Annotated in this window: 69 protein-coding genes, 1 rRNA gene and 1 other annotated feature (1 of these 71 only partly in view); of the genes, 69 read left to right on the top strand and 1 reads right to left on the bottom strand. The window is 44.9% G+C overall.

All coding sequences use genetic code 11. The features are described from left to right. Positions 1-166 precede the first annotated feature (166 nt). From rrf to pssA, 8 genes are all read left to right on the top strand, one after another. Positions 167-283, top strand: a 5S ribosomal RNA gene (gene rrf, locus ACFQZR_RS00005). 533 nt (positions 284-816) lie between these two features. Continuing rightward, on the top strand, positions 817-1,284 hold the full coding sequence (locus ACFQZR_RS00010; RefSeq protein ID WP_379341685.1) for a CtsR family transcriptional regulator: 468 nt from the start codon (positions 817-819) through the stop codon (positions 1,282-1,284). Between the two features lie 27 nt (positions 1,285-1,311). Next, complete coding sequence (gene mcsA, locus ACFQZR_RS00015) at positions 1,312-1,833, top strand: protein-arginine kinase activator protein McsA (protein ID WP_018759744.1); 522 nt, start codon at positions 1,312-1,314, stop codon at positions 1,831-1,833. A 29-nt stretch (positions 1,834-1,862) separates the two neighbouring features. Beyond that, on the top strand, positions 1,863-2,924 hold the full coding sequence (mcsB, locus tag ACFQZR_RS00020; protein WP_379341687.1) for a protein-arginine kinase McsB: 1,062 nt from the start codon (positions 1,863-1,865) through the stop codon (positions 2,922-2,924). A gap of 38 nt (positions 2,925-2,962) precedes the next feature. After that, on the top strand, positions 2,963-5,386 hold the full coding sequence (clpC, locus tag ACFQZR_RS00025) for an ATP-dependent protease ATP-binding subunit ClpC (protein WP_379341690.1): 2,424 nt from the start codon (positions 2,963-2,965) through the stop codon (positions 5,384-5,386). 163 nt (positions 5,387-5,549) lie between these two features. Then, entirely contained in the window at positions 5,550-6,917 is a 1,368-nt protein-coding gene (radA, locus tag ACFQZR_RS00030) for a DNA repair protein RadA (RefSeq protein ID WP_379341692.1), read from the top strand. A 15-nt stretch (positions 6,918-6,932) separates the two neighbouring features. Then, entirely contained in the window at positions 6,933-8,009 is a 1,077-nt protein-coding gene (gene disA, locus ACFQZR_RS00035) for a DNA integrity scanning diadenylate cyclase DisA (protein ID WP_018759740.1), read from the top strand. A 54-nt stretch (positions 8,010-8,063) separates the two neighbouring features. Then, positions 8,064-8,810, top strand: a complete 747-nt coding sequence (gene pssA / locus ACFQZR_RS00040; RefSeq protein ID WP_379341695.1) for a CDP-diacylglycerol--serine O-phosphatidyltransferase — start codon at positions 8,064-8,066, stop codon at positions 8,808-8,810. Between the two features lie 85 nt (positions 8,811-8,895). Here the strand turns inward: pssA and ACFQZR_RS00045 are convergent, their stop codons facing one another. After that, on the bottom strand, positions 8,896-9,285 hold the full coding sequence (locus tag ACFQZR_RS00045) for a nucleoside triphosphate pyrophosphohydrolase family protein (protein WP_018759738.1): 390 nt from the start codon (positions 9,283-9,285) through the stop codon (positions 8,896-8,898). Between the two features lie 167 nt (positions 9,286-9,452). On the opposite strand from ACFQZR_RS00045, the gene ACFQZR_RS00050 reads away from it, so the two are divergent. From ACFQZR_RS00050 to sat, 61 genes are all read left to right on the top strand, one after another. Further along, positions 9,453-10,535, top strand: a complete 1,083-nt coding sequence (locus ACFQZR_RS00050; RefSeq protein ID WP_379341697.1) for a PIN/TRAM domain-containing protein — start codon at positions 9,453-9,455, stop codon at positions 10,533-10,535. A gap of 159 nt (positions 10,536-10,694) precedes the next feature. Then, on the top strand, positions 10,695-11,393 hold the full coding sequence (gene ispD / locus ACFQZR_RS00055; protein ID WP_379341699.1) for a 2-C-methyl-D-erythritol 4-phosphate cytidylyltransferase: 699 nt from the start codon (positions 10,695-10,697) through the stop codon (positions 11,391-11,393). After that, positions 11,390-11,872 (top strand): 2-C-methyl-D-erythritol 2,4-cyclodiphosphate synthase, encoded by a 483-nt coding sequence (ispF, locus tag ACFQZR_RS00060; protein ID WP_379341701.1) that lies wholly within the window; start codon positions 11,390-11,392, stop codon positions 11,870-11,872. Before ispD ends, ispF begins: the two co-directional genes overlap by 4 nt. 61 nt (positions 11,873-11,933) lie before the next feature. Further along, positions 11,934-13,391, top strand: coding sequence for a glutamate--tRNA ligase (gltX, locus tag ACFQZR_RS00065; protein ID WP_379341703.1), 1,458 nt, complete (start codon positions 11,934-11,936; stop codon positions 13,389-13,391). Between the two features lie 392 nt (positions 13,392-13,783). Further along, positions 13,784-14,422 (top strand): serine O-acetyltransferase, encoded by a 639-nt coding sequence (cysE, locus tag ACFQZR_RS00070; RefSeq protein ID WP_379341705.1) that lies wholly within the window; start codon positions 13,784-13,786, stop codon positions 14,420-14,422. A gap of 21 nt (positions 14,423-14,443) precedes the next feature. Beyond that, positions 14,444-15,844, top strand: a complete 1,401-nt coding sequence (gene cysS, locus ACFQZR_RS00075) for a cysteine--tRNA ligase (RefSeq protein ID WP_379341707.1) — start codon at positions 14,444-14,446, stop codon at positions 15,842-15,844. A 13-nt stretch (positions 15,845-15,857) separates the two neighbouring features. Continuing rightward, a complete protein-coding gene (locus ACFQZR_RS00080; protein ID WP_379341709.1) occupies positions 15,858-16,304 on the top strand; it encodes a Mini-ribonuclease 3 in 447 nt (148 codons plus the stop codon). Between the two features lie 20 nt (positions 16,305-16,324). Beyond that, a complete protein-coding gene (rlmB, locus tag ACFQZR_RS00085) occupies positions 16,325-17,068 on the top strand; it encodes a 23S rRNA (guanosine(2251)-2'-O)-methyltransferase RlmB (protein ID WP_379341711.1) in 744 nt (247 codons plus the stop codon). Positions 17,069-17,071: 3 nt separating this feature from the next. Continuing rightward, the gene (locus ACFQZR_RS00090) at positions 17,072-17,611 is read left to right on the top strand and encodes an NYN domain-containing protein (protein WP_018759729.1); all 540 of its coding nucleotides are present in this window, start codon (positions 17,072-17,074) and stop codon (positions 17,609-17,611) included. 169 nt (positions 17,612-17,780) lie between these two features. Continuing rightward, positions 17,781-18,431, top strand: coding sequence for an RNA polymerase sporulation sigma factor SigH (gene sigH, locus ACFQZR_RS00095; RefSeq protein ID WP_018759728.1), 651 nt, complete (start codon positions 17,781-17,783; stop codon positions 18,429-18,431). Between the two features lie 318 nt (positions 18,432-18,749). Then, entirely contained in the window at positions 18,750-18,899 is a 150-nt protein-coding gene (gene rpmG, locus ACFQZR_RS00100; protein WP_078502963.1) for a 50S ribosomal protein L33, read from the top strand. Positions 18,900-18,956: 57 nt separating this feature from the next. Continuing rightward, complete coding sequence (secE, locus tag ACFQZR_RS00105) at positions 18,957-19,127, top strand: preprotein translocase subunit SecE (RefSeq protein WP_379341768.1); 171 nt, start codon at positions 18,957-18,959, stop codon at positions 19,125-19,127. Between the two features lie 22 nt (positions 19,128-19,149). Further along, positions 19,150-19,683: a transcription termination/antitermination protein NusG gene (gene nusG, locus ACFQZR_RS00110; protein WP_379341715.1), complete on the top strand. Its 534-nt coding sequence runs from the start codon at positions 19,150-19,152 to the stop codon at positions 19,681-19,683. A gap of 66 nt (positions 19,684-19,749) precedes the next feature. Continuing rightward, positions 19,750-20,175, top strand: a complete 426-nt coding sequence (gene rplK, locus ACFQZR_RS00115; RefSeq protein ID WP_379341717.1) for a 50S ribosomal protein L11 — start codon at positions 19,750-19,752, stop codon at positions 20,173-20,175. Positions 20,176-20,333: 158 nt separating this feature from the next. After that, positions 20,334-21,026: a 50S ribosomal protein L1 gene (gene rplA / locus ACFQZR_RS00120; RefSeq protein WP_314590972.1), complete on the top strand. Its 693-nt coding sequence runs from the start codon at positions 20,334-20,336 to the stop codon at positions 21,024-21,026. Between the two features lie 85 nt (positions 21,027-21,111). Further along, positions 21,112-21,265: a sequence feature (ribosomal protein L10 leader region), on the top strand. 28 nt (positions 21,266-21,293) lie between these two features. Further along, the gene (gene rplJ / locus ACFQZR_RS00125) at positions 21,294-21,797 is read left to right on the top strand and encodes a 50S ribosomal protein L10 (protein ID WP_379341719.1); all 504 of its coding nucleotides are present in this window, start codon (positions 21,294-21,296) and stop codon (positions 21,795-21,797) included. A gap of 53 nt (positions 21,798-21,850) precedes the next feature. Continuing rightward, a complete protein-coding gene (rplL, locus tag ACFQZR_RS00130) occupies positions 21,851-22,213 on the top strand; it encodes a 50S ribosomal protein L7/L12 (RefSeq protein WP_314590970.1) in 363 nt (120 codons plus the stop codon). 369 nt (positions 22,214-22,582) lie between these two features. Then, a complete protein-coding gene (locus ACFQZR_RS00135) occupies positions 22,583-23,191 on the top strand; it encodes a class I SAM-dependent methyltransferase (RefSeq protein ID WP_379341721.1) in 609 nt (202 codons plus the stop codon). A 408-nt stretch (positions 23,192-23,599) separates the two neighbouring features. Continuing rightward, a complete protein-coding gene (gene rpoB / locus ACFQZR_RS00140; RefSeq protein WP_379341770.1) occupies positions 23,600-27,145 on the top strand; it encodes a DNA-directed RNA polymerase subunit beta in 3,546 nt (1,181 codons plus the stop codon). Between the two features lie 51 nt (positions 27,146-27,196). Beyond that, positions 27,197-30,832, top strand: coding sequence for a DNA-directed RNA polymerase subunit beta' (gene rpoC / locus ACFQZR_RS00145; RefSeq protein ID WP_379341723.1), 3,636 nt, complete (start codon positions 27,197-27,199; stop codon positions 30,830-30,832). A 146-nt stretch (positions 30,833-30,978) separates the two neighbouring features. Further along, on the top strand, positions 30,979-31,230 hold the full coding sequence (locus ACFQZR_RS00150; RefSeq protein WP_379341725.1) for a ribosomal L7Ae/L30e/S12e/Gadd45 family protein: 252 nt from the start codon (positions 30,979-30,981) through the stop codon (positions 31,228-31,230). A 129-nt stretch (positions 31,231-31,359) separates the two neighbouring features. Further along, positions 31,360-31,779, top strand: coding sequence for a 30S ribosomal protein S12 (gene rpsL, locus ACFQZR_RS00155; RefSeq protein WP_018759716.1), 420 nt, complete (start codon positions 31,360-31,362; stop codon positions 31,777-31,779). A gap of 50 nt (positions 31,780-31,829) precedes the next feature. Next, positions 31,830-32,300, top strand: a complete 471-nt coding sequence (gene rpsG, locus ACFQZR_RS00160; RefSeq protein ID WP_018759715.1) for a 30S ribosomal protein S7 — start codon at positions 31,830-31,832, stop codon at positions 32,298-32,300. Between the two features lie 69 nt (positions 32,301-32,369). Further along, on the top strand, positions 32,370-34,439 hold the full coding sequence (fusA, locus tag ACFQZR_RS00165; RefSeq protein ID WP_379341728.1) for an elongation factor G: 2,070 nt from the start codon (positions 32,370-32,372) through the stop codon (positions 34,437-34,439). Between the two features lie 92 nt (positions 34,440-34,531). Further along, a complete protein-coding gene (tuf, locus tag ACFQZR_RS00170) occupies positions 34,532-35,722 on the top strand; it encodes an elongation factor Tu (protein ID WP_379341730.1) in 1,191 nt (396 codons plus the stop codon). Positions 35,723-36,002: 280 nt separating this feature from the next. Next, positions 36,003-36,311, top strand: coding sequence for a 30S ribosomal protein S10 (gene rpsJ, locus ACFQZR_RS00175; RefSeq protein WP_017692074.1), 309 nt, complete (start codon positions 36,003-36,005; stop codon positions 36,309-36,311). A 38-nt stretch (positions 36,312-36,349) separates the two neighbouring features. Beyond that, on the top strand, positions 36,350-36,970 hold the full coding sequence (rplC, locus tag ACFQZR_RS00180; RefSeq protein ID WP_018759712.1) for a 50S ribosomal protein L3: 621 nt from the start codon (positions 36,350-36,352) through the stop codon (positions 36,968-36,970). Between the two features lie 25 nt (positions 36,971-36,995). Next, the gene (gene rplD, locus ACFQZR_RS00185; RefSeq protein ID WP_379341732.1) at positions 36,996-37,619 is read left to right on the top strand and encodes a 50S ribosomal protein L4; all 624 of its coding nucleotides are present in this window, start codon (positions 36,996-36,998) and stop codon (positions 37,617-37,619) included. Then, positions 37,619-37,909: a 50S ribosomal protein L23 gene (gene rplW / locus ACFQZR_RS00190; RefSeq protein ID WP_078502949.1), complete on the top strand. Its 291-nt coding sequence runs from the start codon at positions 37,619-37,621 to the stop codon at positions 37,907-37,909. The genes rplD and rplW overlap by 1 nt, the downstream gene beginning before the upstream one ends. A 31-nt stretch (positions 37,910-37,940) precedes the next feature. Next, on the top strand, positions 37,941-38,771 hold the full coding sequence (rplB, locus tag ACFQZR_RS00195) for a 50S ribosomal protein L2 (protein WP_379341734.1): 831 nt from the start codon (positions 37,941-37,943) through the stop codon (positions 38,769-38,771). Positions 38,772-38,883: 112 nt separating this feature from the next. Next, a complete protein-coding gene (gene rpsS, locus ACFQZR_RS00200; RefSeq protein ID WP_018759708.1) occupies positions 38,884-39,162 on the top strand; it encodes a 30S ribosomal protein S19 in 279 nt (92 codons plus the stop codon). A gap of 35 nt (positions 39,163-39,197) precedes the next feature. After that, complete coding sequence (gene rplV, locus ACFQZR_RS00205) at positions 39,198-39,530, top strand: 50S ribosomal protein L22 (protein ID WP_314590964.1); 333 nt, start codon at positions 39,198-39,200, stop codon at positions 39,528-39,530. Positions 39,531-39,543: 13 nt separating this feature from the next. Beyond that, positions 39,544-40,209 carry a 30S ribosomal protein S3 gene (rpsC, locus tag ACFQZR_RS00210; RefSeq protein ID WP_018759706.1) on the top strand — a complete coding sequence of 222 codons (666 nt, stop codon included), beginning with the start codon at positions 39,544-39,546 and terminating at the stop codon, positions 40,207-40,209. A 2-nt stretch (positions 40,210-40,211) separates the two neighbouring features. Continuing rightward, positions 40,212-40,646, top strand: a complete 435-nt coding sequence (gene rplP, locus ACFQZR_RS00215; RefSeq protein WP_018759705.1) for a 50S ribosomal protein L16 — start codon at positions 40,212-40,214, stop codon at positions 40,644-40,646. Beyond that, entirely contained in the window at positions 40,636-40,836 is a 201-nt protein-coding gene (gene rpmC, locus ACFQZR_RS00220) for a 50S ribosomal protein L29 (RefSeq protein WP_018759704.1), read from the top strand. Before rplP ends, rpmC begins: the two co-directional genes overlap by 11 nt. Positions 40,837-40,893: 57 nt before the next feature. Beyond that, positions 40,894-41,160, top strand: a complete 267-nt coding sequence (rpsQ, locus tag ACFQZR_RS00225) for a 30S ribosomal protein S17 (RefSeq protein ID WP_018759703.1) — start codon at positions 40,894-40,896, stop codon at positions 41,158-41,160. Between the two features lie 34 nt (positions 41,161-41,194). Beyond that, complete coding sequence (rplN, locus tag ACFQZR_RS00230; RefSeq protein ID WP_018759702.1) at positions 41,195-41,563, top strand: 50S ribosomal protein L14; 369 nt, start codon at positions 41,195-41,197, stop codon at positions 41,561-41,563. Between the two features lie 65 nt (positions 41,564-41,628). Next, the gene (gene rplX / locus ACFQZR_RS00235; RefSeq protein WP_018759701.1) at positions 41,629-41,982 is read left to right on the top strand and encodes a 50S ribosomal protein L24; all 354 of its coding nucleotides are present in this window, start codon (positions 41,629-41,631) and stop codon (positions 41,980-41,982) included. Positions 41,983-42,014: 32 nt separating this feature from the next. After that, positions 42,015-42,557, top strand: a complete 543-nt coding sequence (gene rplE, locus ACFQZR_RS00240; RefSeq protein WP_018759700.1) for a 50S ribosomal protein L5 — start codon at positions 42,015-42,017, stop codon at positions 42,555-42,557. Positions 42,558-42,607: 50 nt separating this feature from the next. Continuing rightward, positions 42,608-42,793, top strand: a complete 186-nt coding sequence (locus ACFQZR_RS00245; RefSeq protein ID WP_074961883.1) for a type Z 30S ribosomal protein S14 — start codon at positions 42,608-42,610, stop codon at positions 42,791-42,793. Between the two features lie 31 nt (positions 42,794-42,824). Further along, positions 42,825-43,223, top strand: a complete 399-nt coding sequence (gene rpsH / locus ACFQZR_RS00250; protein WP_018759699.1) for a 30S ribosomal protein S8 — start codon at positions 42,825-42,827, stop codon at positions 43,221-43,223. Positions 43,224-43,251: 28 nt separating this feature from the next. Further along, the gene (gene rplF / locus ACFQZR_RS00255) at positions 43,252-43,794 is read left to right on the top strand and encodes a 50S ribosomal protein L6 (protein ID WP_018759698.1); all 543 of its coding nucleotides are present in this window, start codon (positions 43,252-43,254) and stop codon (positions 43,792-43,794) included. A gap of 75 nt (positions 43,795-43,869) precedes the next feature. Next, complete coding sequence (rplR, locus tag ACFQZR_RS00260; protein ID WP_379341741.1) at positions 43,870-44,238, top strand: 50S ribosomal protein L18; 369 nt, start codon at positions 43,870-43,872, stop codon at positions 44,236-44,238. A gap of 24 nt (positions 44,239-44,262) precedes the next feature. Next, complete coding sequence (gene rpsE, locus ACFQZR_RS00265; protein WP_018759696.1) at positions 44,263-44,760, top strand: 30S ribosomal protein S5; 498 nt, start codon at positions 44,263-44,265, stop codon at positions 44,758-44,760. A gap of 13 nt (positions 44,761-44,773) precedes the next feature. Further along, positions 44,774-44,959 carry a 50S ribosomal protein L30 gene (rpmD, locus tag ACFQZR_RS00270; protein ID WP_018759695.1) on the top strand — a complete coding sequence of 62 codons (186 nt, stop codon included), beginning with the start codon at positions 44,774-44,776 and terminating at the stop codon, positions 44,957-44,959. Between the two features lie 47 nt (positions 44,960-45,006). After that, positions 45,007-45,447: a 50S ribosomal protein L15 gene (gene rplO / locus ACFQZR_RS00275; RefSeq protein WP_018759694.1), complete on the top strand. Its 441-nt coding sequence runs from the start codon at positions 45,007-45,009 to the stop codon at positions 45,445-45,447. Continuing rightward, positions 45,447-46,748, top strand: a complete 1,302-nt coding sequence (secY, locus tag ACFQZR_RS00280; RefSeq protein ID WP_379341745.1) for a preprotein translocase subunit SecY — start codon at positions 45,447-45,449, stop codon at positions 46,746-46,748. Before rplO ends, secY begins: the two co-directional genes overlap by 1 nt. Positions 46,749-46,834: 86 nt before the next feature. After that, a complete protein-coding gene (locus ACFQZR_RS00285) occupies positions 46,835-47,479 on the top strand; it encodes an adenylate kinase (protein WP_379341747.1) in 645 nt (214 codons plus the stop codon). A 5-nt stretch (positions 47,480-47,484) separates the two neighbouring features. Further along, complete coding sequence (gene map / locus ACFQZR_RS00290; protein ID WP_018759691.1) at positions 47,485-48,237, top strand: type I methionyl aminopeptidase; 753 nt, start codon at positions 47,485-47,487, stop codon at positions 48,235-48,237. A 3-nt stretch (positions 48,238-48,240) separates the two neighbouring features. After that, a complete protein-coding gene (locus tag ACFQZR_RS00295; RefSeq protein ID WP_040676098.1) occupies positions 48,241-48,552 on the top strand; it encodes a KOW domain-containing RNA-binding protein in 312 nt (103 codons plus the stop codon). Positions 48,553-48,554: 2 nt separating this feature from the next. After that, the gene (infA, locus tag ACFQZR_RS00300) at positions 48,555-48,770 is read left to right on the top strand and encodes a translation initiation factor IF-1 (protein WP_015847200.1); all 216 of its coding nucleotides are present in this window, start codon (positions 48,555-48,557) and stop codon (positions 48,768-48,770) included. A gap of 61 nt (positions 48,771-48,831) precedes the next feature. Further along, the gene (gene rpmJ, locus ACFQZR_RS00305; RefSeq protein WP_003333770.1) at positions 48,832-48,945 is read left to right on the top strand and encodes a 50S ribosomal protein L36; all 114 of its coding nucleotides are present in this window, start codon (positions 48,832-48,834) and stop codon (positions 48,943-48,945) included. A gap of 19 nt (positions 48,946-48,964) precedes the next feature. Next, positions 48,965-49,333 carry a 30S ribosomal protein S13 gene (gene rpsM, locus ACFQZR_RS00310; protein WP_018759689.1) on the top strand — a complete coding sequence of 123 codons (369 nt, stop codon included), beginning with the start codon at positions 48,965-48,967 and terminating at the stop codon, positions 49,331-49,333. Between the two features lie 18 nt (positions 49,334-49,351). Next, complete coding sequence (gene rpsK, locus ACFQZR_RS00315) at positions 49,352-49,747, top strand: 30S ribosomal protein S11 (RefSeq protein ID WP_018753969.1); 396 nt, start codon at positions 49,352-49,354, stop codon at positions 49,745-49,747. Positions 49,748-49,870: 123 nt separating this feature from the next. Next, the gene (locus ACFQZR_RS00320; RefSeq protein WP_379341750.1) at positions 49,871-50,815 is read left to right on the top strand and encodes a DNA-directed RNA polymerase subunit alpha; all 945 of its coding nucleotides are present in this window, start codon (positions 49,871-49,873) and stop codon (positions 50,813-50,815) included. Positions 50,816-50,843: 28 nt separating this feature from the next. Further along, positions 50,844-51,209 carry a 50S ribosomal protein L17 gene (rplQ, locus tag ACFQZR_RS00325; protein WP_018759687.1) on the top strand — a complete coding sequence of 122 codons (366 nt, stop codon included), beginning with the start codon at positions 50,844-50,846 and terminating at the stop codon, positions 51,207-51,209. Between the two features lie 438 nt (positions 51,210-51,647). Further along, positions 51,648-52,439, top strand: a complete 792-nt coding sequence (gene truA, locus ACFQZR_RS00330) for a tRNA pseudouridine(38-40) synthase TruA (RefSeq protein ID WP_379341752.1) — start codon at positions 51,648-51,650, stop codon at positions 52,437-52,439. A gap of 166 nt (positions 52,440-52,605) precedes the next feature. Further along, complete coding sequence (gene rplM, locus ACFQZR_RS00335; protein WP_018759685.1) at positions 52,606-53,043, top strand: 50S ribosomal protein L13; 438 nt, start codon at positions 52,606-52,608, stop codon at positions 53,041-53,043. A 20-nt stretch (positions 53,044-53,063) separates the two neighbouring features. Further along, complete coding sequence (gene rpsI / locus ACFQZR_RS00340) at positions 53,064-53,456, top strand: 30S ribosomal protein S9 (RefSeq protein WP_018759684.1); 393 nt, start codon at positions 53,064-53,066, stop codon at positions 53,454-53,456. A gap of 283 nt (positions 53,457-53,739) precedes the next feature. Continuing rightward, positions 53,740-54,432 (top strand): phosphoadenylyl-sulfate reductase, encoded by a 693-nt coding sequence (locus tag ACFQZR_RS00345; RefSeq protein WP_379341755.1) that lies wholly within the window; start codon positions 53,740-53,742, stop codon positions 54,430-54,432. 28 nt (positions 54,433-54,460) lie between these two features. After that, a protein-coding gene (gene sat / locus ACFQZR_RS00350) for a sulfate adenylyltransferase (protein WP_379341757.1) crosses the window boundary here: on the top strand, positions 54,461-55,503 show its 5' portion. 127 nt of this gene lie beyond the right edge of the window; the window shows 1,043 of its 1,170 coding nt (coding positions 1-1,043); the start codon lies at positions 54,461-54,463; its stop codon lies beyond the right edge, outside the window.

Here is a 55,503-nt window from a genome sequence, read left to right on the forward strand (position 1 = left end):
TGACCAATACTAATCGGTCGAGGGCTTATCCTAAAACATAAAACGCAAATTTATTTCGCATCCGGTTTTCAGGGAGCAAAAAGAAAAGCATAGCTGCCAAGCGCAGTGATGTGGATCGAAATGCTTGCAGCATGTGGTAATGCTGTAAACCTGAATTAGTAATTCGTTTGGTGTCGATGGCGGAGGGGTTCCACGCGTACCCATCCCGAACACGACCGTTAAGCCCTCTAGCGCCGATGGTACTTGGACCGCAGGGTCCTGGGAGAGTAGGACGATGCCAAGCAGCTAAAGACCACTTTTGAGATTCATTTCTCGAAGGTGGTCTTTTTTATGTTGATAACTTCTAATTAGCGTAGCCATTATCAACAGCTTTTTGATCCAAGAATATGTGAAAGTATTTATCCACACTGTGGATAGATGTTAATCAATGCTTGATCGACATAATATACATATTTTCAACAGGATCATCCACGGAATCATACACACCATCCACAAACTCATCCACATGGTTAACAAATCATACACAACTTTATGTATAACTTTATTTTGAAAATAAAATTATCCCCAGCTTTGAGAGGATGACGAATATCCCAAGGATTTGAATTGAACAAGGTACAGTTGAGGTTCGGAAGGATATATTATGTCAGAGGTGAACGCAAAGGGTATATTTCTTATAAGAAATGCAACAATAATAAGAGGGAAGAGATGTTGAAAGTGTGTAGGAAAAGTGATATCATGTTTATAAAGTCAAAGAAAGTCAAGGTCAACTAAACGTCAATGTTTTGACCTTTACATTTCACCATGGAGGATGAATCAATGCGTAATATCTCTGATATTATAGAACAATATCTGAAGAGTATTCTGCATGAGAGTCCGGGCAGTATGATTGAAATTCAACGCAATGAATTAGCCGATCAATTCTCATGTGTCCCGTCACAGATTAATTATGTGATCAGCACGCGATTTACCCTCGAAAAGGGATATGTTGTAGAGAGTAAACGCGGAGGCGGCGGGTATATACGGATTCAACGAATTCAATTGCCTGCGGAACAGGCGATTCAAGAGCATTTACGGCACACCATCGGTGGCCGCATCGAACAAGGGGCCGCGGAGGGGCTGATCTATCAATTAGAAGAAGCCCGTATGATTACAAGGCGTGAAGCGAATCTGCTTCGTGCTGCAGTAAATCGCGATGTGCTCGTGATCAAGCTTCCGCTCCGTGACGAACTCAGGGCGAGCCTGCTCCGCGCGATGCTGTTATCTTTGCTGATGCATAAGAAGTAGTAAGTTAGATCGAAGGAGGTCCTTTACATGGTCTGTCAAGAATGCGGTAAGAAGCCTGCGACATTGCATTTCACGAAAATCGTGAATGGTGAGAAAACGGAATTTCATATTTGTGAATCTTGTGCCCGTGAGAAAGGCGAATTGATTCCGGGAACAGCGAATGGGTTCTCTATTCATAGCTTATTATCGGGATTGCTCGATTTTGATCCGACAGGTAAAGGCAGTTCAACGAGTACCAAAGCACAGACGATTCGATGTGATGAATGTGGATTAACTTATTCACAATTCAGCAAGATAGGACGATTCGGATGTAGTTCATGTTATAAGCATTTTGAGGATCGTCTCGACCCGTTATTCAAAAGAGTTCACGGCAATACCAAACACATCGGCAAAATTCCTAAACGTCGCGGGGGCTCAATTCAAAACAAACGAGAGCTTGAGGAATTAAAGAAGCAGTTGCAATACCGCATCATTCACGAAGAGTTTGAAGATGCTGCTCAAATCCGTGATCAAATACGGGAGCTGGAAAAACGAATTTCTGCAGGATAACATGTCATAGTGCAGTGGAGGGATGTTGGATGGAAGCTCATAAATTCACAGAGAAGGCATTAAGCGAATGGATGCGTGGGAGAGGCCCAGACTCAGACATCGTTATTAGCAGCCGCGTTCGGATTGCGCGTAACTTGGATAACCTTCCATTCCCGATGCTGGCAACAAATCAGCAGTCCAAAGAAATTCTGGAACGATTAAGCCAAGTGGTGCAGGTCAAAGGAATGAAGGAAATCGGTAACTTCTCCGAAGTATTATTAGCCGATATGAGTGAGCTCGATAAACGCGTATTGGTTGAGAAACATCTGATTAGCCCGAATTTGGCGAATGAATCCCGTAATGGGGCTGTCATTATTAGCGATAATGAAGCAGCTAGCATTATGATTAATGAAGAAGATCATCTTCGTATACAATGTCTTTACCCTGGCTTTCAATTAGAAGAAGCTTGGGACCTCGCTAGCAGGATTGACGATGTTTTTGAAGAACAAGTAGATTATGCATTTGATGAGTCACGCGGATATTTGACCAGCTGTCCTACAAATGTAGGTACTGGAATTCGGGCATCGGTGATGATTCATCTGCCTGCTCTCGTCTTAACGCAACAAATGAATCGATTGCTACCGGCAATTACACAGGTAGGTCTAGCCGTTCGAGGCATCTATGGTGAAGGTAGTGAATCGATCGGGAACTTGTTCCAGATATCGAATCAGATCACCTTGGGTCAATCCGAGAAGGAAATCATCGATAATTTGCATAGTGTGGCAAGACAAATCATTGAACATGAGAAAGCGGCGCGGGAGAAGATTATGCTTGAATCCCCGATTCGCATTAAAGACCGTATCCGGAGATCCTTCGGCATCCTAACGCATGCGGAAGTGATGGATTCGAAAGAGGCATCGCAACGGCTATCCGATGTTCGGCTTGGCCTAGATCTCGGTCTAATCGATCATGTTTCATCCGATGTATTGAATGAACTGATTGTGATGTCCCAGACCGGATTTCTACAGCAAGTATACGGTCGCAAGTTAAACACAGAAGAAAGAGATATTTATCGCGCGGCATTAATACGCGATAAGCTTTCTAAATCATAAATTCTAGTTATAATTAGTTTAAGCGGAGGTGTATAGATATGATGTTTGGAAGATTTACAGAGCGAGCACAGAAAGTATTGGCATTAGCGCAAGAAGAAGCCGTGCGTCTAGGTCACAACAATATTGGTACGGAGCATATTCTTCTTGGACTGATTCGTGAAGGAGAAGGCATTGCAGCCAAAGCCTTGATTGCGCTTGGACTGGGACTTGAGAAGATTCAAGACGAAGTCGAATCTTTGATTGGTCGTGGACAGGAGCAACCAACGAATATTGCTTATACGCCTCGTGCGAAGAAAGTCATTGAACTGTCCATGGACGAAGCACGTAAGTTGGGTCATACGTATGTAGGCACTGAACATATCCTTCTTGGATTGATTCGCGAAGGCGAAGGTGTGGCAGCACGTGTACTCAATAATCTAGGCATTAGCTTAAATAAGGCACGTCAGCAAGTGTTGCAGCTCCTAGGCAGTAGCGAAGCTGTATCGAGTCATCATGGAACACCTGCGAATGTCAGCACACCGACGCTCGATTCACTCGCGCGTGATTTAACGGCATTTGCGAAAGACGGGAACTTAGATCCTGTCATCGGCCGCAGTAATGAAATTGAACGCGTGATTCAAGTCTTGAGCCGTAGAACGAAGAACAATCCGGTCCTTATCGGGGAGCCAGGGGTTGGTAAGACGGCGATTGCAGAAGGACTTGCACAACGTATTATCCAGAACGAAATTCCTGAGACGCTGCGTGATAAGCGTGTTATGACCTTGGATATGGGCTCCGTCGTAGCCGGGACCAAATATCGCGGGGAATTCGAAGATCGTCTGAAGAAGATCATGGACGAAATTCGCCAAGCAGGGAATATCATTCTATTCATAGATGAACTTCATACCTTAATCGGTGCAGGCGGAGCAGAAGGCGCTATTGACGCATCGAATATTCTCAAACCTTCTCTAGCACGGGGTGAGTTGCAATGTATCGGTGCGACGACACTCGATGAATACCGCAAGTACATTGAGAAAGATGCTGCACTAGAACGTCGATTCCAGCCGATTACGGTAGATCAGCCTTCCCCAGAGGAAGCGATCCAAATCTTGCATGGACTGCGTGACCGTTACGAAGCCCACCACCGGGTGAAAATTACAGATGAAGCCATTGAAGCAGCGGTGAAATTGTCAGACCGTTACATCACGGATCGGTTCTTACCGGACAAAGCGATTGATTTGATCGATGAAGCAGGTTCGAAGGTAAGGCTAAATTCATATACGGTACCGCCGAATTTGAAACAGCTCGAGAATCGTCTCGAAGATATTCGTAAAGAAAAAGATGCAGCTGTACAGAGCCAAGAGTTCGAGAAAGCAGCGGCACTTCGTGATACAGAGCAGAAGATGCGGGAAGAGCTGGATCTGACGAAGAATCAGTGGAAAGAAAAGCAAGGACGCACCGATTCGGAAGTGACGCCAGATGATATTGCGCAGATCGTAGCGAGCTGGACGGGAATTCCGGTTCGTAAGTTGGCTGAAGAAGAGACCGAGCGTTTGCTCAAGATGGAATCCATTCTTCATGAGCGTGTCATCGGTCAAGAAGAAGCGGTTAAGGCTGTTAGTCGTGCGGTACGTCGTGCACGTGCAGGTCTGAAGGATCCGAAACGTCCAATGGGCTCATTCATCTTCTTAGGTCCTACTGGGGTCGGTAAAACAGAATTAGCACGTGCTCTAGCGGAGTCCCTATTCGGTGATGAGAATGCAGTCATTCGGATCGATATGTCCGAGTATATGGAGAAACATTCGACATCACGTCTGGTCGGAGCGCCTCCAGGATATGTTGGTTATGAAGAGGGCGGTCAATTAACGGAGAAAGTTAGACGTAAGCCATATTCGGTTGTGTTGCTCGATGAAATCGAGAAAGCGCACCCTGAAGTGTTTAACATCTTGCTTCAAGTACTGGAGGATGGACGTCTTACAGATTCTAAAGGCCGTGTCGTAGATTTCCGTAATACGTTGATCATTCTGACTTCGAACGTCGGTGCAGAGGCAATCAAGCGTAATTCTACCCTTGGCTTCACAGCATCGAATGACTCCGGCAAAGATTATAACAACATGAAGGATAAAGTGATGGGCGAGCTGAAGAAGAGCTTCCGTCCAGAGTTCTTGAACCGGATTGATGAGATCATTGTTTTCCATTCGCTCAGTGAAGAGAATATTGCACAGATCGTGTCTCTCATGGCGGAAGATCTTCGTCATCGACTGAAGGAACAAGAAGTCGACTTCACGTTGACGGACAAAGCGAAAGCTTTCCTCGCGAAGGAAGGGTTTGATCCAGCTTACGGTGCGCGTCCGTTGCGTCGTGCGATTCAGAAACATATTGAAGATCGTCTCTCGGAAGAGCTCTTAATGGGTAAAATTTCGAAGGGTGACAGCTTAACCATTGATGAGCAGGAAGGCAATTTGGTCGTCCTGCATCACTAAAATAACCTTTTTCGTACGTATTGTACGAATATTGAACCCGGAACCTATAAGGTTTCGGGTTTTCCTTTTCTCTCATGATTAAAAATGTTAAAATTGAAAGAAGTACGAAATTTGCGAAAACAGTCATTTTTCGCCAAAGATGAATGTTAGTTAGGAGAGCGAAATGGCGAAAGTCAAAACAAAATTTTATTGTACCGAATGCGGTCACGAGACAGCGAAATGGTTCGGCAAATGTCCTGGTTGCATGAGCTGGAATACGATGGTCGAAGAGACCCAGACAGTAGTCAAGACGCAAGGGATGCAATCGCCCATTTTTCATACGAAAGAAAAACCCCAATCCATCATACATATAGAGAGTGGTAAAGAACCTCGCATTCAGACACACATCGCTGAGCTTAATCGTGTTCTGGGCGGCGGATTTGTTCCCGGATCATTAATTCTAGTAGGCGGTGATCCCGGCATTGGGAAATCCACACTGCTGCTGCAGACGTCACATGCGCTTACTGTAGCGGGGCTCAAGGTGCTCTATGTATCGGGCGAGGAATCGGTTCGCCAGACAAGACTGCGTGCCGATCGATTAAATGCATTGTCTGAGTCTCTATTCGTGTTATGTGAGACGAATCTCGAGCAGATAGAGGAAGCTATTGATGAGATCCAGCCTGATTTCCTCGTCATTGACTCGATTCAGACAGTATACCAACCCTCTGTAGCTTCGGCACCTGGTAGTGTCTCGCAAGTTCGTGAATGTACAGCGCATTTTATGCGTATTGCTAAGGTCAAGGGAATTGCGACCGTGCTCGTGGGGCATGTCACTAAGGAAGGAGCGATCGCAGGGCCACGTTTATTGGAACATATGGTGGACTGTGTGTTGTATTTCGAAGGGGAGCGGCATCATACATACCGATTGCTGCGTGCGGTGAAGAACCGATTCGGTTCGACCAATGAAATTGGCATTTTCGAGATGCAAGAAACAGGGCTTGAGGAAGTATCTAACCCATCGGAGTTGTTCTTATCAGAACGGCCTCTCGGGGTGGCGGGATCGACTGTTGTAGCTAGTGTGGAAGGAACTCGTCCAGTTCTTGTTGAACTCCAAGCTTTGGTAGCTTCGACGAATTTCCCGTCGCCACGGCGAATGTCGACAGGTGTCGATCACCAGCGAATGTCGCTTATTATTGCGGTGCTGGAGAAACGAATGGGCATGTTCTTGCAGAATCAGGATGCTTATTTGAATGTTGCGGGTGGCGTTAAGCTCGATGAGCCTGCGGTTGACCTTGCGATTGCCGTGAGTATTGCGTCAAGTTTCAAGGATGCACCAACACAGCCGTACGATGTATTTTTCGGTGAGATTGGACTAACAGGGGAAGTGCGAGCCGTATCACGTGTGGAACAGCGGGTCAAAGAGGCACACAAGCTTGGCTTCAAGCGTGTGATTATGCCTGAGAAAAGTATAAAGGGGTGGAAAGCGCCCAAGGGGATCGAAATTATCGGTGTTAACACCGTAGCGGAAGCGCTAAGAGCTGCATTAGGTTAGGGGGCATAATAGAGAATGAAAGAAACGGTTCAACAAGATAATGTAAATGATCTTCTTCGATTGGTTGCGCCAGGGACACCGTTTCGGGATGGGCTGGAGAATGTCCTTCGCGCGAAAACCGGGGGATTAATCGTTGTTGGATACAGTCCGGAAGTAATGGAAGTCGTAGATGGAGGATTCTCCATTAACTGTGATTTCTCGCCGAACTATCTGTACGAGCTTGCGAAGATGGATGGTGCGATCATTTTAAGTGAAGACTTAAAAAGAATCCTCTATGCCAATACGCAGCTTATCCCGGATTCATCGATATCCTCCATTGAGACAGGGATTAGACATCGTACAGCGGAGCGGGTGGCTAAGCAGACGGGAAAGCTCGTCGTGTCCATATCCCAACGGCGTAATGTGATTACCCTATATCAAGGGAACTTACGTTATTCCCTCAAAGAAATTGGCGTCATCTTAACGAAAGCGAATCAAGCGATCCAGACGTTGGAGCGGTACAAAGTGGTACTGAATCAAGCGCTGACGAACCTGACAGCCTCTGAATTTGAAGAGCTGGTTACATTGCAGGAAGTTGTGCATGTCGTACAGCGGTTCGAAATGGCGCTTCGAATCAAGCAGGAGATCAAACGATACATTCACGAGTTAGGCAATGAAGGCCGTTTGATTAGTATGCAGATGGAAGAATTGGTGGGTAATACCGAGGAAGATGCAAGGCTGTTGATCAAAGACTATGCGAAGGATATATCCGAGGAGAAGCTGAAGGAAATCTTCGTATGTCTTAAGAAGTGCAGCTCGGATGAACTGCTTGATGCACATTTTATTATTCGATTATTAGGGTACCAATCTTCGAACTTGATGACGGAAGAATCGGTTGCGCCACGCGGTTATCGCGTCCTGAGTAAAATTCCGCGCTTGCCGAATGTCATCATAAACAACTTGGTTCAGCGGTTCTACCAGCTGCCGCATGTAACCATGGCGACGATCGAAGAATTGGATGAAGTGGATGGAATTGGTGAAGTGCGTGCCCGTACGATTAAGGAAGGTCTTAAGCGTATCCAAGAACAGGTGTTTATTGACAGACAAATATAAATTGTCATACAATCAATGAATGACACTGGGGCATAGTAAATATGAGGTGAGTCTATGATAACAAAATCGATTCCGAACTTGTTTACGATTAGTAACTTGGTTCTCGGAATTATTTCCATCATATTAGTCTTTAACGGTGAGAATGATTATGCCGCTATTATGGTGATTATTGCTATGCTAATGGATGGGCTTGACGGCCATTTCGCTCGTGCACTCAATGTGCAGAGTGAATTCGGGAAAGAGCTTGATTCCCTGTCTGATGTAATATCTTTTGGTGTAGCTCCAGCTTTTATTATGTATGTGACTGCGTTTACGCATTTGAACCCGTTGCTCGCATGGTCGGTAACGGCAATATTTCCGATTTGTGGTGCACTACGTCTTGCAAGGTTTAACGTTATATCAGGTACGCCAGGCTATTTCATCGGGCTTCCGATTCCGGCAGCGGGTGGCGTTCTATGTACATTAGCGTTGTTCCATGCAGATCTTGCTACACCTTATCTTGTGATTAGTTCGTTATTGCTGTCGTATCTGATGGTTAGCCGTGTGAAATATCCGAACTTCAAGAAGGTTGGAATCCCTAAGAAGGCACTCTGGATCGCTCCGATCGTTATTATTATAGCTTTATTTCTTGCCCTTAGGTTCCCGGCACAGACGCCGAAATTGATTCTTATCCCGCTCGCATTCTATGCGTTGTATGGCTTAAAAAAAAACGTTGAGTTGGTATTCACCAAGCGACGTAAAAACAAGCGTGCAGCCTCCAAAGCAGAAGAGGCTTCGCGTTCTGATCAACTAAATAGCTGATTTACTCAAATAAAAAGCATTTATTTCGTTCTCCAAGGAGATCTGAAATAAATGCTTTTTTATTTTTTATATCAGTCTGATGGGACTACGATAAATTGAAAAATCCGAGCGTGGAGCATTTCTTCGACTCACTCTGTACGACATCATTCATTTTCACATCAAGTAAGTTACATAATGCCGACATGTAGAATAAGTTCCTACCGAGTTCGGCTGTAACCACTTCTCTGCAATTCTCGCAGAGTTGGCCGTTCAAGTGGCTTGAGAGCTGATGATTGGTCTGCGTTATTTCCTCCGGATAAGATTGCTTGCTTGCATTCAGTTCGATACATCCGCATTCCGTAACCGCTTTCACGACAGAACGATTAACCGATGCGTTGGACTGGCCATATTTCGAGAGAACATCCAAGAGACTGCGGTGACGTAGTAACAATTCGGAGACCTGCTCCTGAAACGCTTGTAAAGTCGACTCACTCATGTGTATACACCTCGATTTATTAGTATTCTTGATTACAATCTTAAATGTCGAATCCGAATTTAACTCAATTATAAGTGAATGAATTACCAGTTATCAATGAAAAAAGTTCTATCTGCAAAGATTAGCTTGGATGAATTTGGACCATAATTGTAAAGGAGGTGAATCTTATGTTAAAAAAAGGAATACAAACCCTATGGTTGTTGTTAGGGGCTTGGGTTGGATTTGTGGTGTACTCACTCGCAGGAATTCAGACGACAGATTGGCTGCAATCGTTGTTCGGTGATGCAAGTGCACTGGTTGGAACTGTGTTATTTATGGGTATCAGTATGACGGTATTTTTGGTCTTATTTTCACTAGGTGGGGATTCGGTCTTGAGCCGGGTTCGGACTGGACTTGATAAGGTAACAAGCCTTCCTTTTGAACACGTATTTGCTGCATTTCTTGGACTTGTTGGTGGATTAGGTGTGGCTTACCTGTTAGAGCCGATCGTAGAATCGCTTGGTAATGTAATGGGCATTGTTCTGACATTGGCCTGTGGTGCTGCAGGGTTATGGCTAGGACTGCAACGGAGAGAAGAACTTGTAGCAATTATCACCCGAGGAAGAGGCGGCAGTGGAGAAAGTCGGCCTGATCGTGGGAATGAGGAACATAAGATTCTGGATACCAGCGTCATTATTGACGGACGGATTGCAGACATTTGCAAGACAGGCTTTATCGAGGGCACCATTGTTATCCCAGAATTCGTACTCGAGGAACTTCAGCATATCGCCGATTCGTCGGACCTGTTGAAGCGGAATCGGGGGCGCAGAGGACTGGATATTCTGAACAAAATTCAGAAAGAGCTTGAAGTTAAAGTGCTGATCTACGAAGGTGACTTTGATGAAATCTCCGAGGTGGATAGCAAGCTTGTGAAGCTGGCCAAAGTTCTCCAGGGTAAAGTGGTTACGAATGATTTCAATTTGAACAAAGTGTGTGAGCTGCAAGGGGTATCCGTACTTAATATTAATGATTTGGCTAACGCTGTGAAGCCGGTTGTATTGCCTGGTGAAGAAATCATCGTTCAAGTGATCAAAGATGGTAAGGAGCACGGTCAAGGCGTAGCTTACTTAGATGATGGCACGATGATCGTTGTTGAGGGTGGACGAGAGTATATCGGGACGACGATGGAAGTGCTCGTGACAAGTGTGCTGCAGACTTCTGCAGGCCGAATGATCTTCGCAAAGCCGAAATTGTTGGAAAAAGCCCAATAATATTCCCCACAAAGTGACGATCTGGCTTCGAAACTGATTCTGTTTTTGCGGAGCCCCCGGATAATTATAAAGTCTAACATGTTAAAAAAGGGTTGTTGATCGCATATGTCGAATCTGTAGATAGATCAAACTATGCGAGATAGCAAGGCAGGGATATACATGAACAATCGGGTTGGCGCAGTCATCGTCGCTGCAGGGAAAGGTTCAAGGATGGGGACACCGGAGAGCAAGCAATATTTGCTGCTGGAAGGGAAACCGATTCTTGTCCATACGCTGCTGCAATTCGAACAGATGACACTGATCGATGAGATCGTACTCGTCGTAGGTACACAAGATGTTGAACGTTGTACAGCATGGATTAAGACGTATGGTCTTCAGAAAATAACAAAAATCGTCGCAGGTGGAGCGGAGCGTCAATTTTCGGTCTATCAAGGGCTGCTCGCTCTGAATGCCGATTGGGTCTTTATCCATGATGGGGTTCGTCCTTTTGTGACGGAGGAGCGGGTTCGCGCTTGTTATGAAGCAGCAGTGCGTCATGGGGCAGCCGTCCTTGCTGTACAGGTGAAGGATACGATCAAACAGGTGAATGAAGCAGGTCGAATCGAACATACGCCAGACCGCCGCAGCTTGTGGGCTATCCAGACCCCACAGGCTTTTCGCTATGCGGATGTGGTTCGAGCGCATGAAGAGGCGCAGCGAGAGCAGTTTGTCGGGACCGATGATTCTATGTTGGTCGAGCGACTAGGATTGCCCGTGTATGTCGTTGAAGGGGATTATACGAATATCAAAATTACGACGCCAGACGACCTGGTATCGGCAGAGTTCTGGTTACAGCAAATGAGGGAGGAACAGAAATGATTCGAGTTGGACAAGGCTTTGATGTACATCAACTGGTAGAGGGAAGACCGTGCATTATCGGGGGGATTACGATTCCTTATGAGAAAGGGCTTCTAGGGCACTCAGATGCGGATGTGCTGCTTCATGCCATTAGTGATGCCATTCTTGGCGCACTCGGTCTTGGGGATATTGGCAAGCATTTTCCGGATACAGATGAACGGTTCAAGGATGCCGATAGCGTGAAGCTGCTGGAGGAAATCTGGGTGATGGCCAAAGATGCTGGGTATGGGCTGGGTAATCTAGACTGCACGATTATTGCGCAGAAGCCGAAGATGCTTCCTTATATCCCGCAAATGCAGGAACGGATTGCTCAGGTGCTGGAAGCCGATGTAACGAAAATCAATGTGAAGGCAACGACGACAGAACAGCTTGGCTTTACGGGGCGTGGCGAAGGAATTGCAGCCCAGTCGGTTGTCTGCCTCATTCAGAATGTGTTATGATTAAGGGTATTTAAAGGCGATGAAGTCGCAATTCTCCGCATGGAAAAGGAGCTAGAGTCCTATGACACAAGAAGTTCGTGTACGTTATGCGCCAAGCCCGACGGGACATTTACATATCGGTAATGCAAGAACGGCGCTATTCAACTATTTGTTCGCACGTCATCATAATGGAAAATTCATCATTCGTATTGAAGACACGGATCTCAAACGGAATATTGAGGGTGGGGAAGAAAGCCAGTTAACCTACCTAAAATGGCTTGGAATCACTTGGGATGAGAGTATTGATGTTGGCGGAGAGTACGGTCCATACCGTCAGACGGAACGTCTTGATATTTATAATCAATATGCCCAGCAGCTGATCGATGGTGGATTTGCATATAAATGTTATTGTACGGAAGAAGAGCTGGAGCAAGAGCGTGAAGAGCAGACAGCTCGCGGAGAAATGCCGCGTTATTCAGGTCGTCATCGGGATTTAACGGATGAGCAACGCGCTGCGTTCGAAGCAGAGGGTCGTGTACCGAGCATTCGCTTCCGTGTACCTGAAGGTAGAACCTTTAGCTTCGATGATATGGTCAAAGGTTCGATTTCATTCGAATCCGATGTGTCCGGTGATTTCGTAATTGTGAAGAAAGATGGAATTGCAACATACAATTTCGCAGTTGTTATCGATGATTATCTGATGAAAATTTCACATGTATTGCGCGGAGAGGATCATGTCTCCAATACGCCTCGCCAGTTGATGATCTATGATGCACTTGGCTGGGAAGCGCCGATATTTGGTCATATGACATTAATTGTGAATGAGCATCATAAAAAATTAAGTAAGCGTGATGAATCAATCATTCAATTTATCGAACAATATGATCAATTGGGTTACTTGCCGGAAGCGTTATTTAACTTCATCGCACTGCTCGGCTGGTCGCCTAAAGGCGAAGATGAGATCTTCTCACGTGAGCAGTTCATTGAGATTTTCGATGCAGGTCGCTTGTCGAAGAGCCCAGCGGTGTTCGATACGAACAAATTAAGCTGGTTAAATAATCACTATATTAAGAATGCAGAGCCAGCGCGCATCGCTGCGATAGCAATACCTCATCTGCAAAAAGCAGGATTGTTGCCAGCGACGTTGTCCGAGGCAGAACAAGCTTGGGCGAATTCGCTCGTTGCGTTATACCAAGAGCAAATGCGCGCTGCTTCCGATATCGTTGAACTGTCTGCGTTATTCTTCCAAGATGAGATTCAAATGGATGAAGAAGGAGCAGCAGTTCTTGCGGAAGAGCAAGTGCCAGCTGTACTAACGGCATTCCTTGGCAAAGCGGAAGCTTTAACGGAGTTCACGGCAGATTCGCTTAAGACCGCGATCAAGGAAGTGCAGAAAGAAACGGGCACGAAAGGCAAACAATTGTTCATGCCGATTCGTGTGGCGTTAACGGGACAGACGCATGGTCGCGATCTCAACGAGACGATTGCGCTTCTCGGACAAAATAAAGTCGTTGCAAGACTTCGTGCATTTTTGGCATAAGACGGGATCCCTCAATTAACAGATTTTCGTCTCTTGTCAGAGTGGCATGTGTTGGATATAATTACAATCAACATCAATCCATAAAGGCTATGAGCAGGAAAAGTAAGCTGTGTTGTATAGGATGTCAGAGAGGGCAATCAAGGCTGTGAGTTGCCTAATCCTATGAAGCTGAACATGCACCTGGGAGCTGTATTTCCGATCTGCTGTGCAGGGTAGGGGGTATCGTGTCGTCCGCGTTAAGGACGCTAAAGTGAAGCGTTTATTATGATGAAAGTTGATTTTCAACCTCATCTAGGCGCTTAAGCAGAGTGGGACCGCGTTTGTACGTCTCTGCAGCAAGATACCTTGCTGTAGGGGCGTTTTCTATTTTGAGGGGATAGAAGGGGATCAGCATGTTTCAGAGAATGAGGTCGGATATTCAGACGGTGTTTGAGAACGACCCGGCGGCAAGAAGCAAGTTTGAAGTGGTCTTTACTTACTCAGGGTTGCATGCCATTTGGGCGCATCGATTGGCGAATTGGTTATTTAGACACCGGTGGTATAGTGTTGCGCGCGTCATTTCGCAGACGAGTCGATTTTTTACAGGGATCGAGATTCATCCCGGTGCTACACTCGGAGATCGGCTGTTTATTGACCATGGTATGGGGGTCGTCATTGGAGAGACATGTGAGATCGGCAACAATGTGGTGATCTATCAAGGCGTTACACTTGGGGGAACCGGGAAAGAAAAAGGAAAACGTCATCCAACGATCGGCAATAATGTGGTTATTGCGTCAGGAGCGAAAGTCCTCGGATCTTTTCGTGTAGGAGACAATGCGATGATCGGTGCCAATTCGGTCGTGCTTAATGAAGTGCCGCCGAACAGCACGGTTGTCGGGATTCCTGGACGTATCGTGAAGCAGGATGGGAAGCGGCTCGATCGCTTAAGCCATAATCAAGTATCGGACCCGATTATTGATCAATTCAGACAGATGCAAGAACAAATCGATCGACTGAAGAAGGAACTCAGTATCGTACAGGAACAACAATAAACGAAAGAGGGCGTGTAAAACATGGCGTTGCACATCTACAACACGATGAATCGAACGAAGGAGCTTTTTGAACCTCTTGAAGCGGGGAAGGTCCGTATGTACACATGCGGTCCTACGGTATATGATTACATTCATGTCGGGAATGCGCGTCCGGTTATTTTCTTCGATGTTGTTCGCCGTTATTTAGAAACAATTGGCTATGAAGTGAATTATGTAACGAATTTTACGGATGTGGATGATAAATTAATTCGTAAAGCAGAACAGCTGGGAACGACTGTGCCAGAAGTGGCAGAGCGTTATATCCAAGCATTCAATGAAGATATTGAAGGCCTTGGAGTTCGCCCGGCAACGATGAACCCGCGCGTAACGGAGAATATTGCAGAGATTGTGGAGTTCATCCAAAAGCTCGTCGATCAGGATTTTGCTTATGCAAGCCAAGGCGATGTCTATTTCCGTACGCAGAAGTTCAAGGACTATGGCAAGCTGTCTCACCAGAATATTGAAGAGCTGCAGTTCGGGATCCGGATTGAGGTTGATGAGCGCAAAGAGAATGCAGAAGATTTCGTTCTCTGGAAAGGTGCCAAACCAGGCGAGATCTATTGGAGCAGCCCATGGGGCAACGGACGTCCAGGCTGGCATATCGAGTGTTCAGCAATGGTAAAACGCTATTTGGGGGATACTCTGGATATCCATGGCGGCGGTCAAGATTTGCAGTTCCCGCATCATGAGTGTGAGATTGCACAGTCAGAATCCGTAACCGGCAAGTCACTCGCGAACTACTGGATGCATAACGGCTATATCAATATCGATAATGAAAAAATGTCTAAATCACTCGGTAACGGCATTTCGGTCGTCGAGCTTCGTAAGAAATATAAAGCGCCTGTACTGCGGTACTTCATGCTGTCAGGCCACTATCGGAATCCGCTTAATTTCACGGAAGAAGTGATGGCACAAGCAGAGAACAGTGTATCGCGTATTGAGAATGCATATGCGAATTTACAGCACCGCCTACGGTCAGCTGTTGATCCGGGGGAGGCAAGCGAGGAGCTTACCGAGCGGCTTAGCCACATCCGTGAGCAATTCCATGCCAAAATGGATGACGACTTTAATACAGCGGATGCGATAACAGCGTGGTTTGACCTTGTGAGCGAGACGAATCTGGTTTTACAGCGGGCTATCGTGAAAGCCGGCGAATTACAAGCGATTGCGGCGCTGTTCGATCATTTCAATGACGTATTGGGCCTTGTTGAGAACAAGCCGGAAGAACTACTGGATGAAGAGATCGAGAATCTGATTGCGGAGCGGGTTGACGCGCGTAAATCAAAAAATTGGGCGCGTGCGGATGAAATTCGTGACCTCCTAGCCGAGCAGAACATCGTGCTGGAAGATACCCCGCAAGGGATGCGTTGGCGCCGTAAATGAGAGCAGGTGAAGCATGAATTCGAATGAAGAGAAAGATGCGGACTATTGGTTCAGTTATCCGCCAGCGAAGAAACCGCAGTTGATGAATCCAATCGTACTCGCTTACATCGGCGATGCGATCTATGAGGTCGCGATTCGGCAATATTTAATTTCCCAGCCGAATCAGCGGCCGCATCATTTGCACCGGCAGGCAACGCAGTTTGTATCTGCCAAAGCACAGTGCAAATTTCTTGGGTTATGGATGCCGCTGTTAACGGAAGAAGAACAAGATGTTGTGCGTCAGGGACGTAATGCAAAGTCAGGAAGTGTTCCGAAGAATGCGGATGTTCTGGAGTATCGGCATGCGACGGCGTTTGAATGTCTTGTTGGATTTTTGTATTACAACAAACAAATGGATCGGCTGCAATATTTAATTGGACTCGCGATTGAACAGTCACAGCAAGAGAATCCAAAGACATAAAAGCTCGGGAGGCTATCACAATGGAAGAGTTTATTGCCGGGAAGCATTCAGTTATGGAGGCGCTTCGCTCCGGTCGCACAATCAATAAAATATGGATCGCAGATAACGCGCAGAAGCATCTTACGCTTCCGATCCTAGCTGAAGCGAAAAATGCAAAAGTTGTCGTCCAAAATGCGGACAAACGTAAATTGGATCAAATGGTACCGGACGTGCAGCATCAAGGTGTTGTTGCACAAGTGGCAGCTTATGAATATGTAGAGGTTGAGGATATTCTGGCAGCTGCGCAGGAGCGGGGAGAAATGCCTTTTATTCTCATCTTGGATGAGATCGAAGATCCGCATAACCTTGGGTCTATCTTGCGTACGGCCGATTGCACGGGAGTACACGGTGTTATCATTCCGAAACGCCGCTCTGTCGGACTCACTGCAACAGTATCCAAGACTTCTGCTGGTGCGGTAGAGTACGTCCCAGTTGCGCGAGTGACGAATCTTGCACAGACCATTGATCAGTTGAAGAAGGATGGCGTCTGGGTCATTGGAACGGATGTCGAAGCACAGCAAGAGCTGTTCGACGCGAATCATTTCAATATGCCGATTGCGGTCATCATTGGGAATGAAAGCAAAGGTATGGGGCGTCTGTTAAAGGATAAATGCGATTTTCTCATCAAATTGCCTATGGCTGGACAGATTAATTCCTTGAATGCTTCCGTTGCCGCAGGTGTGTTCATGTACGAGGTTGTGAGACAGCGCAAGCAGCAAGGCTAGACCATGGGGAAGAAGCGAACACCGGACTTGCGGGATGTGATGCTCGTCGACGGTTACAATATGATCGGCTCCTGGCCGGAGCTGGTCACTTTGTCGCGTATCAGTCTGCAAGAAGCAAGGGATCATCTGTTGAATCGATTGGCAGACTATCAAGCTTTTTCGGGAAGACGTGTGATCGTTGTCTTTGATGCTTACCGCGTACCTGGACTTGGCGGAGTATTCGCTCAGAATCAAATTTCCGTTCATTTCACAAAAGAGAAAGAAACTGCCGATGAATGTATAGAACGCTTCGTGCATGAACTGACGCATCGACGGAGACAGATTTATGTTGCCACTTCAGATTCTGTGGAGCAGCATGTCGCTTTTGGCCAAGGTGCCTTAAGAGTGTCTGCAAGAGAGCTATTGATCGAAATTGAGCATAGCAAACGCGAAGTTAAGACGTTTATTGAACGAGACCAACCAAGTAACAAGAGAAATCCATTAGAGAGCAAGATGAGTGCAGATATCCTTTCGAAGTTGGAACAAATGCGGCGAGGGAAATGACATTCTTGAATTAGTAAAATGATGAAATAATTGGGTATAAAAGTGATATTTTACTAAGTGTAATAGAATTTGGATGACCTTGGTTGACGGTGTAGGTTACATAATATATACTGGAGTCTATACTTTAATGAGAGTTTCGTGCTGACGTTGCTGGGCGGAGGGATAGTTGGTGAGTGTCGACCTCAAAGATTTAAAAATGTTCGATTATGACATCAGAGCAGACGAAGATATCGTTGATGCCGTCCGCGAAGGCGACAGTGATGCACTGGAGTACTTGATTAACAAGTACCGTAATTTTGTGCGCGCCAAAGCCCGCTCTTATTTTCTAATTGGTGCTGATAGAGAAGATATTATCCAAGAAGGTATGATAGGTTTATATAAATCGATTCGTGATTTTAAAGGGGACAAGTTCTCCTCATTCAAAGCGTTTGCTGAGCTCTGCATCACGAGGCAGATCATCACGGCAATCAAGACGGCGACGCGGCAGAAGCATATTCCACTTAATTCATATGTTTCACTCGATAAGCCTATTTATGATGAAGATTCGGATCGCACGTTGATGGATGTCATTTGTGGCTCGAGAGTATCGGATCCGGAAGAGTTGATTATTAATCAAGAGGAATTCGTTGGTCTTGAGGACAAGATGTCTGAGATCTTGAGTGATCTGGAGCGTAAAGTATTAATGCTGTATTTGGATGGCCGTTCTTATCAAGAGATAGCAGTGGATCTCAAGCGGCATGTGAAGTCGATTGATAATGCACTTCAGCGTGTGAAGCGCAAGTTGGAACGTTACTTAGAAGATCGTGATTTGGGATTGTAGTCGGAAGGAGACTCGGGAGAGTCTTTTTTTTATTTTGTGGGGCAAGAGAGAATGGACACGATGTATTTATTGGTAAATAGAGTGCAATAATCTATATACAAAAGAGACATACTCGTTGATATATCAATAAAATCGACATAGAGGTTTATCTTTCCTGGGGCTGACCGATACTGTAATTAATCGAGAGAAGCTCTGCCCTTCGTTGACATGGGTTCCCCTGTATGATAAAGTGTTTTAGGTAGCCCTAAATATGCGTACGTTTTTTTAGGATGAATATAGACATATCTACTCATAGAATGTCTTCGGGAGGTGCACATCATGCGGGTAATTATAACGTTGGCTTGTACGAATTGTAAGCAAAGAAACTACACGACCAGCAAAAACAAGCGAAATCACCCCGACCGCATGGAGATGAAGAAATTTTGCAAGTATTGCAACGAGCAGACTTCTCATCGCGAAACAAGATAGTTTTTTGGAGGTGTCGTCGTGTCTTTCGTAGGTAGTGTAAAACGCAGCTTTGGTTCTATGTTTTCCTACATCTCAGAAAGTTGGGCTGAGCTTAAAAAGGTTCGCTGGCCTAGTCGTAAAGAGTTGACGAGCTATACGATTGTTGTACTATTCACAATCGTTGTTGTCACTGTTTACTTCTGGGTTCTGGACATCGGAATTTCTTCGTTGGTCGAAGCGATAATTTAAGAAGGGTCCCAGGTGGCTAGATATGGAGAAAAGATGGTACGTCGTTCATACCTACTCTGGGTATGAAAACAAGGTGAAAGCCAATTTAGAGAAGCGCGTCGAATCGATGGACATGAAGGACAAGATTTTCCGTGTTCTTGTTCCTATGGAAGAAGAAGTGGTGAACAAAGACGGTAAGAAAAAGACTGTCATGCGTAAAGTTTACCCCGGTTATGTCTTGGTTGAAATGATCCAAACAGATGATTCTTGGTATGTTGTTCGCAATACGCCAGGTGTTACTGGATTCGTAGGTTCTACCGGATCTGGTTCCAAACCAACAGCTTTGTTGCCTGAAGAAGTGGAACAAATTCTGAAGCACATGGGTATGGAAGAGCCAAAGCCGAAAATCGAATTCGATTTGAAGGAATCCGTGCGTATCAAAGTAGGTCCTTTTGCGAATTTTGTTGGATCGGTAGAAGAAATTATTACCGAGAAAAGTAAGTTGAAAGTTCACGTCAACATGTTTGGGCGAGAAACCCCATTGGAGCTGGATTACACTCAAGTGGAGAAGATTTAATGATCCGGTTTCTTGTGGGAGGGAATCATCCCGTCTACCACATTTTAGAGCAAGGAGGTTTTTCACATGGCTAAAAAGGTAATTAAAATGGTGAAACTGCAAGTTCCTGCAGGGAAAGCGAATCCAGCACCACCGATCGGTCCAGCTTTGGGTCAAGCGGGTGTTAATATTATGGCTTTCTGTAAAGAGTTCAATGCTCGTACAGCAGATCAAGCAGGTCTAATTATTCCTGTTGAGATCACTGTGTTTGAGGATCGTTCCTTTACATTTATCACTAAAACTCCACCAGCTGCAGTATTGCTTCGCGTTGCTGCTAAGATCGAAAAAGGATCTGGCGAACCGAACAAGAAGAAAGTTGCTAAGGTTTCCAAAGCGACTGTTCGTGAAATTGCAGAACAAAAAATGCCAGACTTGAACGCTGCATCTGTTGAAGCTGCAATGCGTATGGTCGAAGGTACTGCTCGCAGTATGGGAATCACAATCGCTGACTAATCCCTCGGGATTGAGAGCATAAGTCCTACATTGTAGGCATTTCACGACTTGCTTCGCAAGCGTGTATCTCGACCAACTTCGTTGGCGAGTTCGTGATCAACTTCGTTGACACGTAAGTGGGAGGATTTTCCGCTAAAACCACAAAGGAGGAGAAACAAATGGCTAAACACGGTAAAAAATACCTAGAAGCTGCTAAGCTTATTGATAGCGAAGCAACTTACGAGTCTTTTGAAGCGATCGAGCTTGTTAAAAAGACTGCGACTGCAAAATTCGACGAGTCTGTTGAAGTTGCTGTTCGTTTGGGTGTAGACCCACGTAAACAAGACCAAGCAGTTCGCGGTGTTGTTGTCCTTCCTCACGGAACAGGTAAAACAAAACGCGTTCTTGTATTTGCAAAAGGTGACAAAGCGAAAGAGGCAGAAGCTGCTGGCGCGGATTTCGTTGGTGATGCTGACATGATCAACAAAATTCAACAAGGCTGGTTCGACTTTGATGTCTGCGTAGCTACACCTGATATGATGAGTGAAGTTGGTAAATTGGGTCGTCTACTTGGTGGTAAAGGCCTAATGCCAAACCCGAAAGCAGGAACTGTTACTTTCAACGTTGCCCAAGCGGTCCAAGAGATCAAAGCGGGTAAAATTGAGTACCGTCTTGATAAAGCGGGTCAAATTCACGCTCCAATCGGTAAAGTATCTTTCGATGCTGAGAAATTAAACGAGAACTTGAAATCGTTGATCGATGCATTGAATCGTGCGAAACCGGCTGCAGCAAAAGGCGTATACTTGAAGAACATCTCTGTATCTTCGACTATGGGTCCTGGTGCTCGCGTAAACACAGCTTCTTACAGATAAGATCTTTCCAGTCATGGTAAGTGATGGGAAATGATGAAGTGGCATTGACTTTTGGGATGTGCCATGATAATCTGTAAAAGTTGTTTGAAGTTGAATATGTTGACCGTAGACAGTAGGTGCTACTAAGCTTAATTTCCTACCGAGGTGTTATGATAAAGTCTTGTAGTGAAATTGCTATGCAAATTCAGTTACAGTCATCATGCCTTCGTAGTTTCTACGGAGGCTTTTTTAATGCTTCGTGTAGATTTAATATAGGAGGTGTACAGATTGGCAAACGCAAAAGTTATCCAAGCTAAACAAGAAGCTGTTGAAGTTGTAACTGCGAAACTTCGCGAGAGTGCGAGTACGGTTGTTGCAGATTACCGCGGATTGAACGTTGCTCAAGTAACTGAGCTTCGTAAACAACTTCGTGAAGCTGGTATTGAATTCCAAGTTTTGAAGAACTCTTTGGTACGTCGTGCGACGGCTGAAGCTAATTTGTCGGAATTGAATGAAGTATTAACAGGCCCTACAGCGATCGCTTTCAGTACAGAAGATGCTGTTGCTCCTGCGAAAATTCTTAATAATTTCGCTAAGAAAAACGATGCTCTTAAAATTAAGGGTGGCGTAGTTGAAGGTCAAGTGGTTGGCGTAGAAGCGATCAAAGCTCTTGCTGAACTTCCTTCACGCGAAGGCTTGCTCTCCATGTTGCTTAGCGTCCTTCAAGCTCCTGTGCGTAACTTCGCACTTGCAGTTAAGGCTGTTGCTGAGAAACAAGAAGAAACTGCTTAATCAAACGATGCAGATTGCATCCTAAAACTATAATATTAATTGGAGGTTCTACCATGAGTAAAGAACAAATCTTAGAAGCAATTAAAGGTATGAATGTTTTGGAATTGAACGATCTTGTTAAAGCAATCGAAGAAGAATTCGGCGTAACAGCTGCTGCTCCTGTAGCAGTTATGGCTGGCGGCGGTGCTGCTGAAGCTGCTGAACAAACTGAGTTTGACGTAATTTTGACAAGCGCTGGCGCTTCCAAAATCAACGTAATCAAAGTTGTTCGTGAAGTTACAGGCCTTGGCTTGAAAGAAGCTAAAGATCTTGTTGACAACGCACCAAAACCACTTAAAGAAAAAGTTAGCAAAGAAGAAGCAGAAGCAGTTAAAGCTAAGCTTGAAGAAGCTGGCGCAGCAATCGAAGTTAAGTAATTTCGGTTTAGATAAGAAGAAGCCTTCCTGGCAACAGGGAGGCTTCTTTTGCGTAGATAGGAAGGATCCTCTTGTACCTCTTTGTAGTCATCCCCCTAAGTCCCCCTTTGTAAGGGGGATTCCGAGGGCTTGCCCTCTGGACACCCGAAAGTTTGTCGAATGAGCTAGAGATGTGGGGAGAAGTTACTGATGTGCTATTGAGCGCTTTCGCCCTACGGGCACGCTTCGACTTCTGGCGCGGAAAAAGGGGCAATAAACATGTGTTGTACGACGTTTATTTCAAAATGAAAAGATTATAGACAAGTGCGATTTGAGTTAGGGGGCGTTTATTGTATAATACAAAACAGGATAAGAACAGGAGGACGGATAATGTCAGAGCATTATTACTCGAACAAGCCCTCTGTGGCTCACCAACGCAATACGATTGAAGAAACTTTACGCGGTAAGAAGCTTCGTTTTGTGACGGATGCAGGTGTATTTTCAAAGGGCGGGGTGGATTACGGAAGTAAGGTTCTAATTGATATGATGGAGATCCCCGAACAAGCGAAGGTTCTCGACGTAGGCTGTGGATATGGTCCGATTGGTTTCTCGGCCGCACTTATGGCGCCGCAAGGACATGTAACTATGCTTGATGTGAATGAGAGAGCGGTTGAGCTCGCGAAAGAGAATGCCAGAGCGAATGAGATACATAACGTGACGATTGAGCAGAGTGATCTGTTTGAGAAGGTAGTAGGTAAGACATTCGATGTGATTCTTACGAATCCGCCGATTCGTGCAGGAAAAGAGACGGTTCACCGTATTTTTACGGAAGCTTATGATCATTTGAATGCAGATGGTCAACTATGGATTGTGATTCAGAAGAAACAAGGTGCACCATCGGCGAGAGCGAAGCTGGAAGAACTCTTCGGTGAGGATGAGGTTGAAGAGGTAGGCAAGGATAAGGGTTATCGTATTTTTAAGTCTACAAAGAGAGTATAACTCTGGTAATAGAGAGGATAGAAATCTTGACTTGACTTTTCAGGTATGTTATTATTATAAAATGTCAGTATTAGGATGACCTAAATGTCTTTACTGCGTTAAAATGTCAAGCAAAATTTTTCGGTGCTAAATGCATAGAAATTTGGGATTTGACGTATAATGTTTACATTTTGGGTAAATCTACTGGATATGAAGGAAATGCATCAGAGACGAAAGGAACAATGCGAAATACGCTCTTTTTTCGAAAAGTACATTCGATAAGGGCTTTTCTTTATTTGTCCTTTTGAATCTTTTTCATGGGCTTTTGTAACTGCTAGCATGAAAATGCTGTATGGCAGGATTATAAAGGATAATGGGATGGATTCGCAATGAAATTTTTAGTGAGTAGACATGAGGGGTGAGTTAAAGTTGGCAGGACAACTTGTTCAGTATGGTCGACGCACTCGGAGGAGTTATGCACGCATTAACGAGGTGCTCGAGATTCCGAACCTGATTGAAATCCAACAAAAATCATACCAATGGTTTTTGGATGAAGGATTGCGTGAAATGTTCCAAGATATTTCGCCGATTCAGGATTTTACAGGTAACTTGGTTTTGGAATTTATCGATTACAATCTGGGTGAACCGAAATATTCCGTAGACGATTCGAAGGAGCGCGATGTAACTTATGCAGCTCCATTACGTGTCAAAGTACGGCTGATTAACAAAGAAACCGGTGAAGTGAAGGAACAAGAAGTTTTCATGGGCGATTTTCCGCTAATGACGGAGACCGGTACGTTTATTATTAACGGTGCAGAACGGGTAATTGTCAGCCAGTTGGTTCGCTCTCCTAGCGTCTATTTTAGCACTAAAGTGGATAAGAACGCGAAGAAAACATATACGGCGACAGTGATTCCTAACCGTGGTGCTTGGCTCGAACTTGAGACGGATGCGAAAGACATCATCTATGTTCGTATTGACCGCACACGGAAGATTCCAGTAACTGTTTTACTCAGAGCTTTAGGCTTTGGTACAGATGCTGAGATTCTGGATTTGCTCGGAAATGATGAATATATTCGTAACACACTCGACAAAGATAACACCGACTCCACAGAGAAGGCGTTAATTGAGATCTACGAAAGATTGCGTCCAGGTGAGCCGCCTACGCTTGATAATGCGAAGAGCTTGCTGGTTGCGCGTTTCTTCGATCCGAAGCGCTATGATCTTGCGAATGTTGGTCGTTACAAAATTAATAAGAAGCTTCATATTAAGAATCGTCTATTCAACCAACGTTTGGCGGAGACATTAATTAGTCCGACAACAGGTGAGATTCTTGCAGAAGCAGGTCAAATGATTGACCGTCGTTTGCTGGATGAACTGATTCCTCACTTGGAGGAGAACGTGAATTACAAGACATACCATGTTGCGAATGGTGTGCTTGATGCAGATAGTATTCCTCTGCAAAGCGTGAATGTATTCTCGCCAGATGATGAGTCCCGAGTGATCAAGGTCATCTCGAACGCGATCATCGACAAATCGGTGAAGAACATTACACCTGCGGATATCGTTGCTTCCATCAACTACTTCATTAACTTGTTGCATGGTATCGGCGACACGGATGATATCGACCATTTGGGTAACCGTCGTCTGCGTTCTGTGGGTGAATTGCTGCAGAATCAGTTCCGTATTGGTCTTTCCCGTATGGAGCGTGTTGTTCGTGAGAGAATGTCCATTCAAGATGCGAATGTGATTACGCCTCAAGCGCTTATCAACATTCGTCCTGTTATTGCATCGATTAAAGAGTTCTTCGGTAGCTCCCAGTTGTCCCAGTTCATGGACCAAACGAATCCACTTGCGGAATTGACGCACAAACGTCGTCTATCTGCACTCGGACCGGGTGGTTTGACGCGGGAACGCGCTGGTTTCGAAGTTCGTGACGTACATCCATCGCATTATGGTCGTATGTGCCCGATCGAGACGCCAGAGGGACCGAACATCGGTTTGATCAACTCCTTGTCGACATTTGCACGTATTAATGAATATGGCTTCATTGAAGCGCCATATCGTTGGGTAGATCCGAAGACGGGTAAAGTAACAGAACAGATCTCTTACTTAACAGCAGATGAAGAGTACAACTACGTTGTTGCGCAAGCGAATGCGAAGTTGAACGAAGATAATACATTTGCTGAAGAGAGTGTAATCGTTCGTTATAACAAACAGTCTGATAACATCTTGACGATGCCGATTGATCGTGTTGACTATATGGACGTATCGCCTAAACAGGTTGTGTCCGTAGCGACTGCGCTCATCCCGTTCCTTGAGAACGATGACTCCAACCGTGCGCTCATGGGATCGAACATGCAGCGGCAGGCTGTTCCATTGCTTATTCCAAAAGCCCCGCTTATTGGTACAGGCATGGAGCATAAGTCTGCTAAAGATTCCGGGGTATGTATCGTATCCAAACACGATGGAATCGTAGAACGTGTATCTGCGAACGAGATTCAAGTACGACGTGTTGAAGTGATCGATGGCAAAGAAGTTAAAGGTGACTTGATTAAGCATAAATTGCACAAATTCATGCGTTCGAACCAAGGGACTTGCATTAACCAACGTCCATTGGCTCGCAAAGGCGATGTCGTCAAGAAAGGCGATATCCTTGCAGACGGTCCTTCGACAGAGCAGGGTGAATTGGCACTTGGACGTAACGTGGTCGTTGCCTTCATGACTTGGGAAGGTTACAACTACGAGGATGCGATCCTCTTGAATGAAAAACTCGTTAAAGAAGATGTATACACATCGATCCATATCGAGGAATACGAATCCGAAGCTCGTGATACGAAGCTTGGACCAGAAGAAATCACACGCGATATCCCGAACGTTGGGGAAGAAGCGCTTAAGAACTTGGATGAGCGTGGTATTATCCGTGTCGGTGCTGAGATTGGCGCAGGCGATATTCTTGTCGGTAAAGTAACACCTAAAGGGGTTACGGAGCTTACAGCAGAAGAACGTTTGTTACATGCCATCTTCGGTGAGAAAGCTCGTGAGGTTCGTGATACATCCCTTCGCGTACCGCATGGTACCGATGGTATCGTTGTTGACGTTAAAGTATTTACGCGTGAGAACGGCGACGAATTGCCACCAGGCGTGAACCAACTCGTACGTGCTTACATCGCTCAGAAGCGTAAGATCTCTGAGGGAGATAAAATGGCGGGACGTCACGGTAACAAAGGGGTTATCGCGCGTATCCTTCCAGAAGAGGATATGCCGTTCTTGCCAGATGGTACACCTGTAGAGGTTGTTCTTAACCCGCTAGGGGTTCCATCGCGTATGAACATCGGTCAGGTACTTGAGGTTCACTTGGGTATGGCAGCGAAAGCGCTTGGTATCCACTGTGCAACGCCAGTATTTGACGGCGCGAATGAGAATGACGTATTCGATTCCATGGAAGAAGCCGGTATGCAACGTAACGGTAAGACGATCTTGTACGACGGTCGTACAGGGGATTGCTTCGAACGTGAAGTTACGGTCGGTGTCATGTATATGATCAAACTGGCGCACATGGTTGACGATAAAATCCATGCCCGTTCGACGGGACCATACTCACTTGTTACGCAACAGCCGCTCGGTGGTAAAGCACAGTTCGGTGGACAGCGTTTCGGGGAGATGGAGGTTTGGGCGCTTGAGGCCTATGGTGCAGCTTATACCTTGCAAGAGATTCTTACCGTCAAGTCTGATGATATCGTCGGCCGCGTGAAGACGTACGAATCCATTGTAAAAGGTGAGAATGTTCCAGAACCAGGTGTTCCTGAATCGTTCAAAGTATTGATCAAAGAGCTTCAAAGCTTAGGTATGGATGTGAAGATCCTAACTGAGAATGAAGAAGAGATCGAAATGAAAGAAATCGATGATGAAGACGACGTGACGAGCGATAAGCTAAATTTGAACCTTGAAGGTTCGGAGGCTGGCGTTGAGTAATTCATGGTATACAGCTAGGCCAAATAGTACAGGGTTAAGGAGGGTTGCTCCTTGTTGGACGTAAACAATTTTGAGTTTATGAAGATTGGATTAGCATCGCCAGATAAAATTCGGTCCTGGTCCCGCGGAGAAGTAAAAAAGCCGGAAACGATTAACTATCGTACCTTGAAGCCGGAAAAAGAAGGGCTGTTTTGTGAGAAAATTTTCGGCCCGACGAAAGACTGGGAGTGTCATTGCGGTAAATATAAACGGGTTCGCTATAAAGGCGTCGTTTGTGACCGTTGTGGTGTTGAAGTAACACGCGCGAAAGTGCGTCGTGAGCGTATGGGGCATATTGAGCTTGCTGCCCCTGTCTCCCACATCTGGTATTTCAAAGGGATTCCTAGCCGCATGGGCTTAGCGTTAGATATGTCCCCTCGTTCGCTCGAGGAGATTATCTATTTCGCATCTTATGTTGTAACGGATCCAGGAGATACACCGCTTGAGAAGAAACAACTTCTCTCCGAGAAAGAGTACCGCAGCTATCGTGAGAAATACGGCTACGGATTCCAAGCAGGCATGGGTGCTGAAGCCGTTAAGAAATTGCTTCAAGACATCGATGTGAACAAAGAATTAGAATTCCTGAAGGAAGAGCTTCGTACAGCGCAAGGCCAACGTCGTAATCGTGCGATCAAACGTCTTGAAGTTATCGAAGCATTCCGTAACTCTGGGAACTTCCCGGATTGGATGATTCTTGATGTATTGCCGGTTATTCCACCGGAACTTCGCCCAATGGTACAGCTTGATGGCGGACGTTTTGCGACATCCGACTTGAATGATTTGTATCGCCGCGTAATTAACCGGAATAATCGTTTGAAACGCCTTCTGGACCTTGGAGCACCTGACATTATCGTTCAGAACGAGAAGCGGATGCTGCAAGAAGCTGTTGACGCCTTGATCGATAACGGTCGTCGTGGTCGTCCAGTAACAGGTCCTGGTAACCGTCCATTAAAATCCCTTAGCCATATGCTAAAAGGTAAACAAGGACGTTTCCGTCAGAACTTGCTCGGTAAACGGGTTGACTATTCCGGTCGTTCTGTTATCGTCGTAGGTCCTAGCTTGAAAATGTATCAATGTGGTCTTCCAAAAGAAATGGCGCTTGAATTGTTCAAGCCATTTGTGATGAAAGAGCTCGTGAATAAAGGTCTTGCGCATAATATCAAGAGTGCGAAGCGCAAAGTGGAACGCGTAAGTGCGGAAGTATGGGATGTCCTTGAAGAGGTAATCAAAGAGCATCCAGTTCTTCTGAACCGTGCCCCGACGCTTCACAGACTAGGTATTCAGGCGTTCGAACCAACGCTCGTTGAAGGCCGCGCAATTAAACTTCATCCGCTCGTATGTACGGCATACAACGCCGACTTCGACGGTGACCAAATGGCGGTTCACGTTCCATTGTCTGCAGAAGCGCAAGCGGAAGCACGCATCTTGATGCTGGCATCCGGTAATATCTTGAACCCGAAAGATGGTAAGCCAGTTGTTACGCCGTCTCAGGATATGGTTCTCGGTAGTTTCTACTTGACGATGGATAATAAAGAAGCGAAGGGATCAGGTCTGATCTTTGCGAATGTGAACGAAGCAGTATCCGCATATCAACGTGGAACAGCTTCACTTCATGCACGTGTAGCGATCCCGGTTAAAGCTTTGAGTAAAACATCCTTTACAGATAAGCAACAAGAGGCGTTGATCGTAACGACTGTCGGACGGATTATCTTTAACGAGATCTTCCCAGCTGACTTCCCTTATATCAATGAACCTACGAAGACGAATCTGTTCTACGGCACACCTGATCACTATTTCATTTATGAAAAAGGTGCAAATGTACTTGATATCATTAATGAAGTTCCGCAGACGGGCGCCGTTGGTAAAGATTACTTGGGTCAAATCATCGCAAGATGCTTTGAGACTTACCATACAACGAAGACATCCGTTATTCTGGATGCGATCAAGCAACTTGGCTTTACGTACTCCACGAAGGCTGGTATCAGTATCGCCGTTTCCGACGTTATCGTACCGCCAGAAAAAGTAGAATTGCTGAAAGAATCTGACGAGAAAGTACGTGTTGTTACGAACCAGTATCGTCGTGGTCTGATCACAACAGAAGAGCGTTATGACCGTGTTATCGAAATCTGGAGTAAAACAAAAGATCAACTGACAGATATCCTCATGAAATCGATGGATCGCTATAACTCCATCATGCTCATGGTCGATTCCAAAGCACGGGGTAACAAATCTCAGATTACGCAGCTCGGCGGAATGCGGGGCCTCATGGCCAACCCATCCGGTCGTATCATCGAGTTGCCGATCAAATCGAACTTCCGTGAAGGCCTTACGGTCTTGGAATACTTTATTTCAACGCATGGTGCGCGTAAAGGTTTGGCCGATACAGCACTTCGTACAGCCGATTCGGGTTACTTGACTCGTCGTCTCGTTGACGTTGCCCAAGACGTAATCATTCGTGAAGAAGATTGTGGAACCGACAAAGGCTTCACGGTTAGCCGTATTCAAGACGGTAAGGAAGTTATTGAGGATCTGTATGACCGTATTGAAGGACGTTACTCTTTCGAGACAGTTAAACATCCAGAGACAGGTGAAGTCATTGTATACCGTAATGATCTAATCGATTCGGATAAAGCCGAATTATTGCTTAGCTCGGGTGCATTGATGAAACCTGATGGCATGGAAAGACTTCAAATTCGTTCTGTTCTTAGCTGCCGTGCGCGTCATGGTATTTGTAAGAAATGTTACGGACGTAACCTTGCGACAGGTAAACACGTTGAGATCGGGGAAGCGGTTGGTATTATCGCAGCTCAATCCATCGGGGAACCAGGAACACAGCTTACGATGCGTACATTCCATACCGGGGGCGTTGCCGGAGACGATATTACACAAGGTTTGCCGCGTATTCAAGAGCTTTTCGAAGCACGGAATCCGAAAGGGCAAGCCATTATTACCGAAATCGATGGTGTCGTCAAAGAAATTCGCGAGACCAAAGATCGTCGTGAAATCGAAGTTCAAGGTGAAGCAGAGACGAAAGTCTACTCTGTTACTTATGGATCACGTATTCGCGTCTATGAAGGTAAAGCAATTGAAGCTGGGGATGAGCTCACAGACGGTTCCATCGATCCGAAGGAAATGCTTCGTATCAAAGGTATCCGTGGTGTTCAGAACTATATTCTCCAAGAAGTACAACGCGTATATCGTAACCAAGGGGTAGAAATTAACGATAAGCACGTTGAGGTTATGATCAAGCAAATGCTTCGTAAAATCCGTATTATCGATGCGGGTGAGACGACGCTCTTGCCAGGTTCCTTCGTAGATATTCATGAATATGAAGCTGCGAATAAGGAAGCAATCCTTTCGGATAAAGAGCCTGCAGTAGCGAAACCGGTATTGCTAGGTATTACCAAAGCATCGCTTGAGACAGATTCCTTCTTGTCCGCAGCATCATTCCAAGAAACAACACGTGTTCTTACGGATGCAGCGATCAAAGGTAAAGTCGATAAGTTGCTTGGCTTGAAAGAGAATGTAATTATCGGTAAACTGATCCCTGCAGGTACAGGTATGAACCGTTACCGCAGCGTGAAGTTTGTTGAGCCAGAAGCAGAAGAGACAACAGAAGCATCGTTAGAAACCGTAACTGTTGAATAATTAAACAGGATGCAAGGAATGCATGATTTGGAAGTCTGCGAACATCGCATTTCTTGCATCTTTTTTCTTGACAATAGTATTTCTAGGTGATAATATATCGTAGTGTGCCTGAGAGATTGTCACCTGTTCTTTTGGAGGATGAGTTTATGTCTAATGAAAAAGGACTACAGGAAGAGAATATCCGTGTTGGCACGAAACAAACAATTCGAATGGTAGAATTGGGTCAAGCGGTAGAAGTTTATATAGCGCAAGACGCTGATTCGAGAATTACATCCAAGGTTATTACGCTATGTGAGGACAAGGGTGTGAAGATTACCTACGTGGACACGATGAAGAATCTCGGCAAGGCTTGCGGGATTGATGTTGGTGCAGCGATGGTTGCCATTCTAAATGATTAGTTAAACCGATGTTTTTGTGATGCGAAAGTATTGCAAAGACTTTTCATTTGTCTTTTAATGAACCACCTGGGTCTGTGGACTTATGTTGAAGGTTTATGAAGGTTAAAAATATGGGAAGGGGGTGGCAACATGCCAACAATTAACCAGCTAGTTCGTAAAGGACGTCAAGCGAAAATCACTAAGTCGAAATCCCCAGCACTTCAAAAAGGATTTAACGCACTTAAGCGTGAAGAGACTGATTTGAGCGCTCCACAAAAACGTGGTGTTTGTACTCGTGTAGGTACAATGACTCCGAAAAAACCGAACTCCGCGCTTCGTAAATATGCCCGTGTTCGTTTGACGAACCGTGTAGAGGTTACAGCTTATATCGGAGGTATCGGACACAACTTGCAAGAGCACAGTGTCGTATTAGTACGTGGTGGACGGGTAAAAGACCTTCCAGGGGTACGTTACCATATCGTTCGCGGTGCATTGGATACTGCAGGTGTGAATAACCGTATGCAAGCTCGTTCGAAATACGGTACAAAACGTCCAAAAGCTAAAAAATAATTTACATTACGTAAATTGCTAAATTGATTATTTGGGAAAGGGGGATTACAATGCCACGCAAAGGTCCAGTTACAAAAAGAGACGTGTTGCCAGATCCGGTGTATAACAGCAAATTGGTTACTCGCTTGATCAACCGCATCATGCTTGATGGTAAAAGAGGCGTTGCCCAAACAATTCTTTACGATGCGTTCAAGTTGATCCAAGAACGTTCCGGTAAAGATCCTATGGAAGTGTTTGAAGCAGCGATCAAAAATATCATGCCAGTTCTTGAGGTTAAAGCTCGTCGTGTTGGTGGTGCGAACTATCAAGTGCCGATCGAAGTTAAACCTGAGAGACGTACAGCTTTAGGCTTACGTTGGCTCGTGAACTACTCCCGCAATCGCGGTGAGAAAACAATGGAAGAGCGTCTAGCAGCTGAAATTCTAGATGCATCCAACAACACAGGTGCTTCCGTTAAGAAACGTGAAGACACTCACAAAATGGCGGAAGCTAACAAAGCATTCGCTCACTACCGTTGGTAGAATCAAAATAGCGTGGGTACTTTCGTGCCCGCGCCACTATAAATTGAGATTTTGAAGGGAGACCATTCAATGTCAAGAGAGTTCTCCTTAGCTAATACCCGCAATATCGGGATCATGGCGCATATTGATGCTGGTAAGACAACTACGACTGAGCGCATTTTGTTCTATACAGGCCGTACGCACAAAATCGGTGAAGTTCACGAAGGTGCTGCGACAATGGACTGGATGGAGCAAGAGCAAGAGCGCGGAATTACGATTACTTCCGCTGCTACGACTGCTGCTTGGAAAGGTAACCGCGTTAATATCATTGATACTCCGGGTCACGTTGACTTCACAGTTGAAGTAGAACGTTCCCTTCGCGTATTAGATGGGGCAGTTGGTGTTTTCAGTGCTAAAGAAGGCGTTGAGCCTCAGTCCGAGACAGTTTGGAGACAAGCTGACCGTTATGGTGTTCCACGTATTGCTTATGTCAATAAAATGGACATCATCGGTGCGGACTACTTAAATGTTATCCAAACGATGAAAGATCGTCTTCAAGCGAATGCGGTTGCTATCCAGCTTCCAATTGGCGCAGAAAATGACTTCATTGGTATTATCGATATCGTTGAGAACGTAGCTCATATGTTCAAAGACGATCTTGGTAAAGATATCGATATCGTTGAAGTTCCTGCTGAGTTCAAAGACAAAGTAGAAGAACTACGCAATGAATTGATCGAGAAAGTTGCTGAGCTTGACGAAGAATTAACAATGAAATACCTTGAAGGTGAAGAAATCACAGTTCCTGAGCTAAAAGCAGCGCTTCGCAAAGGTGTATGTGATGTTAAAATCTTCCCGGTAATCGCTGGTTCTTCGTACAAAAATAAAGGTGTTCAATTAATGTTGGATGCTGTTATTGATTACTTGCCAGCTCCGATCGACGTTCCTGCGATCAACGGTCACCTAGAAGATGGAACTGAAGAAGTTCGTCATTCTTCGGATGAAGAGCCGTTCTCAGCTCTTGCATTCAAAATCATGACAGATCCTTACGTTGGTAAGTTGACATTCTTCCGCGTATACTCTGGTGTTCTTAACTCCGGATCTTACGTATTGAATGCAACAAAAGGCAAACGTGAGCGTATCGGCCGTATCCTTCAAATGCATGCGAATAGCCGTCAAGAAATTGATGTTGTATATTCGGGTGATATCGCAGCTGCGGTAGGTTTGAAAGATACAGGTACAGGTGATACACTTTGTGATGAGAAAGCACCGATTATCTTGGAGTCCATGAACTTCCCTGATCCGGTAATTCAAATCGCAGTAGAACCTAAAACAAAAGCTGACCAAGACAAAATGGGTGTTGCACTTGGTAAATTGACGGAGGAAGATCCGACATTACGCGCACACACAGATGAAGAAACTGGTCAGACAATCTTAGCAGGTATGGGTGAGCTTCACCTTGATATCATCGTTGACCGTATGCGTCGCGAGTTCAAAGTGGAGACAAACGTAGGTAAACCTCAGGTTGCTTACCGTGAAACATTCAAAACTGCAGCTAAGGTTGAAGGTAAGTTTGTACGTCAATCTGGTGGTCGCGGTCAATACGGTCACGTATGGGTCGAGTTCGAACCACAAGAAGCTGGTGCAGGCTCCAAGTTCGAAAGTAAAGTTGTTGGTGGATCGGTTCCTCGTGAATACATCGCACCAGCACTTGCAGGTATCGAAGAAGCGATGAAAAACGGCGTACTCGCTGGATTCCCGCTTGTTGATGTTAAAGCTACTGTCTTTGACGGATCTTACCATGACGTTGACTCCAATGAGATGGCGTTTAAGATTGCGGGTTCCATGGCGCTTAAAGCGGCGAAAGATAAATGTAACCCAGTACTTCTTGAGCCAATCATGAAAGTTGAAGTTACGGTTCCTGAAGAGTACATGGGCGACGTTATGGGTATGTTGAACTCCCGTCGTGGTCGTATCGAAGGTATGGATTCCCGTGGTGGAGCTCAAATTATCCGTGCTAAGGTACCTCTTGCTGAGATGTTCGGTTACTCCACAACTCTTCGTTCCGGTACACAAGGACGCGGCGTGTTCGCAATGGAACTTTCTCACTATGAAGAAGTACCACGCAGCATCGCTGAAGAGATCGTATCGAAAAAAGGCTAATATTTGTTTACTAACCGCATAGGTGGAGGATACGTCTGAACCCTATGAGGTAAAAATATAATTTCCTATATATTAAGGAGGCATCGTTTCAAATGGCAAAGGCTAAGTTTGAACGTAATAAACCGCATGTTAACATCGGTACAATCGGTCACGTTGACCATGGTAAAACAACTCTTACAGCTGCAATCACAACTGTATTGTCCAAAAGATATGGCGGTGCTGCAGTAGCATTCGACCAAATCGACAAAGCTCCAGAAGAGCGCGAGCGCGGTATCACAATCTCGACAGCACACGTTGAGTATGAAACACCTAACCGTCACTATGCACACGTTGACTGCCCAGGTCACGCCGACTATGTTAAAAACATGATCACTGGTGCAGCACAAATGGACGGAGCGATCCTAGTAGTATCCGCTTCCGACGGTCCTATGCCACAAACTCGTGAGCACATCTTGTTGTCCCGCCAAGTAGGCGTTCCATACATCGTTGTGTTCATGAACAAATGTGACATGGTTGAAGACGAAGAGTTGCTAGAGCTAGTTGAAATGGAAATTCGTGACCTTCTTAGCGAATACGAATTCCCAGGCGACGACACTCCAATCATCCGTGGTTCTGCTCGTGAAGCGTTGCAAAACCCTGATGGCGAATGGGCTGACAAAATTGTTGAGTTGTTCGAACAAGTCGACACTTACATCCCACAACCAGAACGCGACACTGACAAGCCTTTCTTGATGCCTGTCGAGGACGTATTCTCCATCACTGGCCGTGGTACAGTTGCTACAGGTCGTGTAGAGCGTGGTACTGTTAAAGTACAAGACGAAGTTGAAATCGTTGGTATCGCTGAAGAAACTCGCAAATGCGTAGTTACAGGCGTAGAAATGTTCCGTAAGTTGCTCGATTCCGCTCAAGCGGGTGACAACATCGGTGCCCTTCTTCGTGGTGTAGACCGTAAAGATATCGAGCGTGGTCAAGTATTGGCTAAAACAGGTTCTGTTAAACCACATACTAACTTTTCCGCTCAAATCTACGTTTTGACTAAAGAAGAGGGTGGCCGTCATAAGCCATTCTTCACTGGATACCGTCCACAGTTCTACTTCCGTACAACTGACGTAACAGGTATCATCAACTTGCCAGAAGGTACTGAAATGGTTATGCCTGGTGATAACATCACTGTAACTGTTGATTTGATCGCTCCAATCGCGATTGAAGAAGGTACTCGCTTTGCGATCCGTGAAGGCGGACGTACAGTTGGTGCAGGTGCGGTTGCTACAATCAACAAATAATTCGTCTAACGAATTTGAGAAGCCCACGTCTTCGGATGTGGGCTTTTGTTTTTCTTCGAATAAACCATATATATAGAAGAAAGTCGAATGTAAATATTCATTCGATATTTTTACTTGCAATCGCCTATGATTTTATGTATAATTACTAATGTTGTTCTGAGACGTTGCGATGATGTGAGAGGTTGCTGACACACCCGGCCCCTTTGCCATGGGGAGTGTGTTGGAGAATTTTCACGGAGTATGTCCGATACCAAATTGGGCGATAGAAGGAGGGACTAAAATGGCAAAGCAAAAAATTCGTATTCGTTTGAAAGCTTATGATCACAGAATTCTTGATCAATCCGCAGAGAAAATCGTTGAAACGGCAAAACGTTCTGGTGCAGGTGTATCCGGACCGATTCCGCTTCCGACTGAGAAACAAATCATTACTATTCTCCGTGCGGTACACAAGTATAAGGATTCTCGGGAGCAATTCGAGCAACGCACACACAAGCGTTTGATCGACATTGTTAACCCAACTCCACAAACTGTGGATGCTCTTATGCGCTTGGATTTACCGTCCGGTGTAGATATCGAAATCAAATTGTAATTCAAGGTTGTAATTAAGAAAGGGAATGAGGTGTCAACATGAAAGGTATCTTAGGTAAAAAATTAGGAATGACTCAAGTATTTACTCCTGAAGGTAACGTATTGCCTGTTACTGTAATCGAAGTAGGTCCTTGTGTGGTTCTTCAGAAGAAAGATCTTGAGAACGATGGATACGAAGCAATTCAGCTTGGTTTCGTCGACAAGAAGAAGAATGCTAACAAACCGGAAACTGCACACGCTAAAAAAGCCAATACGGCTCCTAAGCGCTACGTTCGTGAATTCCGCGGTGTTGATTTCGCAGCTTATGAAGTTGGCCAGGAATTGAAAGCTGATCTGTTTGCAGCAGGCGAGTTTGTTGACGTAACTGGTATTTCCAAAGGTAAAGGTTTCACGGGTACGATCAAACGTTGGGGACAAAGTCGTGGTCCTATGACTCACGGTTCTCGTTACCACCGCGGCCCAGGTTCCATGGGTTCGATTCAAGCGAACCGCGTACCAAAAGGTAAACACCTTCCAGGTCACATGGGTGCTGAGACTGTTACAATTCAAAAATTAGAAGTTGTTCGTGTGGATGCAGAACGTAACGTAATTCTCGTTAAAGGTTCCATTCCAGGTGCGAAAAACAGCTTCGTGAAAATAAAATCCACGGTGAAGAAGTAATCGCTAAAGGAAGGAGGAACTAGAAATGCCAAAAGTATCTTTGTATAACGTGAGCGGAGCTCAGGTTGGAGAGATTGAATTAGCGGACACAGTGTTCGGTATTCAACCACACGTACATGCGTTGCATGAAGCAGTATTGCTTCAACAAGCTGCAGTTCGTCAAGGGACTCACAAAGTTAAAGGACGTTCTGAGGTTCGCGGCGGTGGTCGTAAACCATGGAAACAAAAAGGAACTGGACGTGCTCGTCAAGGTTCGATTCGTGCGCCACAATGGAAAGGCGGCGGTATCGTATTTGGACCAACACCACGCAGCTACTCCTTTAAATTGCCTAAAAAGGTTCGTCGTCTAGCGATCAAATCGGCTTTGTCTTCCAAAGTATTGGAAAATCAAATCATCGTATTGGATCAACTAGCATTGAACGCACCGAAAACAAAAGATATCGTAGCGATTTTGAACAACTTGAAAGTAGAACGCAAAGCTTTAGTTGTTACACCTAGCTATGATGACAATGTTGCTCTATCTGCTCGTAACATCCCTGGTGTTAAATTCGTAGCAGCTGACGGCATTAACGTTTTGGACGTAATGGTTTATGATCAATTGATCATTACGAAAGAAGCAGTTCAGAAAGTAGAGGAGGTGTTCGCGTAATGAAGGATCCTCGCGATATTATCAAGCGCCCCGTAATCACGGAACGTACGAGCGACTATATGGCTGAAATGAAATATGCATTTGAAGTTGATATGCGTTCGAACAAAACCGAGGTTAAGCAAGCGATTGAAGCTATTTTTGGCGTAAAAGTTAAAAAAGTCAACGTAATGCGTGTTCCTGCGAAACCGAAACGTTATGGACGTCACTCCGGATACACTTCCGAGTGGAAAAAAGCCATCGTATCGTTAAGCGCGGACAGCAAAGCGATTGAAATTTTTGAACAAGCATAAATTACATTCCTAAAGTAAGGAGGGAAACTACGTGCCAATTAAAAAGTATAAACCGACATCCCCGGCTCGCCGTGCAATGTCCGTATCGACATTCGAAGAAATCACAACGAATGTACCGGAGAAATCGTTGTTAGCGCCACTTAGCAAGACTGCTGGTCGTAACAACCAAGGTAAAATTACGATTCGTCACCATGGTGGTGGACACAAACGTAAATACCGTATCATTGACTTCAAACGTACTAAAGATGGAATACCAGGTCGCGTTGCTACAATCGAGTATGACCCGAACCGTACTTCCAACATTGCGTTGGTCAACTATGCAGATGGTGAGAAACGTTACATCATCGCTCCTAAAGGTTTGAAAGTTGGAGACGAAGTTATGTCTGGCCCAACAGCTGACATCAAAATCGGTAATGCACTTCCACTTGAGAACATTCCAGTAGGTACAGTTATCCACAACATCGAGCTTCAACCTGGTAAAGGTGGACAATTAGTACGTGCAGCTGGTACAGAAGCACAACTACTTGGTAAAGAAGAGCGTTATGTTTCCGTTCGCTTGTCTTCTGGCGAAGTTCGTAAATTGCTTAAAGTTTGCCGTGCGACTATCGGATCTGTAGGTAACGGAGATCACGAGCTCGTGAAAATCGGTAAAGCTGGTCGTAATCGTTGGTTAGGTAAACGTCCTGAAGTTCGTGGGGTAGTAATGAACCCGAACGATCACCCACACGGTGGTGGTGAAGGTCGCGCTCCAATCGGACGTAAATCCCCGATGTCTCCATGGGGTAAACCGACTCTTGGTTACAAAACTCGTAAGAAGAACAAAGCTTCTGATAAATATATCATTCGTCGTCGCACGAAATAATATATGGTTGCCTAACAATATAAGAGTTTATGTTTATGACGATAAATTCTTATATTCATCACGTTCCGCTTGAATAGCGGAACGAATGGATTGGTGAAGGGAGGATTTACACATGGGTCGCAGTCTTAAAAAAGGACCATTTATCGATGGTTATATGTTGAAAAAGGTTGAAGAAGTGGATGCGTCTGGTAAGAAAACCGTGATCAAAACTTGGTCCCGTCGTTCTACAATTTTTCCACAATTCATCGGACACACATTCGGAGTTTACGATGGTCGTAAACATGTACCAGTGTACGTAACGGAAGATATGGTTGGACACAAGCTCGGCGAATTTGCTCCAACTCGTACGTACAAAGGTCACGATGATGATAAGAAAACAGGCAAACGCTAATATAAGCCTTTAAATGTTTGAGAGGAGGTTACTCAATGCAAGCGAAAGCACATGCAAGAAATATCCGTATTTCTGCCCGTAAAGTTCAACTCGTAATCGATTTGATCCGCGGCAAACAAGCAGGCGAAGCGATCGCAATCCTTCGTCACACGCCTAAGGCTGCTTCTCCAGTAGTTGAGAAGTTGCTTAACTCGGCAATTGCTAACGCAGAACACAACTATTCAATGGACGTTAATAAATTAGTTGTTACTGAAGTGTTCGCTAACCAAGGTCCGACAATGAAACGTTTCCGCCCTCGTGCAATGGGACGTGCAAGCCGGATCAACAAGAGAACAAGCCACATTACTTTGGTGGTATCTGAGAAATAAGGAGGGATAACGTGTGGGTCAGAAAGTAAATCCGGTCGGATTACGTGTAGGTATTATTCGTGATTGGGAATCCAAATGGTATGCAGACAAAGATTTCGGAGATCTTTTGTTGGAGGATGTTAGAATCCGTGAATACCTCAAAAATAAATTGAAAGACTCTTCTGTTTCTCGTATCGAGATCGAGAGAGCAGCTAACCGTGTGAATGTAACAATCCACACTGCGAAACCAGGTATGGTTATCGGTAAAGGTGGCTCTGAAGTTGAAGTACTTCGCACTGAGATTGCTAAAATCTCTAAAGGTAAAAAAGTACACATCAACATCAACGAAATCAAACATGCAGATCTTGATGCAATCTTGGTTGCTGAGAGCATTGCACAACAATTGGAGCGTCGCGTTTCTTTCCGTCGTGCATTGAAACAAGCGATCCAAAGAACTATGCGTTCCGGCGCAAAAGGAATCAAAACAGCAGTTAGCGGTCGTCTTGGCGGCGCTGAGATTGCTCGTTCAGAAGGCTACAGTGAAGGAACTGTTCCACTTCATACGCTTCGTGCAGATATCGACTATGGTACAGCTGAAGCACATACAACCTACGGCCGTATCGGCGTAAAAGTATGGATCTATCGTGGTGAAGTTCTTCCTGCAGCTAAGAAAAAGGCTGTTGAGGAAGGAGGAAACTAATCATGTTGGTACCTAAACGTGTCAAGCATCGTAAGCAACAACGCGGTAACATGAGAGGTCGCGCTAAAGGCGGCACTGAGCTTAACTTCGGACAATACGGTTTGGTAGCTATGGAACCTACATGGATTACTAACCGCCAAATCGAAGCAGCTCGTATCGCGATGACTCGTTACATTAAACGTGGCGGTCAAGTTTGGATCAAAATTTTCCCAGATAAACCGATTACTCAAAAGCCTCTAGAGGTGCGGATGGGTTCCGGTAAAGGTAACGTAGAAAAATGGGTGGCAGTAGTTAAACCTGGTAAGATCATGTTTGAACTTGCTGGTGTTTCCGAAGAGATTGCTCGTGAAGCAATGCGTCTTGCGGCTCACAAACTGCCATGCAAAACTAAGTTTGTGAAACGAGAAGAATTGGGTGGTGAAGCAAATGAAAGCTAATGAACTTCGCAACTTAACCACTGCTGAGATCGAACAAAAAATTGCCGGATTTAAAGAAGAACTCTTTAATCTCCGTTTTCAATTAGCGACTGGTCAGCTTGATAACCCGACTCGGATCCGTGATGTGCGTAAAGAAATAGCTCGTGCTAAAACCGTATTACGTGAAAGAGAACTTGGGATCATCAGTTAATTGAAACATATGTCATAGGTAACATCAGACATATTGGATTCAGGAAGGAGGCAGAATATGAGCGAAGAACGTAATGCTCGTAAAGTGCAAATCGGTAAAGTGGTAAGTGACAAGATGGATAAATCAATCGTTGTTGCTGTTGAAACATACAAAATGCATGATTTGTATCACAAGCGTATTAAATATACGAAGAAATTTAAAGCGCATGATGAGAATAATGAAGCAAAAATTGGCGATTCCGTTAAAATCATGGAAACTCGTCCAATCTCCAAAGATAAACGCTGGAGACTCGTTGAAATTATCGAGAAAGCAGTAATCATCTAAGGACGGCTCATTTTCCCGAAAGGAGGAAATTTGAATGATTCAACCATTTACACGTTTAGCTGTCGCTGATAACTCTGGTGCAAAAGAATTAATGTGTATCCGTGTATTAGGTGGCACAGGACGTCGTGTTGGCCACATTGGTGACGTAATTGTATGTTCTGTCAAACAAGCAACACCAGGCGGCGTTGTCAAAAAGGGTGATGTTGTAAAAGCTGTTATCGTACGTACGAAGCGTTCTGTACGTCGTAAAGACGGATCTTACATCGCATTTGACGAGAATGCAGCGGTTGTTGTTAAGGACGATAAAGGACCACGCGGAACTCGTATTTTCGGACCTGTTGCTCGCGAACTTCGCGACAAAGACTTCATGAAAATCGTTTCCTTGGCTCCTGAAGTAATCTAATTCCCTATGATTAGGGACATGAACAGATCGACTTGCTTGTTGCAAGAAACAGGAGGTGTAACGAAATGCCGAGATTGAAGAAGGTTCTCGAATCTCATAACAATAAATTGCACGTGAAAAAAGACGATACGGTTATTGTTATTTCGGGTAAAGATAAAGGCAAAAAAGGTCGCGTTATCGCAGCATATCCTCGCGAAAACCGCGTTCTTGTGGAAGGTGTAAACATGATCAAGAAGCATGCGAAGCCATCTCAAGCGAATCCACAAGGCGGAATTATCGAGCAAGAAGCTCCAGTTCACGTATCGAACGTCATGCACGTGGATCCTAAGAGCGGCGGCGTAACACGTATCGGATACAAAGTATTGGATAACGGTAAAAAAGTTCGCGTAGCGAAAAAATCCGGAGAAGTTATCGACTAATCCACTTTTGAAAGAAAGGAGGTCCATGTAACATGGCAGCAAGAATGAAAGAGCGTTTCTTAAATGAAATTACGCCAGCGTTAATGCAAAAGTTCAACTACTCGACGGTAATGCAAGTACCAAAAATCGAGAAAGTTGTAATCAACATGGGTGTGGGCGACGCAGTTGCTAACTCCAAAGTGCTTGATGCAGCAGTAGCGGACATGCAGTTAATTGCAGGTCAAAAGCCGGTTATTACTCGTGCGAAGAAATCCATCGCTGGATTCAAACTTCGTGAGAATATGCCAATCGGTGTTAAAGTAACACTTCGTGGCGAGCGTATGTACTACTTCTTAGACAAATTGTTCAACATTACGCTTCCTCGTGTACGTGACTTCCGCGGTGTATCGAACAAAGCATTTGATGGTCGCGGTAACTACACACTTGGTTTGAAAGAGCAATTAATTTTCCCAGAGGTTGAATACGATAAAGTTGATAAAGTACGCGGTATGGATATCGTTATCGTAACAACAGCTAAAACTGACGAAGAGTCCCGCGAGTTGTTAACTCAACTTGGCATGCCTTTCGTAAAATAATCCTTACGAGGATAACTTGGTAGACAAGTTTGCAGGAGGTGCAAAAATAAGTGGCAAAAACTTCGATGAAAGTTAAACAACAACGCACACCGAAATATAAAGTACGTGCTTACACACGTTGCGAGCGTTGTGGTCGTCCACATTCCGTATTACAGAAATTTAAAATTTGCCGGATTTGTTTCCGCGAATTAGCGTATAAAGGCCAGATCCCTGGCGTTAAAAAAGCAAGTTGGTAATCACCCTACAACGGGAAGGAGGTTTACACTTATGGTTATGTCAGATCCGATTGCAGATATGCTAACACGCATTCGCAACGCGAACGTAGTGCGTCATGAGACGGTTGAAATGCCTGCTTCGACTATTAAGAAGCAAATCGCAGAAATCCTTAAGCGTGAAGGTTTCATCCGCGACGCTGAATATATCGAAGATAACAAACAAGGGATTATCCGTATTTTCTTGAAATACGGCTCTAACAATGAACGTGTCATCTCCGGTTTGAAGAGAATCAGTAAGCCAGGTCTACGCGTATACACGAAGAGCAATGAAGTTCCTCGCGTATTGGGTGGATTGGGTATTGCGATTATCTCCACATCCAAAGGAGTTATGACAGATAAAGAAGCTCGTCAAACGAAATCCGGCGGAGAAGTAGTCTGCTACGTTTGGTAATACAACCGTAAAGATAGGAGGTGCACATATGTCTCGTATTGGTCGCAAACCAATTACAGTACCAAGTGGCGTAACAGTCACTTTAGATAACAGCAACATTACAGTTAAAGGACCTAAAGGAACTTTAACTCGTGAAGTCCACAAAGATATGACAGTATCTGTTGAGGAGAACGTGATCACGATTGTTCGTCCTTCTGATAATAAACTTCATCGTTCATTACACGGTACAACTCGTTCGGTCATTTCTAACATGGTTAGTGGTGTAACTGAAGGTTTCTCTAAAAACCTTGAGCTTGTCGGCGTAGGTTACCGTGCGAATAAATCCGGTGATAAAGTCGTTCTTAACGTTGGTTACTCTCACCCAGTTGAGATTACACCAGAAGCAGGCATCGAGTTCGAAGTTCCTTCTAACACGAAAATTATCGTTAAAGGGATCGACAAAGAGCGCGTAGGTGCTTATGCTGCGAAAATCCGTTCCGTTCGTGAACCTGAGCCGTATAAAGGTAAAGGTATTAAGTACGAAGGCGAACGTATTATCCGTAAAGAAGGTAAAGCTGGTAAGAAAAAATAAGATCGTCGTTGATCTTTTGCTTGTAGCTTAAAGGCCCTTGGGGCCATATGGCAGACAGAAGGGAGTGAACAAGGCATGATTACCAAAGGAGATAAAAACAAAGCTCGTTTGAAAAGACACCTTCGTGTTCGTAAGAAAATTGAAGGAACAACAGCTCGCCCTCGTTTGAGCGTTTTCCGTTCATCGAAACATGTGTACGCACAATTGATCGATGATGTAACTGGAAAAACTGTAGCAGCTGCTTCCACAATGGATAAAGAATTACAAGGCCAAGTTGGAAACGGCGGTAACGTTGAGGCTGCTCGTAAAGTTGGCGAATTAGTCGCTAAACGTGCGAAAGAAGCTGGCTACGTGCAAGTTGTTTTCGATCGTGGCGGTTATTTGTATCATGGACGGATTCAAGCATTAGCTGACGCAGCTCGCGAAGCAGGTCTTGAATTCTAATCAATTTATAAGGAGGTAAACGACTTGCGTGTAGATCCGAACACTTTAGAACTAACTGAAAAAGTTGTAAATATTAATCGCGTAGCGAAAGTTGTAAAAGGCGGACGCCGTTTCAGCTTTAGTGCGCTAGTAGTTGTCGGCGACGGCAAAGGTTGGGTTGGCGCTGGTATCGGTAAAGCTTCTGAAGTACCTGATGCGATCCGCAAAGGTATCGAAGATGCTAAGAAAAACCTGATCCACGTACCATTCGTAGGAACAACAATTCCTCACCTTGTTAACGGCAAATTCGGAGCAGGCCATGTTCTTTTGAAGCCAGCTTCGGAAGGTACTGGAGTTATCGCAGGCGGACCGGTTCGTGCGGTTCTTGAGCTTGCTGGTGTAGGCGATATTTTAACAAAATCTTTAGGTTCTTCGAACTCCATGAATATGGTGAATGCAACTCTTGAAGGCTTGTCTCGCTTGAAACGTGCCGAAGATGTTGCTAAATTGCGCGGTAAAACCGTAGAAGAACTGTTAGGTTAAGGAGGGATTCACGTTGGCTAAATTACAAGTTACCCTCGTTCGCAGTTTGATTGGTCGTCCGGAAACACAACGTAAAACGGTCAACAGCCTTGGATTGCGTAAAATCAACCAAACTGTTGTTCATAACGATAGCCCGGCGATTCGTGGAATGGTTAACCAAGTTAACCACTTGGTTTCTGTTCAAGAAGTTGAAGCTTAAGCTTAAATACATGAATGTTTAGAACTATAAAGGAGGTGCAACGAACGATGAAGTTACATGAACTTGTTTCTTCTCCAGGTGCCCGCAAAGAACGCAAGCGCGTAGGTCGCGGTACTTCGAGCGGCACGGGTAAAACATCGGGTCGCGGTCACAAAGGTCAAAACGCTCGTTCTGGCGGTGGCGTGCGCCCAGGTTTCGAAGGTGGACAAAATCCACTATATCGTCGCTTGCCGAAACGCGGTTTCAATAACCCTACTCGTAAAGAGTTTGCTATTGTAAACATCGAGGAACTTAACAACTTTGCAGAAGGTACTGAAGTAACTCCAGAGGTACTTATGGAGCGCGGTATTGTAAACAATCCTAAAGCTGGAATCAAGGTTCTAGGAAACGGTGAAGTTACTGTAAAACTTACTGTTAAAGCAAATAAGTTCTCTCAATCTGCGGTAGAGAAAATCGAGGCTGCCGGCGGTAAAACCGAGGTGATCTAATGTTTAAAACGCTGTCCAATATATGGCGAGTTGAAGACCTTAGAAAAAGAATCTTATTTACACTAATGATTTTGATCGTTTACCGTATCGGTGCTTTTATTCCAGTACCGGGTGTCGACAAATCGGTTTTCACAATGGCTGGCCAACAGGGCAGTGACTTGTTCGGCTTGCTGAACACATTCTCTGGTGGTGCATTGTTCCATTTTTCTATCTTTGCTCTCGGGATTATGCCATATATCACAGCATCCATCATCGTACAGCTTCTGTCGATGGATGTCATTCCGAAGTTCGCAGAATGGGCTAAAGAAGGCGAGCTCGGTAAACGTAAACTCGCCCAAATTACTCGTTATGGTACCGTAATACTTGGTCTTATCCAAGCATACGGTACAGCAATCGGGTTTAACCGATTGTATAACTTCACAATGGTTCCAAATGCAAGTATAACGACGTATCTCGTTATTGCAATTGTATTAACAGCAGGTGTATCCTTCCTCATGTGGCTCGGTGAGCAAATTACAGAGAAGGGCATCGGCAACGGGATTTCAATTCTGATTTTCGCGGGTATCGTATCCAGATTCCCAGAAATGATGCGTGAGATCTACACAGCAGAATTTGCGGATGCTACAGCAAATACGTTCTTTAGTATTACGAAAGTGATTCTTATTTTGCTTGTGATCCTCGCGATAATTGTGGGTGTAATCTTTATCCAGCAGGGTGTACGTAAAATTCCAGTACAATATGCGAAGCGTGTTGTAGGGAACAAAATGTACGGTGGACAAAATACACACATTCCATTGAAAGTGAACGGCGCAGGGGTTATTCCGGTAATCTTCGCATCCTCACTCTTGATGTTCCCGATTACAATTGCACAGTTCTGGGCTGATAAGCCTTGGGCAACTTGGGTTATCCAGAACTTCTCGCATGACAAACCGCTCGGTATGGTTCTTTATGTCCTGATGATCGTTGGATTTACATTCTTCTACACATTCGTGCAGATCAATCCCGTTCAGATGGCAGACCAGATGAAAAAGAACGGTGGATACATTCCTGGTATCCGTCCAGGCAAACCAACTTCTTCGTACTTGACGAAAGTCATGTCGAGAATTACGTTATCTGGTGCGATCTTCTTAGCGGCAGTTTCGATTCTCCCTGTATTTTTCGGTGCACTTGCCGGATTGCCTAAATCCGTGCAAATCGGGGGAACATCCCTACTGATCGTTATTGGGGTTGCTTTGGATACGATGAAGCAAATCGAAAGCCAATTAATGAAACGCCACTACAAAGGTTTCATTAACAAATAGTCAATAGGTTCCTGTGCGAGACCGTTCGCGGCATTCGCTCTGGCACCTATTGTGCTGTTTCTTCGTTAAGAGGAGGATGAAGTTCAATGAACATTCTTTTCATGGGGCCTCCTGGGGCAGGAAAAGGAACGCAGGCAGAACGTATTGTCAATGAATTCGGTGTTCCCCACATTTCGACGGGCGATGCATTTCGTCTAGCGATGAAGCAAGGTACTCCAATTGGTATTAAAGCCAAAGAATATATTGATCAAGGTTTGCTTGTACCCGATGATGTGACGATTGGGATCGTTCGTGAAAGACTCGCGCAGCCAGATTGTGAGAAAGGATTCCTACTTGATGGATTCCCTAGAACACTTTCTCAAGCCGAAGCTTTGGATGATATCCTTACGTCGATGAGTCGTAAACTCGATCATGTCATTGACCTAAAGGTGGATCGCGATTTACTTCTTGCGCGCTTAACAGGGCGTCGGATTTGTAAATCATGCGGCGCTACCTACCATGTCATTTTCAATCCACCACAACAATCCGGCGTATGTGATAAATGCTCCGGCGAATTGTACCAACGTTCGGACGACTCGGAAGAAAAAGTGGGTACGCGTCTTGATGAGTATATCAACAAAACGGCGCCATTATTAGCTTACTATGACGCTAAGGGGCTGCTTCGCCAAGTGGACGGGGAGAAAGAAATCGATACAGTTACTTCGGAGATTGTATCTTTACTGAGAGGTTAGACGTAATGATCATTTGTAAGTCTGAAGTGGAGTTAGGCTTCATGAAGGAAGCAGGTAGGATTGTTGCGGAAACGCATCGTTTGATGTCAAAATCCGTTCAACCAGGCATTACGACTAGAGAGTTAGACGCAATCGCGGAGAACTATATTCGTAGTCAGAATGCTACACCTTCTTTCAAAGGCTACAATGGTTTTCCTGGAAGCATTTGCGCTTCAGTCAATGAAGAGTTGGTTCATGGCATACCCGGCGATCGGAAATTAAACGAGGGCGACATCATAAGTATTGACATCGGGGCTCAGTATCGTGGTTACCATGGCGATTCGGCATGGACCTATCCGGTTGGTGAAATTTCTGACACAGCTAAGAAACTCTTAGAGGTAACAGAACAATCCTTGTATGCTGGACTCGCGCTTGTCAAACCGGATGTTCGTTTATATACAATTTCTTACGCGATTCAACGCTGCATTGAAGATGCCGGTTTTTCAGTTGTTCGTGAATATGTAGGGCACGGCATTGGAGAGAACCTCCATGAAGAACCTCAGATTCCGAACTATGGTACTCCCGATCGCGGTCCGAGGTTGAAACCTGGCATGGTCTTGGCTATTGAGCCGATGGTCATTGCGGGCGAACGGTATGTGAAGACGTTACAAGATAATTGGACGGTTGTAACGTTGAACGGCGATATTTGTGCTCACTTTGAACACACCGTTGCTGTTACAGAGGATGGCTTAGAAATTTTGACGAGACTAGATAGCTAGGTGATGAATGTGAATAACAATCAAATGCCCCAAATCGGTCAGATCGTTCAAATCTTACGAGGTCGTGATGCTGGACAATATGCGGTTATCGTCGGAATCGTTGATTCCAAGTTCATACTCCTAGCTGATGGGGACAAACGAAAGTTTGACCAGCCTAAGAAGAAGAACCTCATACATTTGCAATTGTTGAGTGAAATAAGTGCTGAAGTTGTTAACAGTTTAGACGAGAGCGGTCGGGTAACGAACGGGAAACTTCGTTTTGCGATTTCCAAGTTTATTGCAACCACCGCAAATCATGCACAGAAAGGAGAATAACTGTGGCTAAAGAAGATGTCATTGAAGTAGAAGGAACGGTTATTGAACCGTTGCCGAATGCAATGTTTAAAGTTGAGCTGGAGAATGGTCATCAAATTCTTGCCCACGTTTCTGGTAAGTTGCGGATGCACTTCATTCGTATCCTAACAGGAGACAAAGTGGTCATACAGTTATCACCTTATGATTTATCCAGAGGTCGTATAACGTACCGCAAATAGGTCCCGGATCTATATCGTGTAATCCAGTTTCTATTGCAGAAACTTTTAGGAGGTAATTAACATGAAGGTGAGACCTTCTGTAAAACCAATTTGCGAAAAATGCAAAGTCATTCGCCGCAAAGGGAACGTAATGGTAATTTGCGAAAATCCTAAGCACAAACAAAAACAAGGTTAAGAAGGGGGTGTAGCGTAAAATGGCACGTATAGCTGGTGTGGATTTGCCACGTGATAAGCGCGTTGAGATCGCCTTAACTTACATTTTCGGTATTGGAAGAACAACTTCCCAGAAAATCCTAAGCACAACAGGCATTGATGTGAACACTCGTGTTCGCGACTTAACAGAGGACGAAGTTAGTAAACTTCGTGAGGTTATCGACAAAACGATCAAGGTTGAAGGTGACCTTCGTCGTGAAATCAGTTTGAATATTAAACGTTTAATCGAGATTGGTTGCTACCGTGGTGTTCGTCACCGTCGTGGTCTTCCGGTTCGTGGACAACGTACAAAAACTAACGCTCGTACGCGTAAAGGTCCTCGTCGTACTGTAGCGAATAAAAAGAAATAAGAAGGGAGGATAACAGACATGGCTAAACCGAAAAAAGTCGTACGTACGAAACGTCGTGATCGCAAAAATATTGAATCCGGCGTTGCTCATATTCGTTCTACGTTCAACAACACGATCGTAACGATTACTGACCCGCACGGAAATGCAATTTCTTGGGCGAGCTCAGGCGGTCTTGGATTCAAAGGATCGCGTAAAAGTACTCCATTCGCAGCGCAAATGGCAGCAGAATCTGCAGCTAAAGCAGCAATGGAACACGGGATGAAATCTGTTGAGGTTATGGTTAAAGGTCCAGGTGCTGGTCGCGAAGCGGCAATCCGCTCTTTGCAAGCAGCAGGTCTTGAAGTTAACATGATCAAAGACGTTACTCCTATCCCGCATAATGGATGCCGCCCGCCAAAACGTCGTCGTGTCTAATGGCAGACCTTAGTGTGGTATAAATTACTAACAACTTGCTAATAATGGTTGTTTAGACATACTACATGACTCGACTGAAAAGAAGGTTTCAAACGGAACGACGTTTTGAAGGAGGGTAATTCAGTGATTGAAATCGAAAAGCCGAAAATAGAAACCGTTGATCTCAATGATGAGGGGACTTACGGGAAATTCGTTGTAGAACCGCTTGAACGTGGTTATGGTACAACGCTTGGTAACTCTTTGCGTCGTATTCTACTATCATCGCTTCCAGGTGCGGCAGTAACATCGGTGCAAATCGATGGTGTGCTTCATGAGTTCTCGACGATTCCGGGCGTCATTGAAGACGTAACGGAAATCATTCTAAACTTAAAAGGCCTATCGCTTAAAATTCATTCCGACGAAGAAAAAGTGTTGGAGATTGATGCGGAAGGTGAAGGTCCGGTTACAGCTGGAGACATTCGCGCTGATAGCGATGTTGAAATCTTGAATCCAGATCTTCACATTGCAACACTATCGCCTGGTTCACGTTTGCATATGCGTATCTTTGCAAATCGTGGCCGCGGTTATGTGCAAGCAGATAAGAATAAATCTGAGGATCAACCAATTGGTGTGATCCCAGTGGATTCGATCTACACGCCAATTTCACGTGTGAACTACACGATTGAGAACACTCGTGTCGGGCAAGTAACGAATTATGACAAACTGACCCTCGAAGTGTGGACTGACGGTAGTATTCGACCTGAAGAAGCAGTGAGCCTTGGTGCGAAAATCTTAACAGAGCATTTGATGCTCTTCGTAGGATTGACGGACGAAGCGAAAGATGCGGAAATCATGGTTGAAAAAGAAGAAGATAAGAAAGAGAAAGTTCTAGAGATGACTATCGAGGAACTCGATCTTTCCGTTCGTTCTTATAACTGCTTGAAACGCGCTGGTATCAATACCGTTCAAGAGTTGATCACGAAAACGGAAGAAGATATGATGAAAGTCCGTAACCTCGGACGCAAATCTTTGGAAGAAGTTCAAGAGAAACTCGAAGAGCTAGGTTTGGGTTTACGGATGGAAGACTAATCTTAACTGCAGCAAGGAGGGGAAAAATATGGCATACCAAAAGTTAGGTCGTAACTCTAGCGCACGTAAGGCATTGTTCCGTGACTTGGTTACTGACTTGTTCTTATATGAGCGCATTCAAACGACTGAAGCAAAAGCGAAAGAAGTTCGTTCGATCGCTGAAAAGCTGATTACGAAAGCGAAGCAAGGTGATCTTCACGCGCGTCGTCAAGTAGCAGCTTATGTTCGTCGCGAAACGATTAACGGTGAGCAAGATGCAATTCAAAAATTGTTCTCGGAATTAGCCACTCGTTACTCGGAGCGTCCAGGTGGATACACGCGTATTCTAAAACTGGGGCCTCGTCGTGGAGACTCAGCTCCTATGGTTTACTTAGAATTAGTGGATCGTGCTTAATTGACCTTATGAGAAAGGGTGGACAGAATCCTCGGATTCTGAACAAGCCCTTTTTTCTTTTGCACATTGGGGACTCCTGTCCTCGATGTGCATAAAGGACTTTTTCGACCATCCCCCTAAATCCCCCTTCCTCCTCAGTAAGGGGGACCCCAGAGGGCTCTGCCCTCTGGACACCCGTTTAACTGTCGCTCAACGGTGGTGCTTTTGGTGCTTCGATGGCGGCGTTGGGTGGGGGACCGCGTCTGTCCTGCAAACCTAAACCGAATGCCTCACGGCACCGGCTTAGGTTTGCAGAACACGCTTGAAGTCGTGCGGGAACGCTTAAGATCTTTGAGGGGGAACGGCTACCTCTGGTAGCGTTCTAGCTTCGAAGAATAACAACTAAGATCAACATTAACGCTTCGAAGCCAAACAATACATCATCGGGGGAGGATCCATATGCGCAATCTTTTTATGGTCGTCAGCTACGACGGAACTCGTTACCACGGCTTCCAGACGCAGCCTGGCGAGAATACCATACAAGATCATATTGAAGCCTCTATCCGAGCGCTGACCGATGAGACGGTGAAGATTATCTCTTCAGGCCGTACAGACGCTGGTGTGCATGCACGGGCGCAGGTCTTCAATTTCGAGACGCAATCGGCGATCCCCATTGAACGATGGTGTCTTGCCCTCAATACACGGCTCCCGAACGATATCGTTATTCGGTCCGCTCAAGAAGTGCCTTTGTCGTTCCATTCGCGCTACAGTGCGCATTGGAAGACGTACCGCTATACGATTAACGCAAATGCTTTTCCTGATGTCTTCAACCGATCTTATGAATTTCATCATCCTACGAAACTAGACATCGAAGAAATGCGTAAAGCGTTAACGCATATGGTAGGAACGTTCGACTACACTTCGTTTGCCTCCCGTAAATCGACGAAGGACAGTCATGTTCGCACGATTTATAAAGCGTGGATGGAACACGATGTTAGTTCAGCGATTCCAGGTACAAGAGATCAAGGTATTATCCACACCTATGTGACAGGGAATGGATTTCTTCAGCACATGGTGCGGATCATGATGGGAACTTTGCTTCGAGTTGGACAAGGCAAGTTTAAGAGTGAGGATATACCCGGAATCATCGCTCAGATGGATCGCGCAGCTGCGGGGCCTACGGCTGTTTCACACGGCTTGACGCTCTGGGAAGTCGGTTATGAATTGAGTGACATAAACCTGGAAAAATAGCTTGCTTTTTAGGCCTGAATATTGTAAGATAAAGCTTGTGTTTTCTTAATGGCTTTCCCACAGCCCCATTTAAGATTACTTTTGAAAAAACAGATATAACAACGATAATAATGAACGAATATAAATCGGAAATTTGCTTTTCCACAATATAAGGAGGATCTATTCAATGCGTAGCACATATATGGCGAAGCCAAATGAAGTTGAGCGTAAATGGTACATCATTGACGCTGAAGGTAAAACACTTGGTCGTCTTGCGACTGAAGCTGCTAGCCTGATTCGCGGTAAACACAAACCACAATTTACTCCACATGTAGATACAGGAGATTTTGTAGTTATCATCAATGCAGAGAAAATCGTTCTAACGGGTAAAAAAATGACGGACAAGAACTACTACAGTCACTCCCTTTACTCCGGCGGTTTGAAAGTAACTCCTGCTCAAGATATGATCAAAAAGTTCCCAGAGCGCGTTTTGGAACAAGCTATTCACGGCATGCTTCCTAAGAACCGTCTTGGTAACGCAATGAAGCTTAAATTGAAAGTATATGCAGGTTCCGAACATCCACACGCAGCACAAAAACCAGAAGTTTACGAACTTCGCGGTTAATAAAAAAGGAGGACAGTTTCATGGCACAAGTACAATACTATGGTACAGGTCGTCGTAAACATTCGGTAGCTCGTGTTCGCCTTGTACCGGGTGAAGGACGTATCCTAATCAATAAACGTGATATCAACGAATATTTCGGTTTGGAAACATTGAAATTGATCGTAAAACAACCTTTGAACCTAACAGAAACATTGTCTAAGTACGATGTTCTTGTTATCGCTCATGGTGGCGGTATGTCTGGTCAAGCAGGAGCAATTCGTCACGGTATCTCCCGTGCATTGCTTAAAGCAGACCCTGAGTTCCGTCCATCGCTTAAAAAAGCAGGATTCTTGACTCGTGACCCTCGTATGAAAGAGCGTAAAAAATACGGTCTTAAAGCAGCTCGTCGCGCGCCACAATTCTCCAAACGTTAATATTATTCATCGAACACCTTTCTTGCTTCGGCAGGAAAGGTGTTTTTTGCATTTATCCACAATCAGTCATCTTCCATACACCACGTCGACTTTTATCCACATCCTGAATAAGACATCTATTTCGTCTATGCACACTTTATTCACAACCGAATAGATATGCTAAATAGCCCAGTAATTTCAAAGGAAAAGGATTGACATTTAACTGGCAAGATTTATAATATAATTATTATATTCATAGATGTTTACTCGGAATTAAAATTAAGTGCGAAGAGGGAGTATACGTATGAACTTATTTGAGAAAGAAGCATTGGTGGAACAGAAAGCAGTGGAACTTGAAAGTGCAAGTCCTGAAGCTATTTTAGAATGGGCTGTTACAACATTCCCTAACATGACGTTTGCTTGCAGCTTTGGTGCGGAAGATGTCGTACTTGTTGATATGCTGCAGCGGATCAGTCCGAAGACGGACATTTTTTATCTGGATACCGATTTTCATTTCCCTGAGACCTATGCAACAAGAGATCGATTAGCAGAACGCTATAACCTCGAATTTGTTCGTGCATTCCCGAAATTGACACCTGTAGAGCAAGCTGAGAAGTATGGCGAAGAATTGTGGAAATCTGCTCCGAATGAATGCTGTAACATCCGTAAAGTGGAGCCGTTAACGGAGATTTTGGGCAAGTATGACGCTTGGGTTACAGGTATCCGCCGTGATCAGGCACCGACGCGGGCAAACGCGAAGAAAATCGAATATGATTATAAATTTGGACTCATTAAATTTAACCCGATAGCGCATTGGACTTCCGAAGACGTATGGAATTACATTCGTGCGAACGATGTGATCTATAATCCTTTGCATGATCAACATTATCCGAGCATTGGCTGCTCCTACTGTACGCGCCAAGTCATGCCAGGTGAAGATCCACGTGCAGGACGTTGGTCAGGGCATGAGAAGACCGAATGCGGTTTGCATAAATAAGGACTAAGAATCGAGGAGGACAGCGTTAATGACTACAATTCAACCGCATGGCGGCAAATTGATCAACCGTGTTGTAAATGGTGAAGAACGGGAACGTTTGCTAGCTCAAGCAGCATCCTTGCAATCCATTCGTATCAATACGTGGACCATTTCGGATTTAGATCTAATCGGTGTAGGTGCTTTTTCACCATTGTCAGGGTTTATGGACGAAGAGAATTATCGATCTGTCGTAGACCGGATGCGTCTCGCAGATGGAACGGTGTGGAGTATCCCGATTACGCTATCTGTGGATCCCGTACAAGCTAAATTGTTATCCACAGGTGAACAAGTCGCGCTCGTAGGTGAGCTGGATGATGTGATTTATGGGATTATCCACATTGATAGTGTTTATACTGTGGATCACGCTTATGAAGCGAAGCAAGTATTCAAGACAGATGACACGGCGCATCCTGGTGTGCAGAAGCTGCTTGAGCGCTCGAATATCTATGTAGGCGGGGATATCACAGTACTCAACAGACCACAACCTGAGAAGTTTCGGGAATTCTATTACGATCCGGCTGAGACGCGTCAAATCTTCGCTGAGAAGGGATGGAGAACCGTTGTAGGCTTCCAGACTCGTAATCCTGTACATCGTGCACATGAATATATCCAGAAGAGCGCAATGGAAATTGTGGATGCTTTATTCTTGAACCCACTTGTAGGTGAGACGAAGTCCGATGATGTTCCGGCAAATGTACGGATGAAGAGCTATGTAGCCCTTCTCGAGAATTATTATCCACAGGATCGAACTTTCCTCGGTGTATTCCCAGCTGCGATGCGCTATGCAGGACCGAGAGAAGCAGTTTTCCATGCGATGGTACGCAAGAACTTCGGATGTACACACTTTATTGTCGGCCGTGATCATGCGGGCGTTGGGGACTACTATGGAACGTATGAAGCACAAGAGATATTCAGCAATTTCACTTCAGAAGAGCTGGGGATAACTTTATTGTTCTTCGAGCATAGTTTCTTCTGTACGACATGTGGCAATATGGCTTCTAGCAAAACTTGTCCACATCCCAAAGAAGATCA

It is taken from the genome of Paenibacillus sp. GCM10027629 (genome assembly GCF_042676425.1).
Classification (GTDB): Bacteria; Bacillota; Bacilli; order Paenibacillales; family Paenibacillaceae; genus Paenibacillus_K; species Paenibacillus_K terrigena.

Excerpts from the sequence above, each read along its gene's own strand:
- ACFQZR_RS00010 (WP_379341685.1), top strand. The coding sequence starts at position 817 with ATGCGTAATATCTCTGATATTATAGAACAATATCTGAAGAGTATTCTG.
- mcsA (WP_018759744.1), top strand. The coding sequence starts at position 1,312 with ATGGTCTGTCAAGAATGCGGTAAGAAGCCTGCGACATTGCATTTCACG.
- mcsB (WP_379341687.1), top strand. The coding sequence starts at position 1,863 with ATGGAAGCTCATAAATTCACAGAGAAGGCATTAAGCGAATGGATGCGT.
- clpC (WP_379341690.1), top strand. The coding sequence starts at position 2,963 with ATGATGTTTGGAAGATTTACAGAGCGAGCACAGAAAGTATTGGCATTA.
- radA (WP_379341692.1), top strand. The coding sequence starts at position 5,550 with ATGGCGAAAGTCAAAACAAAATTTTATTGTACCGAATGCGGTCACGAG.
- disA (WP_018759740.1), top strand. The coding sequence starts at position 6,933 with ATGAAAGAAACGGTTCAACAAGATAATGTAAATGATCTTCTTCGATTG.
- pssA (WP_379341695.1), top strand. The coding sequence starts at position 8,064 with ATGATAACAAAATCGATTCCGAACTTGTTTACGATTAGTAACTTGGTT.
- ACFQZR_RS00045 (WP_018759738.1), bottom strand. The coding sequence starts at position 9,285 with ATGAGTGAGTCGACTTTACAAGCGTTTCAGGAGCAGGTCTCCGAATTG.
- ACFQZR_RS00050 (WP_379341697.1), top strand. The coding sequence starts at position 9,453 with ATGTTAAAAAAAGGAATACAAACCCTATGGTTGTTGTTAGGGGCTTGG.
- ispD (WP_379341699.1), top strand. The coding sequence starts at position 10,695 with ATGAACAATCGGGTTGGCGCAGTCATCGTCGCTGCAGGGAAAGGTTCA.
- ispF (WP_379341701.1), top strand. The coding sequence starts at position 11,390 with ATGATTCGAGTTGGACAAGGCTTTGATGTACATCAACTGGTAGAGGGA.
- gltX (WP_379341703.1), top strand. The coding sequence starts at position 11,934 with ATGACACAAGAAGTTCGTGTACGTTATGCGCCAAGCCCGACGGGACAT.
- cysE (WP_379341705.1), top strand. The coding sequence starts at position 13,784 with ATGTTTCAGAGAATGAGGTCGGATATTCAGACGGTGTTTGAGAACGAC.
- cysS (WP_379341707.1), top strand. The coding sequence starts at position 14,444 with ATGGCGTTGCACATCTACAACACGATGAATCGAACGAAGGAGCTTTTT.
- ACFQZR_RS00080 (WP_379341709.1), top strand. The coding sequence starts at position 15,858 with ATGAATTCGAATGAAGAGAAAGATGCGGACTATTGGTTCAGTTATCCG.
- rlmB (WP_379341711.1), top strand. The coding sequence starts at position 16,325 with ATGGAAGAGTTTATTGCCGGGAAGCATTCAGTTATGGAGGCGCTTCGC.
- ACFQZR_RS00090 (WP_018759729.1), top strand. The coding sequence starts at position 17,072 with ATGGGGAAGAAGCGAACACCGGACTTGCGGGATGTGATGCTCGTCGAC.
- rpmG (WP_078502963.1), top strand. The coding sequence starts at position 18,750 with ATGCGGGTAATTATAACGTTGGCTTGTACGAATTGTAAGCAAAGAAAC.
- secE (WP_379341768.1), top strand. The coding sequence starts at position 18,957 with ATGTTTTCCTACATCTCAGAAAGTTGGGCTGAGCTTAAAAAGGTTCGC.
- nusG (WP_379341715.1), top strand. The coding sequence starts at position 19,150 with ATGGAGAAAAGATGGTACGTCGTTCATACCTACTCTGGGTATGAAAAC.
- rplK (WP_379341717.1), top strand. The coding sequence starts at position 19,750 with ATGGCTAAAAAGGTAATTAAAATGGTGAAACTGCAAGTTCCTGCAGGG.
- rplA (WP_314590972.1), top strand. The coding sequence starts at position 20,334 with ATGGCTAAACACGGTAAAAAATACCTAGAAGCTGCTAAGCTTATTGAT.
- rplL (WP_314590970.1), top strand. The coding sequence starts at position 21,851 with ATGAGTAAAGAACAAATCTTAGAAGCAATTAAAGGTATGAATGTTTTG.
- ACFQZR_RS00135 (WP_379341721.1), top strand. The coding sequence starts at position 22,583 with ATGTCAGAGCATTATTACTCGAACAAGCCCTCTGTGGCTCACCAACGC.
- ACFQZR_RS00150 (WP_379341725.1), top strand. The coding sequence starts at position 30,979 with ATGTCTAATGAAAAAGGACTACAGGAAGAGAATATCCGTGTTGGCACG.
- rpsL (WP_018759716.1), top strand. The coding sequence starts at position 31,360 with ATGCCAACAATTAACCAGCTAGTTCGTAAAGGACGTCAAGCGAAAATC.
- rpsG (WP_018759715.1), top strand. The coding sequence starts at position 31,830 with ATGCCACGCAAAGGTCCAGTTACAAAAAGAGACGTGTTGCCAGATCCG.
- fusA (WP_379341728.1), top strand. The coding sequence starts at position 32,370 with ATGTCAAGAGAGTTCTCCTTAGCTAATACCCGCAATATCGGGATCATG.
- tuf (WP_379341730.1), top strand. The coding sequence starts at position 34,532 with ATGGCAAAGGCTAAGTTTGAACGTAATAAACCGCATGTTAACATCGGT.
- rpsJ (WP_017692074.1), top strand. The coding sequence starts at position 36,003 with ATGGCAAAGCAAAAAATTCGTATTCGTTTGAAAGCTTATGATCACAGA.
- rplC (WP_018759712.1), top strand. The coding sequence starts at position 36,350 with ATGAAAGGTATCTTAGGTAAAAAATTAGGAATGACTCAAGTATTTACT.
- rplD (WP_379341732.1), top strand. The coding sequence starts at position 36,996 with ATGCCAAAAGTATCTTTGTATAACGTGAGCGGAGCTCAGGTTGGAGAG.
- rplW (WP_078502949.1), top strand. The coding sequence starts at position 37,619 with ATGAAGGATCCTCGCGATATTATCAAGCGCCCCGTAATCACGGAACGT.
- rpsS (WP_018759708.1), top strand. The coding sequence starts at position 38,884 with ATGGGTCGCAGTCTTAAAAAAGGACCATTTATCGATGGTTATATGTTG.
- rplV (WP_314590964.1), top strand. The coding sequence starts at position 39,198 with ATGCAAGCGAAAGCACATGCAAGAAATATCCGTATTTCTGCCCGTAAA.
- rplP (WP_018759705.1), top strand. The coding sequence starts at position 40,212 with ATGTTGGTACCTAAACGTGTCAAGCATCGTAAGCAACAACGCGGTAAC.
- rpmC (WP_018759704.1), top strand. The coding sequence starts at position 40,636 with ATGAAAGCTAATGAACTTCGCAACTTAACCACTGCTGAGATCGAACAA.
- rpsQ (WP_018759703.1), top strand. The coding sequence starts at position 40,894 with ATGAGCGAAGAACGTAATGCTCGTAAAGTGCAAATCGGTAAAGTGGTA.
- rplN (WP_018759702.1), top strand. The coding sequence starts at position 41,195 with ATGATTCAACCATTTACACGTTTAGCTGTCGCTGATAACTCTGGTGCA.
- rplX (WP_018759701.1), top strand. The coding sequence starts at position 41,629 with ATGCCGAGATTGAAGAAGGTTCTCGAATCTCATAACAATAAATTGCAC.
- rplE (WP_018759700.1), top strand. The coding sequence starts at position 42,015 with ATGGCAGCAAGAATGAAAGAGCGTTTCTTAAATGAAATTACGCCAGCG.
- rpsH (WP_018759699.1), top strand. The coding sequence starts at position 42,825 with ATGGTTATGTCAGATCCGATTGCAGATATGCTAACACGCATTCGCAAC.
- rplF (WP_018759698.1), top strand. The coding sequence starts at position 43,252 with ATGTCTCGTATTGGTCGCAAACCAATTACAGTACCAAGTGGCGTAACA.
- rplR (WP_379341741.1), top strand. The coding sequence starts at position 43,870 with ATGATTACCAAAGGAGATAAAAACAAAGCTCGTTTGAAAAGACACCTT.
- rplO (WP_018759694.1), top strand. The coding sequence starts at position 45,007 with ATGAAGTTACATGAACTTGTTTCTTCTCCAGGTGCCCGCAAAGAACGC.
- secY (WP_379341745.1), top strand. The coding sequence starts at position 45,447 with ATGTTTAAAACGCTGTCCAATATATGGCGAGTTGAAGACCTTAGAAAA.
- ACFQZR_RS00285 (WP_379341747.1), top strand. The coding sequence starts at position 46,835 with ATGAACATTCTTTTCATGGGGCCTCCTGGGGCAGGAAAAGGAACGCAG.
- map (WP_018759691.1), top strand. The coding sequence starts at position 47,485 with ATGATCATTTGTAAGTCTGAAGTGGAGTTAGGCTTCATGAAGGAAGCA.
- ACFQZR_RS00295 (WP_040676098.1), top strand. The coding sequence starts at position 48,241 with ATGAATGTGAATAACAATCAAATGCCCCAAATCGGTCAGATCGTTCAA.
- rpmJ (WP_003333770.1), top strand. The coding sequence starts at position 48,832 with ATGAAGGTGAGACCTTCTGTAAAACCAATTTGCGAAAAATGCAAAGTC.
- rpsM (WP_018759689.1), top strand. The coding sequence starts at position 48,965 with ATGGCACGTATAGCTGGTGTGGATTTGCCACGTGATAAGCGCGTTGAG.
- rpsK (WP_018753969.1), top strand. The coding sequence starts at position 49,352 with ATGGCTAAACCGAAAAAAGTCGTACGTACGAAACGTCGTGATCGCAAA.
- rplQ (WP_018759687.1), top strand. The coding sequence starts at position 50,844 with ATGGCATACCAAAAGTTAGGTCGTAACTCTAGCGCACGTAAGGCATTG.
- truA (WP_379341752.1), top strand. The coding sequence starts at position 51,648 with ATGCGCAATCTTTTTATGGTCGTCAGCTACGACGGAACTCGTTACCAC.
- rplM (WP_018759685.1), top strand. The coding sequence starts at position 52,606 with ATGCGTAGCACATATATGGCGAAGCCAAATGAAGTTGAGCGTAAATGG.
- rpsI (WP_018759684.1), top strand. The coding sequence starts at position 53,064 with ATGGCACAAGTACAATACTATGGTACAGGTCGTCGTAAACATTCGGTA.
- ACFQZR_RS00345 (WP_379341755.1), top strand. The coding sequence starts at position 53,740 with ATGAACTTATTTGAGAAAGAAGCATTGGTGGAACAGAAAGCAGTGGAA.